The 56,526-nt window shown below is 72.8% G+C and carries 50 protein-coding genes (2 of these 50 cut by a window edge); 24 read left to right on the top strand and 26 right to left on the bottom strand.

Annotated features, from left to right (window positions below; genetic code table 11):
- Nucleotides 1-352 carry the 5' portion of a methionine--tRNA ligase gene (gene metG, locus OF852_RS13895; RefSeq protein WP_271119751.1) on the bottom strand. It extends 1,268 nt beyond the left edge of the window, so the window shows 352 of its 1,620 coding nt (coding positions 1-352); its start codon is at nt 350-352; its stop codon lies beyond the left edge, outside the window.
- Nucleotides 353-676: 324 nt separating this feature from the next.
- Here metG and OF852_RS13890 point away from each other — a divergent pair, with 324 nt between their 5' ends.
- Genes OF852_RS13890 through OF852_RS13855 form a run of 8 tightly spaced genes read left to right on the top strand, consistent with a single transcriptional unit; the run spans nt 677 to nt 9,649 of the window.
- Nucleotides 677-1,690 carry a sugar ABC transporter substrate-binding protein gene (locus OF852_RS13890; RefSeq protein WP_271119750.1) on the top strand — a complete coding sequence of 338 codons (1,014 nt, stop codon included), beginning with the start codon at nt 677-679 and terminating at the stop codon, nt 1,688-1,690.
- 58 nt (nt 1,691-1,748) lie between these two features.
- The gene (locus tag OF852_RS13885) at nt 1,749-3,239 is read left to right on the top strand and encodes a sugar ABC transporter ATP-binding protein (protein WP_271119749.1); all 1,491 of its coding nucleotides are present in this window, start codon (nt 1,749-1,751) and stop codon (nt 3,237-3,239) included.
- Between the two features lie 19 nt (nt 3,240-3,258).
- Nucleotides 3,259-4,272: an ABC transporter permease gene (locus OF852_RS13880; protein ID WP_271119748.1), complete on the top strand. Its 1,014-nt coding sequence runs from the start codon at nt 3,259-3,261 to the stop codon at nt 4,270-4,272.
- The gene (locus OF852_RS13875) at nt 4,269-5,060 is read left to right on the top strand and encodes a DeoR/GlpR family DNA-binding transcription regulator (RefSeq protein ID WP_271119747.1); all 792 of its coding nucleotides are present in this window, start codon (nt 4,269-4,271) and stop codon (nt 5,058-5,060) included. The genes OF852_RS13880 and OF852_RS13875 overlap by 4 nt, the downstream gene beginning before the upstream one ends.
- Nucleotides 5,061-5,068: 8 nt before the next feature.
- Nucleotides 5,069-6,580 carry a xylulokinase gene (locus tag OF852_RS13870; protein ID WP_271119746.1) on the top strand — a complete coding sequence of 504 codons (1,512 nt, stop codon included), beginning with the start codon at nt 5,069-5,071 and terminating at the stop codon, nt 6,578-6,580.
- Complete coding sequence (locus OF852_RS13865; protein ID WP_271119745.1) at nt 6,577-8,076, top strand: M81 family metallopeptidase; 1,500 nt, start codon at nt 6,577-6,579, stop codon at nt 8,074-8,076. Before OF852_RS13870 ends, OF852_RS13865 begins: the two co-directional genes overlap by 4 nt.
- Nucleotides 8,077-8,102: 26 nt before the next feature.
- Complete coding sequence (locus OF852_RS13860) at nt 8,103-9,263, top strand: NAD(P)/FAD-dependent oxidoreductase (RefSeq protein ID WP_271119744.1); 1,161 nt, start codon at nt 8,103-8,105, stop codon at nt 9,261-9,263.
- On the top strand, nt 9,260-9,649 hold the full coding sequence (locus OF852_RS13855; protein ID WP_271119743.1) for a Rid family hydrolase: 390 nt from the start codon (nt 9,260-9,262) through the stop codon (nt 9,647-9,649). Before OF852_RS13860 ends, OF852_RS13855 begins: the two co-directional genes overlap by 4 nt.
- 32 nt (nt 9,650-9,681) lie before the next feature.
- Here the strand turns inward: OF852_RS13855 and rsmI are convergent, their stop codons facing one another.
- Nucleotides 9,682-10,491 (bottom strand): 16S rRNA (cytidine(1402)-2'-O)-methyltransferase, encoded by an 810-nt coding sequence (gene rsmI / locus OF852_RS13850; protein ID WP_271119742.1) that lies wholly within the window; start codon nt 10,489-10,491, stop codon nt 9,682-9,684.
- A 50-nt stretch (nt 10,492-10,541) separates the two neighbouring features.
- Between rsmI and OF852_RS13845 the strand changes: the two genes are divergently transcribed.
- From OF852_RS13845 to OF852_RS13835, 3 genes are all read left to right on the top strand, one after another.
- Nucleotides 10,542-12,185 (top strand): dolichyl-phosphate-mannose--protein mannosyltransferase, encoded by a 1,644-nt coding sequence (locus OF852_RS13845; RefSeq protein WP_271119741.1) that lies wholly within the window; start codon nt 10,542-10,544, stop codon nt 12,183-12,185.
- Nucleotides 12,186-12,257: 72 nt separating this feature from the next.
- On the top strand, nt 12,258-13,547 hold the full coding sequence (locus tag OF852_RS13840) for an O-acetylhomoserine aminocarboxypropyltransferase/cysteine synthase family protein (RefSeq protein WP_271119740.1): 1,290 nt from the start codon (nt 12,258-12,260) through the stop codon (nt 13,545-13,547).
- A 7-nt stretch (nt 13,548-13,554) separates the two neighbouring features.
- Nucleotides 13,555-14,148, top strand: coding sequence for a CoA-binding protein (locus OF852_RS13835; RefSeq protein ID WP_271119739.1), 594 nt, complete (start codon nt 13,555-13,557; stop codon nt 14,146-14,148).
- Between the two features lie 133 nt (nt 14,149-14,281).
- Here the strand turns inward: OF852_RS13835 and OF852_RS13830 are convergent, their stop codons facing one another.
- A complete protein-coding gene (locus tag OF852_RS13830; protein ID WP_271119738.1) occupies nt 14,282-15,442 on the bottom strand; it encodes an MFS transporter in 1,161 nt (386 codons plus the stop codon).
- 80 nt (nt 15,443-15,522) lie between these two features.
- Here OF852_RS13830 and OF852_RS13825 point away from each other — a divergent pair, with 80 nt between their 5' ends.
- Together OF852_RS13825 and OF852_RS13820 are read left to right on the top strand one after the other, a co-directional pair.
- Nucleotides 15,523-16,401 carry a sulfurtransferase gene (locus tag OF852_RS13825; RefSeq protein ID WP_271119737.1) on the top strand — a complete coding sequence of 293 codons (879 nt, stop codon included), beginning with the start codon at nt 15,523-15,525 and terminating at the stop codon, nt 16,399-16,401.
- 62 nt (nt 16,402-16,463) lie between these two features.
- The gene (locus OF852_RS13820) at nt 16,464-17,222 is read left to right on the top strand and encodes an MBL fold metallo-hydrolase (protein WP_271119736.1); all 759 of its coding nucleotides are present in this window, start codon (nt 16,464-16,466) and stop codon (nt 17,220-17,222) included.
- A 42-nt stretch (nt 17,223-17,264) separates the two neighbouring features.
- Here the strand turns inward: OF852_RS13820 and OF852_RS13815 are convergent, their stop codons facing one another.
- The 7 genes from OF852_RS13815 to OF852_RS13785 all read right to left on the bottom strand — a co-directional run bounded on the left by OF852_RS13815 (nt 17,265) and on the right by OF852_RS13785 (nt 22,944).
- Complete coding sequence (locus OF852_RS13815; protein WP_271119735.1) at nt 17,265-18,086, bottom strand: aldo/keto reductase; 822 nt, start codon at nt 18,084-18,086, stop codon at nt 17,265-17,267.
- 38 nt (nt 18,087-18,124) lie between these two features.
- The gene (locus OF852_RS13810; protein WP_271119734.1) at nt 18,125-19,075 is read right to left on the bottom strand and encodes a glycoside hydrolase family 16 protein; all 951 of its coding nucleotides are present in this window, start codon (nt 19,073-19,075) and stop codon (nt 18,125-18,127) included.
- Nucleotides 19,076-19,195: 120 nt separating this feature from the next.
- Nucleotides 19,196-20,176, bottom strand: coding sequence for a LacI family DNA-binding transcriptional regulator (locus tag OF852_RS13805; protein WP_271119733.1), 981 nt, complete (start codon nt 20,174-20,176; stop codon nt 19,196-19,198).
- Between the two features lie 138 nt (nt 20,177-20,314).
- On the bottom strand, nt 20,315-21,067 hold the full coding sequence (locus tag OF852_RS13800) for an ABC transporter permease (protein WP_271119732.1): 753 nt from the start codon (nt 21,065-21,067) through the stop codon (nt 20,315-20,317).
- 1 nt (nt 21,068) lies between these two features.
- Nucleotides 21,069-21,995 carry an ABC transporter ATP-binding protein gene (locus OF852_RS13795; RefSeq protein WP_271119731.1) on the bottom strand — a complete coding sequence of 309 codons (927 nt, stop codon included), beginning with the start codon at nt 21,993-21,995 and terminating at the stop codon, nt 21,069-21,071.
- Complete coding sequence (locus OF852_RS13790) at nt 21,992-22,297, bottom strand: transcriptional regulator (protein WP_271119730.1); 306 nt, start codon at nt 22,295-22,297, stop codon at nt 21,992-21,994. The genes OF852_RS13795 and OF852_RS13790 overlap by 4 nt, the downstream gene beginning before the upstream one ends.
- Entirely contained in the window at nt 22,294-22,944 is a 651-nt protein-coding gene (locus tag OF852_RS13785; protein WP_271119729.1) for a hypothetical protein, read from the bottom strand. The genes OF852_RS13790 and OF852_RS13785 overlap by 4 nt, the downstream gene beginning before the upstream one ends.
- A 95-nt stretch (nt 22,945-23,039) precedes the next feature.
- Here OF852_RS13785 and hrpA point away from each other — a divergent pair, with 95 nt between their 5' ends.
- The 6 genes from hrpA (at nt 23,040) to arfA (ending at nt 32,767) form a co-directional block, all read left to right on the top strand.
- Complete coding sequence (hrpA, locus tag OF852_RS13780) at nt 23,040-26,870, top strand: ATP-dependent RNA helicase HrpA (protein ID WP_271119728.1); 3,831 nt, start codon at nt 23,040-23,042, stop codon at nt 26,868-26,870.
- A gap of 10 nt (nt 26,871-26,880) precedes the next feature.
- Nucleotides 26,881-27,906 (top strand): LacI family DNA-binding transcriptional regulator, encoded by a 1,026-nt coding sequence (locus OF852_RS13775; RefSeq protein WP_333781463.1) that lies wholly within the window; start codon nt 26,881-26,883, stop codon nt 27,904-27,906.
- A 126-nt stretch (nt 27,907-28,032) separates the two neighbouring features.
- Nucleotides 28,033-29,367 carry an extracellular solute-binding protein gene (locus OF852_RS13770; RefSeq protein WP_271119727.1) on the top strand — a complete coding sequence of 445 codons (1,335 nt, stop codon included), beginning with the start codon at nt 28,033-28,035 and terminating at the stop codon, nt 29,365-29,367.
- On the top strand, nt 29,364-30,302 hold the full coding sequence (locus OF852_RS13765; protein ID WP_271119726.1) for a carbohydrate ABC transporter permease: 939 nt from the start codon (nt 29,364-29,366) through the stop codon (nt 30,300-30,302). Before OF852_RS13770 ends, OF852_RS13765 begins: the two co-directional genes overlap by 4 nt.
- Entirely contained in the window at nt 30,299-31,186 is an 888-nt protein-coding gene (locus tag OF852_RS13760) for a carbohydrate ABC transporter permease (RefSeq protein ID WP_271119725.1), read from the top strand. Before OF852_RS13765 ends, OF852_RS13760 begins: the two co-directional genes overlap by 4 nt.
- A 45-nt stretch (nt 31,187-31,231) precedes the next feature.
- Complete coding sequence (gene arfA, locus OF852_RS13755) at nt 31,232-32,767, top strand: arabinosylfuranosidase ArfA (protein WP_271119724.1); 1,536 nt, start codon at nt 31,232-31,234, stop codon at nt 32,765-32,767.
- Nucleotides 32,768-32,854: 87 nt separating this feature from the next.
- On the opposite strand, the gene OF852_RS13750 is transcribed toward arfA, so the two are convergent.
- A complete protein-coding gene (locus OF852_RS13750; RefSeq protein ID WP_271119723.1) occupies nt 32,855-33,853 on the bottom strand; it encodes a ribonucleotide-diphosphate reductase subunit beta in 999 nt (332 codons plus the stop codon).
- A 136-nt stretch (nt 33,854-33,989) separates the two neighbouring features.
- Nucleotides 33,990-36,461, bottom strand: a complete 2,472-nt coding sequence (locus OF852_RS13745; RefSeq protein WP_271119722.1) for a ribonucleoside-diphosphate reductase subunit alpha — start codon at nt 36,459-36,461, stop codon at nt 33,990-33,992.
- A gap of 402 nt (nt 36,462-36,863) precedes the next feature.
- Between OF852_RS13745 and OF852_RS13740 the strand changes: the two genes are divergently transcribed.
- The gene (locus tag OF852_RS13740) at nt 36,864-38,072 is read left to right on the top strand and encodes an MFS transporter (RefSeq protein WP_271119721.1); all 1,209 of its coding nucleotides are present in this window, start codon (nt 36,864-36,866) and stop codon (nt 38,070-38,072) included.
- 6 nt (nt 38,073-38,078) lie between these two features.
- Here the strand turns inward: OF852_RS13740 and OF852_RS13735 are convergent, their stop codons facing one another.
- Together OF852_RS13735 and OF852_RS13730 are read right to left on the bottom strand one after the other, a co-directional pair.
- The gene (locus OF852_RS13735) at nt 38,079-38,438 is read right to left on the bottom strand and encodes a group I truncated hemoglobin (protein WP_271119720.1); all 360 of its coding nucleotides are present in this window, start codon (nt 38,436-38,438) and stop codon (nt 38,079-38,081) included.
- A gap of 67 nt (nt 38,439-38,505) precedes the next feature.
- Entirely contained in the window at nt 38,506-39,063 is a 558-nt protein-coding gene (locus tag OF852_RS13730) for an NADPH-dependent FMN reductase (RefSeq protein ID WP_271119719.1), read from the bottom strand.
- A gap of 44 nt (nt 39,064-39,107) precedes the next feature.
- Between OF852_RS13730 and OF852_RS13725 the strand changes: the two genes are divergently transcribed.
- Nucleotides 39,108-39,929 (top strand): aldo/keto reductase, encoded by an 822-nt coding sequence (locus OF852_RS13725; protein ID WP_271121182.1) that lies wholly within the window; start codon nt 39,108-39,110, stop codon nt 39,927-39,929.
- A 162-nt stretch (nt 39,930-40,091) separates the two neighbouring features.
- Here the strand turns inward: OF852_RS13725 and OF852_RS13720 are convergent, their stop codons facing one another.
- Nucleotides 40,092-40,913 carry an alpha/beta fold hydrolase gene (locus OF852_RS13720; protein WP_271119718.1) on the bottom strand — a complete coding sequence of 274 codons (822 nt, stop codon included), beginning with the start codon at nt 40,911-40,913 and terminating at the stop codon, nt 40,092-40,094.
- 85 nt (nt 40,914-40,998) lie between these two features.
- On the bottom strand, nt 40,999-41,193 hold the full coding sequence (locus OF852_RS13715) for a hypothetical protein (RefSeq protein WP_271119717.1): 195 nt from the start codon (nt 41,191-41,193) through the stop codon (nt 40,999-41,001).
- 216 nt (nt 41,194-41,409) lie between these two features.
- On the opposite strand from OF852_RS13715, the gene OF852_RS13710 reads away from it, so the two are divergent.
- The gene (locus OF852_RS13710; RefSeq protein ID WP_271119716.1) at nt 41,410-42,354 is read left to right on the top strand and encodes a DUF4349 domain-containing protein; all 945 of its coding nucleotides are present in this window, start codon (nt 41,410-41,412) and stop codon (nt 42,352-42,354) included.
- A 42-nt stretch (nt 42,355-42,396) separates the two neighbouring features.
- Here OF852_RS13710 and OF852_RS13705 read toward each other — a convergent pair whose 3' ends face one another.
- The 5 genes from OF852_RS13705 to OF852_RS13685 all read right to left on the bottom strand — a co-directional run bounded on the left by OF852_RS13705 (nt 42,397) and on the right by OF852_RS13685 (nt 48,875).
- Nucleotides 42,397-44,019 carry a dipeptide ABC transporter ATP-binding protein gene (locus OF852_RS13705; RefSeq protein ID WP_271119715.1) on the bottom strand — a complete coding sequence of 541 codons (1,623 nt, stop codon included), beginning with the start codon at nt 44,017-44,019 and terminating at the stop codon, nt 42,397-42,399.
- Nucleotides 44,016-45,050: an ABC transporter permease gene (locus tag OF852_RS13700; protein ID WP_271119714.1), complete on the bottom strand. Its 1,035-nt coding sequence runs from the start codon at nt 45,048-45,050 to the stop codon at nt 44,016-44,018. Before OF852_RS13700 ends, OF852_RS13705 begins: the two co-directional genes overlap by 4 nt.
- Nucleotides 45,047-46,045, bottom strand: a complete 999-nt coding sequence (locus OF852_RS13695) for an ABC transporter permease (RefSeq protein WP_271119713.1) — start codon at nt 46,043-46,045, stop codon at nt 45,047-45,049. The genes OF852_RS13700 and OF852_RS13695 overlap by 4 nt, the downstream gene beginning before the upstream one ends.
- Before the next feature lie 14 nt (nt 46,046-46,059).
- Complete coding sequence (locus tag OF852_RS13690; RefSeq protein WP_271119712.1) at nt 46,060-47,742, bottom strand: ABC transporter substrate-binding protein; 1,683 nt, start codon at nt 47,740-47,742, stop codon at nt 46,060-46,062.
- Between the two features lie 65 nt (nt 47,743-47,807).
- Nucleotides 47,808-48,875 (bottom strand): LacI family DNA-binding transcriptional regulator, encoded by a 1,068-nt coding sequence (locus OF852_RS13685; protein WP_271119711.1) that lies wholly within the window; start codon nt 48,873-48,875, stop codon nt 47,808-47,810.
- Nucleotides 48,876-48,998: 123 nt separating this feature from the next.
- On the opposite strand from OF852_RS13685, the gene OF852_RS13680 reads away from it, so the two are divergent.
- Entirely contained in the window at nt 48,999-51,245 is a 2,247-nt protein-coding gene (locus OF852_RS13680) for a beta-galactosidase (protein WP_271119710.1), read from the top strand.
- A gap of 197 nt (nt 51,246-51,442) precedes the next feature.
- Here the strand turns inward: OF852_RS13680 and OF852_RS13675 are convergent, their stop codons facing one another.
- Nucleotides 51,443-51,859: a pilus assembly protein CpaE gene (locus OF852_RS13675; protein WP_271119709.1), complete on the bottom strand. Its 417-nt coding sequence runs from the start codon at nt 51,857-51,859 to the stop codon at nt 51,443-51,445.
- A 42-nt stretch (nt 51,860-51,901) separates the two neighbouring features.
- Here OF852_RS13675 and OF852_RS13670 point away from each other — a divergent pair, with 42 nt between their 5' ends.
- Complete coding sequence (locus tag OF852_RS13670; RefSeq protein ID WP_271119708.1) at nt 51,902-53,317, top strand: flavin monoamine oxidase family protein; 1,416 nt, start codon at nt 51,902-51,904, stop codon at nt 53,315-53,317.
- Nucleotides 53,318-53,343: 26 nt separating this feature from the next.
- Here the strand turns inward: OF852_RS13670 and OF852_RS13665 are convergent, their stop codons facing one another.
- The 4 genes from OF852_RS13665 to OF852_RS13650 form a co-directional block, all read right to left on the bottom strand.
- The gene (locus tag OF852_RS13665) at nt 53,344-54,030 is read right to left on the bottom strand and encodes a Pr6Pr family membrane protein (RefSeq protein WP_271119707.1); all 687 of its coding nucleotides are present in this window, start codon (nt 54,028-54,030) and stop codon (nt 53,344-53,346) included.
- A 67-nt stretch (nt 54,031-54,097) separates the two neighbouring features.
- A complete protein-coding gene (locus OF852_RS13660) occupies nt 54,098-55,486 on the bottom strand; it encodes a hypothetical protein (protein ID WP_271119706.1) in 1,389 nt (462 codons plus the stop codon).
- Nucleotides 55,476-56,294 (bottom strand): TIGR03943 family putative permease subunit, encoded by an 819-nt coding sequence (locus OF852_RS13655; RefSeq protein WP_271119705.1) that lies wholly within the window; start codon nt 56,292-56,294, stop codon nt 55,476-55,478. The genes OF852_RS13660 and OF852_RS13655 overlap by 11 nt, the downstream gene beginning before the upstream one ends.
- Nucleotides 56,284-56,526: the final stretch of a permease gene (locus OF852_RS13650; RefSeq protein WP_271119704.1), read on the bottom strand. The gene runs 834 nt beyond the window's last position; the window shows 243 of its 1,077 coding nt (coding positions 835-1,077); its start codon lies off the right edge, out of view; it ends in the stop codon at nt 56,284-56,286. The genes OF852_RS13655 and OF852_RS13650 overlap by 11 nt, the downstream gene beginning before the upstream one ends.

Here is a 56,526-nt window from a genome sequence, read left to right as displayed (position 1 = left end):
CGTCGTCGTGCAGCTTCTGCAGGAAGCGGGCGACCGCCGTCTCGTGGCGCTCGTCGGTGGTGCGGATGAAGTCGTCGTTGCGGATGTCGATCGTCTCGAGCAGCGGGATCCACGACTCCTCGACCAGCTTGTCGGCCCACGCCTTCGGGCCGACGCCGTTCGCGACCGCGGTGCGCTGGATCTTCTGCCCGTGCTCGTCGGTGCCGGTGAGCAGCCAGGTGTCGTCGCCGGCCTGGCGGTGCCAGCGGGCGAGGACGTCGGCGGCGACCTCGGTGTAGGCGTGGCCGATGTGGGGGACGTCGTTGACGTAGAAGATGGGGGTCGCGATGTAGAAGCTGTCGCCGGCGGGCATGCGGGAAAGTCTACGGGCGGGGCGGGCTGTGTTTCGGCGCGGATGCGGGGACGCGGTCCGGACGGGATCCGCATCCGGCGCGCGGACCGGCGTGTGGATATTGCCTCCTCACGCCGTAACACGATCGTCATAATGTGGAAATATCCACACAACCGACGGCTCATATTCTCGGTGCATCACCCCTGAAGCCCCGCCCTACTGAGCTCCCATGGGCCGGCTCCTCGCCCGGGTGTGCTGTTGACGGCCACGACGCGAATGTGTGAATATCCACAAGTCACGGAATTCACCCGGCTCGCGACGCGACGCCGCCGGCATCACGCCTCGATGAAGAGAGAGATGTTCATGAAGTACACCCGCACCACGGTCGCCGCGGCATCCGCGGCGATCACGATCCTCGCCCTCACGGGCTGCGACGCCGTCAGCACGGGCAGCCCGAGCGGCGACGCGTCCGGCGACTGCGAGCGCTCGAGCACCAAGGAGATCTACTTCGACTACCCGCTGACGAGCCTGTCGGTGTACGGCGACCTGCAGCGGTTCGCCGAGGCCGCGGCCGACGAGCGCGGCTACGAGGTGAAGTACACGGCCGACGACAACGACCTGCAGAAGCAGAACACGAACGTGCAGGCGCTCGTGACGCAGCAGGTGCCCGCGATCGTGTCCTACCCCCTCGAGCCGACGTCGATGGAGTCGCTCGCCGCCGAGGCGCGCGACAACTGCACGGTCTTCGTCTCCTACGCCGCCCCGATCGAGAACCAGGACGCGTCGATCCTCTTCAGCGGCCTCGAGAGCGGCAAGGCGCTCGGCCAGGCCGCGCTCGACTGGGCGGCCGAGCAGGACGAGCCCGTCAAGGTGCTGATCCTGCAGGACCGCGATCTCGCGGTCGGCGCCGAGCGCGACGACGGCCTCAACGAGGTCTTCCCGGGCGACGCGGCGAACATCGAGATCGTCGCGACCCAGAAGGCCTCCGACCGCGAGGCGGGTGAGCAGGTCACCCGCGAGGTGCTGCAGGCGAACCCCGACCTCAACATGGTGCTGTCCTACAACGACGACTCGGGCCTCGGCGCGCGGCAGGCGTTCATCAACGCCGGCGTCGACCCGAAGGACCCGAGCGTCTTCATCGGCGGCCAGGACGGCTCGAAGGAGGGCCTCGAGGCGGTCGCGGAGGGCGGCATCTACCGCACGTCCGTCGCGGTCCGCATCAAGGACATCGGCGAGGCCGTCGCGAACGTGCCGATCGACATCCTCGAAGGCGTCGAGAACGACGGCGTCGACGTCCCGCCGATCGCGCTGACGATCGACTCGGACGAGCTCGCCGAGTACCTGTCCGACTACTCCTGACCCACGACCGTCCGCCGGGGGCGGGGCGACCCGCCCCCGGCGCGACCGAGGAGCCACGATGACCCTCACGATCGCGTCGGCCGCGAAGAGCTACGGCTCGTTCCGCGTGCTGCACGACATCGACCTCGAGGTCGCGCCCGGCGAGGTCCACGCCCTGCTCGGACCGAACGGCGCCGGCAAGTCGACGCTCATCAAGTGCATCGGCGGGGTGCAGCCCTTCGACGCCGGCGACATCCGCCTCGACGGCGAGCCCCTCGCCCCGGTCTCGCCGAGCGAGGCGTTCGAGCTCGGCATCGCCACGATCCACCAGCACCTCAGCCTCATCGGCTCGCTCTCCGTGAGCGACAACATCTTCCTCGGCAGCGAGCTGCGCCGCGGCGGACTCGTCGCCCGCGGCGAGCAGCGCCGACGCACGCAGGAGCTGCTCGACCGCTTCGGCATCACCACCCGCCCGGACGCCCTCGTCAGCACGCTGCCCGTCGGCGTCAAGCAGCTGATCGAGATCGCGAAGGCGTGGCACCGCACCGACGTGCGCGTGCTCATCCTCGACGAGCCGACCTCGGCCCTCGCCGAGGACGAGACGCTGCGCCTCTTCGTCGAGATCGAGCGGATGCGCGAGGCCGGCGCGCGCATCATCTACACGACGCACCGGCTCGGCGAGATCTACCGGATCGCCGACCGCGTCACGGTCGTCCGCGATGGCGGCATCGCGCTCACCGGCTCGACCGCCGACGTGCGGCCGGAGCAGATCGTCGCGGCGATCTCCGGCCGTGACGACCTGACGGCCGGTCCCCCGTCGCGCGCCGCGTCGGGCCGCGTCGAGCCGCTGCTCGACGTCCGCGGCCTCACCGGCCCGCGCTTCGGGCCCGTCGACCTCGCGGTCGGCGCCGGCGAGATCGTCGGGCTCTACGGCGTGCTCGGCTCCGGCCGCTCGTCGATCCTCGAGACGCTCGCGGGCGAGCACCGCCCCGAGGCCGGGAGCGCCGAGCTCGCCGGGCGCCCGCTGCCGCTGCGCCGCAGCCCCGCCGACGCGATCGCGGCCAAGCTGGCCTTCGTCCCATCCGACCGCGCGAAGCAGGCGCTCTGGGGCAGCCTCGCGGCCGCCGACAACATGCTCATGCCGAGCTACCGCGCGCTCGCGACCGCCGGGCTGCGCTCCGCGGCCGACGAGCGCGCCGCGTTCGACGCGACCGCCGAGCGGCTCGACCTCCAGCCCCCGGACCCGCGCCGCCCCGGCGGCGACTTCTCCGGCGGCAACCAGCAGAAGATCGTGCTGGGCCGCTGGCTGCAGGACGACGAGCTGCGCCTGCTCGTGCTCGACGAGCCCACGCAGGGCGTCGACGTGGGAGCCCGCCAGAAGATCTACGAGACCTGCCGTGAGCTCGCGGCGAGCGGGACGGGCGTGCTCTTCGCCTCCTCCGACGCCGACGAGGTCGTGCGCCTCGCCGACCGCGTGCTCGTCGTCGACCACGGCCGCGTCGTCGCGGAGTACGCCGGCGACGCCATCACCGAGGACGCGCTGCTGCGCTCCGCCCACGAGCTCGCCTGACCCACGAGAGGCCCGCACCATGACCACCGCCCCCGTCGCCGACCGCACCCTCGGCGCCGCCCGGATCTCCTGGATCCAGCCGGCGCTGCGATTCGCCCTCCTGTTCGGGCTCGTCGCGCTCGTCGTGTACTTCGCCGTCGCGTCGCCGCTCTTCCTCACGGCCGGCAACCTGCGCAACATCCTGCTCTCGAGCTCGGTGCTGCTGATTCTCGCCGTGCCGCAGGCCGTGCTCGTGATCATGGGCTACGTCGACCTCTCGGTCGGCTCGATCATCGGCCTCACCGGCGTCGCGATGGGCGTGCAGATCGTCGACGCGGGCTGGCATCCGCTTGCGGCGATGGCGCTCTCGCTCGTGCTCGGCACGCTCGCCGGGCTCGTCAACGGCGTGCTCGTCGCCTACACCCGGCTCAGCCCGATCATCGTGACGCTCGGCACGCTGCAGCTCTACCGCGGCATCACCGAGGGCGTCAGGCAGAACCCGCCGGCCGGGTTCGGGGATCTCGTCGGCACCCTCGGGCGCGGCGCGCTGTTCGGCATCCCGTTCGCCGTGTGGATCTCGCTCCTCGTGTTCGGTCTCGGGGCCCTCTTCCTCTACCGCTCGGCCGCGGGTCGGCACGTCTACGCGATCGGCGTCAACGCCGACGCGGCGTTTCTCTCGGGCGTGCGCGTGCGACGCATCCCCCTCGCGTTCTACGCCCTCATCGGGCTCGCGGCCGGCATCGGCGGCATCCTGCTCGCGTCGCGTCTCGACTCGGCACCGCCGACGACCCTCGGCGACGGCATGGAGCTCAATGTCCTGACGGCCGTGCTGCTCGGCGGCGTCGCGTTCACCGGCGGTCGTGGGACCATGCTCGGAGTCCTGCTCGGCGTGCTGTTCCTCGGCGTGCTGAGCAACGGCATGACCCTGACGAACGTGCCCTACTGGGCGCAGTCGATCACGACCGGCGCCGCGCTCGTGATCGCGGCCGGGCTCGACGAGCTCAGCCAGCGACGCGGAACCGTGCGCCGCCTCGCCGCCAGGAGGGCAGCATGACCGCTCGACGCACCACCACGACCGAGGGGCGGCGACGACGCATCGTCGAGCTGACCGCGGAGGCGGCCTTCCTGCGCCCGACCGACATCGCCGAGCAGCTCGGCGTCTCAGCCGAGACGATCCGTCGCGACCTCGTGGCACTCGAGGAGGGCGGGCAGCTGCGGCGTGTGCACGGCGGCGCGCTCGCCCTCGACGTCGCGGCGAGCGAGCCCAGCCGCACCGACCGGTCGTCGATCAACCAGGATCAGAAGCTGCAGATCGCGGCGATCGTCGCGGGCCTCGTCGCGCCGAGCGACATCGTGTTCATGGACGTGGGCACGACGATCGAGACGGCGGCGCAGCAGCTCGCCGCCGACTTCGTCGGCACGGTCGTGACCAACAGCCTCGCCGTCGGCGCCGCACTGAACGAACGCCGCGAGGTCGAGCTGCACCTGCTCGGCGGGCGCGTGCGCGTCGGCGAGATGACGACCTACGGCTCCGACGCGCTCGCGCAGCTGCGCACGTTCAACGCGTCGGTCGCGTTCATCGGCTCGGGCGGCATCGACCTCGAGGCCGGCATGACCGACTTCTCATCGGAGGACGTCGAGATCAAGCGCACGATGCTCTCGCGCGCGTCGCGCACCTACATCCTGGCGACGAGCGACAAGTTCGGGACACAGGCGATGCGCTCCGTCTGCTCGCTCGACGAGGTGGACGGCATCGTCACCGACGCCGCGCTCGACGCCGCCGTGCTCGCCGAATACGAGGAGGCGGGCGTGACCGTGCTCACCCCGGGACGGCGGCCGTGACGCGCGTCATGGCATTCGACTTCGGCACGACGTCGCTCAAGGCCGCGGTCGTCGAGACGGACGGCGGGATCATCGCCGAGGCGAACGCGCGCTACGCCTTCGCGCAGCCGCACCCGGGCTGGGCGGAACAGGACCCGGACGAGCTCTGGCGCGCCGCGTGTGCCGCCGGTCGCGAGGCCCGATCGCTCGCGGGGGCCGCTCCCCGCTCCATCGACGCCGTCGTGATCGTCGCGCCGTGGAAGAACATCATCCCGGTCGCCGCCGACGGCACGCGCCTGCACGACGCGATCATCTGGATGGACGGCCGCGCGCGCGCCGAGGCCGCCGAGCTCGAGCTGGCGCTGGGCTCGACGGCCGGCGGCACGGGCCAGGAATACTGGCCCCGCCTGATGTGGCTCCGCGAGAGGATGCCGGACGTCTGGGCAGGCGCCCGCTGGCTCATGGGGCTCACGACCTACCTGACGTGGCGCGCGACGGGCGCCGTCGTGACCGACCCGTCGGACGACTTCATCCGCATGCCGCCCGGCCGCGACACGTCGAGCCGCGACCGCATCCTCGCCGCCGCGGGCCTCGAGCCGGACCTCGGCCGCTTCGCCGAGCAGGTGCCGTCGGCGCGCGAGGTCGGGCGCCTGCACCCCGCCGCGGCCGGCGAGCTCGGCCTCGCGCCCGGCACCCGGGTGCTGTCGGCGTTCGGCGACATCCCCGCCGTCACGATCGGCGCGGGACCGCTCGAGCCCGGCGCGGCCCACATCTACTTCGGCACGTCGTCGTGGCTCGCGGTCGTCGCCGACGCGCGCGAGCCGATCGAGGCGCCGCTCGCGGTCGCGGTCGACGCCCAGCACGACGTCGCGGTGTTCCCCCTGCAGACCGGCTGCCTCGCGGTCGACTGGATCGTCGAGCAGCTCTACGGCGCCGAGCAGGCGCACCTCGACGACCGCATCCACGAGCTCGTGAACGCGCAGATCGCCGAGATCCCGCCGGGATCGGGGAACCTGCTCGCGACCCACTGGCTGAACGGCGAGCTGCCACCGCTCTCGAAGAGCGCGAGGGGCGTGTTCCTGGGCCTCACGACCTCGCACGACCGGCGCCACATGGTCCGGGCCGTCATGGAGAGCCTCTGCTACACGCACCGCGCGTCGATCGAGCGGCTCGAGGCGCAGACGGGACGCAGACTCGACGAGGTCCGCGTCGTCGGCGGCGGGGCGGTGAGCGAGGTCTGGATGCAGATGCTCGCCGACGTGCTGAGGCGCCGGGTCGTCGTGCCCGACCGCCCCCGCGCCACGGGCGTGCTCGGCGCCGCGATCTGCGCGCTCGCGGCCGAGGCGCACGCCGGCGACCTCGCCGCCGCCTCCCGCTCGGCCGCCGCCGAAGCGGCGCGCGGCTCGGCTCGGGTCCTCGAGCCCGACCCGGCCGCCGCGGACGCCTATGACCGCATGTTCGCGCTGTCGATGCGCATCCACCCGGCGCTCGCCGAGCTGTTCGTCGAGCTCGACCACGATCCCGCGGAGGCCGGCGCATGAGGGCGCTCGTGACCGAGCTGCGGCAGGAGAGCAACTCGCTGAGCCCCGTCCGCAGCGGGCTCGCGTTCTGGCGCGAGACCGGCTGGGTGCTCGACGCCGACCGGGTGCGCGCCGAGCTCGGCGGCGGCGCGAGCGCGCTCGCGGGCATGCTCGCGGTCCTCGACGAGGCCGGCGCCGAGGTGCTGACCGGCCCGTCGATGTACGCGCAGAGCGGCGGAACGGCCGAGGACGAGGTGCTCGACGCCTACCTCGACGGCCTGCTGCCGGCGCTGCGCGCCGCCGGCCCGCTCGACGTCGTGCTGTGCTCGTTCCACGGCGCACTGCAGACCGTCTCGCACGACGACGCCGAGGCGGAGGTCGTGCGCCGCATCCGCGAGGTCGTCGGCGAGGACTGCATCGTCGCGGCGTCGACCGATCTGCACGGCTACATCTCGCGCCCGCTCGTCGAGCGCCTCGACATCCTCTGCGGCTACCGCACCTACCCGCACACCGACTTCGTCGAGACGGGGCGCCGCGCCGCGACGCTCGCGGTCGATGCGGTGCTGACCGGCCGACGACCCGCGCTCGCGTGGGCGCGTGTGCCGATGATCGTGTCGGCGTCGGCCTACAGCACGCTCGACGGCGGCTTCGCCGAGCTGATCGCCGACGTCGAGCGGCGCTGCGCCTCCGGCGAGGTCCGCGACGCGACCGTGTACCAGATGCAGCCGTGGCTCGACGTCGCCGACCCGCATTCGACCGTCGTGGTGATCGCCGACGACCCCGGTGCCGCGCGCGCGGCAGCGGCCGAGCTCGCCGACGCCCTGTGGGCCGCACGCGACGGCTTCGCGTCGCGGCTCGCGACCATCGACGAGGTCGTCGACCTGGCGCTCGATCCTCGGACCCCGAAGCCCGTCGTGCTCGTCGACTCCGCCGACTCGGGCAACGCGGGCGCGCCGGGCGACAGCATGGCCGTCGCCGAGCGCATCCTCGTCCGCGAGCGCCGCCCGCGGTCGGCGACCGTCGTCGCCGACGCCGCGACCGCGCACCTGGCGCATCGGCTCGGCGTGGGCGCCGAGGCACGATTCGAGATCGGCGGCGCGGTCGATCCGCGCGCCGTGCGGATCGATGCCGTCGGCCGTGTGCGCTCGCTGCACGACGGGGAGTTCCTGCCGGAGGGCGTCGGCTCGGCGGGCTCCGTGATCCGCATCGGCCGCTCCGCGGTCATCCGGTTCGGCGAGCTCGACGTCCTCGTGTGCGAGCACATCGTCGGCAACGGCGACCCGCAGCTCTACCGCGCCTTCGGCATCGAGCCGACCCTCTACGACCTCGTCGTCGTGAAGGCCAACACGTCGTTCCGTGCGCGCTATCGCGCGATCGCGGGCGTCATCTGCGAGACCGACACCCCCGGCGCCGCGGCGCCCGACGTCGCCTCGCTCCCGTTCGCGCGAATGCCGCGCACCATCCACCCGTGGGCGTCGCCCGAGTTCTCGGCGACCGCCGAGGTACCGCGACCATGACGCCGACACCGGCTCCGAGGAGGACCATGACCACCCCGACCAGCTCCGCGCAGATCGTCGTCATCGGCGGCGGCGTCGTGGGCGCGGCCGTGCTGCACGAGCTCGCTCACCGCGGCGTCGACGCCATGCTCATCGAGGCCGAACCCGACGTCGCCTACGCCGCGAGCGGCACGAACTCCGGCATCCTGCACACGGGCTTCGATTCGACGCCCGGGGAGCTCGAGACGGCGATGATCCTGCGCTCGGCCGAGCTGCGTCCCGCCGTCATGCGCGCGCTCGGCGTGCCCGTCATGCACGCGGGCGCACGGCTCGTGCCCAAGCGCGACTCGGATCACGAGACCGTGCGGGCGCTCGCGGACAACGCGACGCGCAACGGCGTCGACGTCGAGATCCGCGCCTCGGACGGCGCGCTGCTCGTGCCGGGCGAGCACGTCACGGACCCCGTCGCGTACACGCGCGCGCTCGTCGCGTCGGCCGAGGCCGCCGGCGCCGTCGTGAGGACCGCCGCGCGCGTCGTCGGGATGGAGGATGCGGGATCGCGCCTGCACGTCAGGCTCGCCGACGGTGCGGTGATCGAGTGCGAGCTCGTCGTCAACGCCGCGGGGCTGCGCGCCGACGACATCGCCCGCATGATCGGGGACGCATCGTTCGAGATCTACGCCCGCAAGGGCGAGTTCTTCGTGTTCGAGCTGCCCGGCGGCACCCTGCTCGACCACATCCTCCTGCCCGTGCCGACACCGCGCACCAAGGGCGTGCTCGTCTTCCCGACGCTCGACGGCCGGGTCGTCGCCGGACCCACGGCGCACGATCAGGACGACAAGGACGACTGGAGCGTCCGGCCGGCCGCCGCCGCCGAGATCCTGCCGAAGGCCTTCGCGCAGCTCCCGGCGCTCGAGGGGCTCACGCCGGTCGCGAGCTACGCGGGCCTGCGCCCCGCCGGCCGCGACGCGAACTACATCATCGAGACCTCGACGGCCGATGCGCGGCTCATCAACGTCGCGGCGATCCGCTCCACCGGCCTGTCGGCCTCGCTCGGGATCGCGGAGCGAGTCGCCGAGCTCGCGGGCGCCCGCGTCGCGGTCGGCGAGCGCCGGGCGGCGACCCCGACCGACCTCGAGCCGGCGCGCAGTCCGTGGTGGCGGCGCACCGCCGAACGTCGTGCCCCCGGGGTCGAGGTCGCGTCGTGAGCGGCGGCGAGCGCATGAACATCTCGTCGGGCTCGCCCCGCGAGCCCGTGCTCGGATACTCGCGCGCCGTGCGCGTCGGCCGGTTCGTCATGGTCGCCGGCACGACCTCCGGCGGCGTCGGCGACACCGCCGAGGAGCAGACTCGCGAGATCATCGCGCGGATCGCGACCGCGCTCGAGCGTGCCGACGCGACGCTCGCCGATGTCGTGCGGACCCGCGTCTACCTGACCGATCTCGAGCGCGACTTCGACGCGGTCGGCGCCGTGCACGGCGAGGTCTTCGGCGGCATCCGGCCGGTCACCGCGACGGTCGGCGTGCAGGCGCTGGCCGGGGCGACGACGCTCGTCGAGATCGAGGTGGACGCCATCCTGGCCGACGGGGCGTGACCGCAGACCGGGCTCGGGCCCGGGACGGCGGGTCAGCGCCGGCGGAGGGCCGACTCGTAGAGGTCGCGCTTCGAGAGGCCGGTGGCGGCGGCGACGCGGGCGGCGGCGTCCTTGAGGCGCTCGCCCGAGGCGGCGAGGGCGAGGACCTCCTCGACGGCCGCACCTTCGTCGGCGGCACGCGCGGGCGCCCCCTCGACGACGAGCGCGATCTCGCCGCGCGCGCCCTCCGCGAATCGCGCCGCGAGCTCGGCGAGCGTGCCGCGGGCCACCTCCTCGTGGAGCTTCGTCAGCTCGCGGCAGACCGCGGCCCGGCGCTCCGGCCCGAAGGCCTCCGCGAGCGCCCGGAGCGAGTCGCCGATCCGGTGCGGCGACTCGAAGAAGACGAGCGTGCGGGTCTCCGCGGCGAGCGCCCCGAGCACCGCGGCGCGACCCCGGCGGGGCAGGAAGCCCTCGAAGCAGAAGCGGTCGGTGGGGAGGCCGCTCAGCGCGAGCGCCGTGACGACCGCGCTCGGGCCGGGCAGCGCGGTCACCGTCACCTCGGCCGCGACGGCCGCGCGCACGAGCTCGTAGCCGGGGTCGCTCACGGCCGGCATCCCCGCGTCCGTGAGCACCAGGAGGTCGGCCTCGCGCGCCAGCTCGACGAGCTCCGCCGAGCGCTCGCGCTCGTTGTGCTCGTGGAGGGCGATCAGCCGCGGCCGGTTCTCGATCCCGAGCCCGCGCATCAGCTTGACCGCGATGCGGGTGTCCTCCGCCGCGACCGCCTCCGCGCCCTCGAGGGCCTCGACGAGCCGGCGGCTCGCGTCGCCGAGGTTGCCGATGGGCGTCGCCGCGAGGATGATCACCCGGCCATCCTGCCAGCGGTCGACGGGGCCGCGGCGGCTAGCATGGCGCCGTGAGCGATCGCCCGGGCTTCGACGAGGTCGTGGGCGCCCCCGAGCGGCCCCGCGCCGGGGCCGAGGCTCCCGACCCGGCCGAACCGGCATCCACCCGGACCGCGCTCGGCTCGCGCCTCGACCGCGCCTGGGCGCGCTGGATGTCGGACCCGCGTCTCGCGCGCGCCTGGCGCTGGGGCGGGCCGGCGCTCGTGCTGCTCGTCGCCGCGCTCACGCGGCTCGTCGGGCTCGCGCACCCGCAGCAGCTCGTCTTCGACGAGACCTACTACGTGAAGGACGCCTGGACCCTCGCGCACCTCGGCTACGAGGCCGCCTGGCCGGACGACGCCGACGCGGGCTTCGCGGCCGGCGACCCGAGCGGCTTCACGACCGAGGGCAGCTTCATCGCCCACCCGCCCCTCGGCAAGTGGATCATCGCGCTCGGGATGCTCGCCACGGGCGGCGGCGACCCCTTCGGGTGGCGGATCGGCGTCGCGATCTGCGGCATCCTCCTCGTCGCGCTCACGATGCTCACGGCGCACCGCGTCTTCCGCTCGACCCTGCTGACGGTCGTCGCGGGCGGGCTCCTCGCGATCGAGGGCAGCGCGATCGTCATGAGCCGGGTCGCGCTGCTCGACACCGTGCTCGCGCTCTTCGCGCTGCTCGGCGCGTACCTCGTGCTCCGCGACCGGGCGTGGGCGCGCGAGCGCCTCGACCGCTGGATGCTCGCGCGCGCGGGGGCCGGACGTCACGTCGACTGGGGTCCCGCGCTCTGGTGGCGGCCCTGGCTCCTCGCCGCGGGCGCGGCCTTCGGCGCCGCGGCCTCCGTGAAGTGGAGCGGTCTCTACTTCCTCGCCGTGTTCGCCGTCGCGACGCTCGTGATGGACGCGGTCGACCGGCGCCGCGCCGGGGTCGCCTTCTGGGCGAGCGGCACGATCTTCAAGCAGGCGCCCGTGAGCTTCCTCCTCAGCGTCCCGATCGCCGCGGCCGTCCACCTCGCGAGCTGGACGGGCTGGTTCGCGACCCGCGGCGGCTACGGCCGCGACGGCGTCGCCGGGGAGGCGGGCCGGCCCTGGGAGGGACTCCTCGCCTGGGTGCCGGGCCCGCTGCAGAGCTGGTGGCGCTACCAGTCGAGCATCTACGGCTACCACATCCGCGAGTCGTCGCCCCACGGCTATGAGAGCCCCGCCATCCTCTGGCCGTTCCAGGCGCGGCCGACGAGCATGTACTACTCGGATCTCGGCGACGGCACGGCGCAGACCATCACGGGCATCGCGAACCCGCTCATCTGGTGGGCGGCGACGGCGGCGATGGTGTTCCTCGTGGTGCGCTTCGCGCTGCGCCGCGAGCTGCCCGTCGGCTTCGCGCTGCTCGGCCTCCTCGCCGGCTGGGCGCCGTGGCTCCTGTACCCGCACCGCACGATGTTCCAGTTCTACTCGATCGCCTACGAGCCCTTCCTGCTGATCGGGCTGACGGCGGCGATCGGGGTCCTCCTGGGCTCGGCGCGCGACCGGAGCGCACGGCGGGTGCCGGCGCTCTGGACGGTCGGCGTCTTCCTCGGCCTGTGCCTGCTCATGACGCTGTACTTCCTGCCGATGTGGACCGGGTGGACGATCCCGCTCGAGCTGCTGCGCAGCCACTACTGGCTCCGCAGCTGGATCTAGCGGCGCCGGCCGCACGTTGCGCCGCGTGACGGCGGGGCGGGAGCCCTGCGCCGCCGCCGATAGCCTGGGCACATGGCTGATCGAGAGTACGGATTCCGCACGCGCGCGATCCACGCCGGCAACATCCCCGACCAGGTGACGGGCGCCCGTGCCCTCCCCATCTACCAGTCGAGCGCCTTCGTCTTCGACGGCACCGAGGATGCGGCGGCCCGCTTCGCCCTCCAGAAGTACGGCAACATCTACAGCCGCGTCTCGAACCCGACCGTCGCGAGCTTCGAGGAGCGCATCGCCTCCCTCGAGGGCGGACTCGGGGCCGTCGCGACCGCCTCCGGCCTCGGCGCCGAGTTCATCACCTTCGCCGCCCTCGCGGGCGCCGGCGACCACATCGTCGCGAGCGCCTCCCTCTACGGCGGCACCGTGACCCAGCTGGATGTGACGCTGCGCCGCTTCGGCGTCGAGACGACCTTCGTCTCCTCCTCCGAGCCCGCCGACTACGCCGCCGCGATCACCGAGAAGACGAAGCTGCTCTTCGTCGAGACGGTCGCGAACCCCTCCGGCGAGGTCGCCGACCTCGAGGGCCTGGCCGATGTCGCGCACGCCGCCGGCATCCCCCTCATCGTCGACTCGACGATCGCGACCCCCTACCTCAACCGCCCCATCGAGTGGGGCGCGGATGTCGTCATCCACTCGGCGACGAAGTTCCTCGGCGGGCACGGCACGACCCTCGGCGGCGTCGTCGTCGAGTCGGGCCGATTCCACTGGGCGAGCGAGCGCTTCCCGCTCTTCGACGAGACGGTCCCCCACTACGGCGGCCTCAACTGGCACGGCAACTTCGGCGAGTACGCCTTCCTCACGCGGCTGCGCGCCGAGCAGCTCCGCGACATCGGGCCGGTGCTCGCGCCGCACTCGGCGTTCCTGCTCGCGCAGGGCGTCGAGACGCTGCCGTTCCGCATGCAGGCGCACGTCGACAACGCGAGGATCGTCGCCGAGTGGCTCGAGCAGGACGACCGGGTCGAGTACGTCAACTGGGCCGGCCTCCCCTCGCACGCGCACCACGACCGCGCCGCGAAGTACCTCCCCAAGGGCCCCGGCTCGGTCTTCTCCTTCGGGGTGAAGGGCGGGCGCGAGGTCGGCCAGCGCTTCATCGAGTCGGTCGACCTCGCCTCACACCTCGCGAACATCGGCGACGCGAAGACCCTCGTCATCCACCCGGGCTCGACGACGCACGCACAGCTCACCGAGCAGCAGCTGCGGGATGCCGGCATCGACCCCGGCCTCGTGCGCCTCTCGGTCGGCATCGAGGACCCGGACGACATCGTGTACGACCTCGACCAGGCGCTCGACGCCGCGCTCAAGGGATGATGGGGGCATGACCGCGACGACCGGCACCGCGCCCGACGGGGCGACGCAGACCACGCAGCTGCAGAACGGGCTCACCTGCGAGCTCCCGGCGAGCTCGCCGCTCGCGAAGCTGCTCCGCTCGCAGCGCACCTGGGTCGGGCCGAGCGCGAAGGAGCGCCTCCAGATCCTCCGGAAGGCGAAGACGGTGGCGATCGTCGGCGCCTCGCCGAATCCGGCGCGCTCCTCCTTCTTCGTGTCCACCTATCTGCAGCAGTCGAGCGACTACGAGCTGTACTTCGTGAACCCGAACGCCGACGAGATCCTGGGCCAGAGGGTGTACCGCTCGCTCGCCGAGCTGCCGGTCGTCCCGGATATCGTCGACGTCTTCCGCCGCGCCTCCGACATCCCCTCGGTCGTCGACGAGGTCGTCGCGATCGGCGCGACGACCATCTGGATCCAGCTCGGCATCTGGAACGAGGAGGCGGCCTACGACGCGGAGGCGAGGGGCCTCACCGTCGTCATGGACCGCTGCATCAAGGTCGAGCACGCGCGCTTCCACGGCGGTCTGCACCTGCTCGGCTTCGACACCGGCCAGATCACGAGCCGCAAGACCCTCCGCTGACCCTGGATGTGAGTTTCTCCGCTTCCGCACCGAGGATCCTCAGTGCGGATGCGGAGAAACCGACGTCTCCCGTGCGAATGCGGAGAAACCGACATCTCCCGAGCGGATGCGGAGAAACCGACGTCTCCCGAGGTCAGTCCTCGACGGGGGCGGCGTCGCGCGGGTAGGCGAGCAGCAGCGCGCCCGAGGCGATCCAGACGACGCCGACGGCGCCGATGAGGAGGCCGGCCGGCAGCCCCGCGCCGACGCCCGCGATCGCGGCGCCCACCGCCGCGGCCGTCGCCCGGAGCCCCGAGCCGACCGTGAACACCTGCGAGCGCAGCGCGAGCGGGCTCTGCTGCTTGCGGAGCCGCAGCATCGCCGCCGTCGACGCCGCCGTGAAGATGCCGGCGGCGCCCGACACGCCGATCGTCCACGGCATCCCGAGATCCCAGGCTGCGAGGGCGAGGAGGGCGCCCGTCGCCGCGAAGCCCGCCCCCATCACCCAGACCGGCGAGCGGCTCGTCCAGCGGCGCACGGCGCTGCCGAGCGCGCCGAGCAGCCCGCCGATCGCGAAGGCGGTCACGATCCAGGCGCCCTGATCCGGCGTCCCGGCGCGCTCGAGGGAGAGCGCGACGGCCGCGATCGGCGCCGCGCCGCCGCCGACCTGGCTGAGCGTGCCGGATGCCGTGACGAGCGCGATGGGACGGTGCGTCGCGAGATACCGCGCCCCCGCCGCGATCGACCGCCCGAGGTGCGGCACCTCCGCCTCGCGGGCGCGCAGCCGCACCCCGAGCAGCCCGAGGGCGCCGAGGGCCGACACCGCCGCCATGAGCAGCAGCGCGGCCCGCGCGGAGCCGAGCGAGATCGCGAGCGACACGATCGCCGGCCCCACGACCGAGGCGATGTTGTACGACAGGGCGTCGTCCGCGTAGGCGCGCCGCTCGTCGGGGATCTCCTCCGTCACGAAGCTCGAGAGCCCGCCCATGACGAAGGGCGCCGAGATGCCCGCGAGCAGGAGCGCGAGGGCGACGAGCGGCACGGGCACGATCCCGAGGAAGGCGCCGACGGCGTAGCCGGCCGCCATCGCGGCGGCGCTCGCGAGCATGATCGTGCGCGGGCTGCGGGCGCGGTCGAGCCACGCCCCCGCGAGCGGCGCGACGAGTACGGCGGGCGCGAGCGACATCCCCGCGAGGAGGCCGCCGAGCGCGACGTCGTCGAGCTGCTGCACCGCCAGGATGGGGATCGCGACGATCGACCCGGCGCTCGCCATCCGGAGCGGGGTCGCGAAGCCGAGGTATCCGATCGCGCTCACCCGTCGAGCCTAGGGCGAGCGGGTGACGCCGTGTGTCGGCGACCGGGCGAGCGTCGACCGAGCGGTCTACCCTGGGGCGCATGAGCGCCGAGATCCTCCTCCCCGCGACCGCGCCCCTCGTCTCGACGCAGTGGCTCGCGGACCACCTCGGGGCCCGAGGACTCCTCGTGCTCGACGCGACCGTGCAGGTCTCCCCCGACGCCGAGGGCCGGCCCTCGCTCGCGAGCGGCGCCGAGGCCCACGTCGTCGACGGCCACCTCCCGGGCGCCGTGTTCGCCGACCTCCTCGGCGGGCTGTCGGATGCCGCATCCCCGCTCCGCTTCACGCGCCCGGCTCCCGAGGCGCTCGCGCTGGCCCTCGGCGCGCTCGGCGTGCACGAGGAATCGGCGGTCGTCGTGTACGACGACGCGCACGGCCAGTGGGCGGCGCGGCTGTGGTGGCTGCTCCGCTCCGCCGGACACGAGCGGGCCGCCGTGCTCGACGGCGGGCTCGAGCGCTGGCGGCGCGAGCAGCGGCCGCTCGAGACCGGGCACGTCGAGCCCTCGCCCGCGGTGCTCGCCACCGCGCCGAGGCCCGAGCTGTGGGCGCGGCGCGAGGAGGTCGAGGCGGTCTCGGCCGGCGACGCGCCCGGCTCGCTCGTGTGCGCGGCGCCCGCCGCCGAATACCGCGGGGAGCGCGCCGCCGCGGCGCGCCCCGGGCACATCCCCGGCAGCGTCTCGATCCCGCTCGCCGCCCTCCGCGACCGCGAGTCCGGGCGCCTGCACGTCGGCGAGGCACGGGATGCCGTGCTCGCCCCCGCCCGCACCGGCGGTCGCATCATCGCGTACTGCACCTCGGGGGTCGCGGCCTGCGCGGCCGCCCTCGCACTGGTCGCCGCGGGCGAGGAGGCGGTCTCGGTCTACGACGGCTCGCTCGAGGAGTGGGCGGCGGTGCCGGGCGCACCCCTCGTCACGGTGTGAGCCGGCCGGGCATCGTGGACGGCGCACAGCGAGCGCCCGATCGCGCCCCCTAGGCTCGGACCATGTCGACGACAGCCGTGACGCTGGTGGGCGGACCGACCGTGCTCCTCGAGTGGGCCGGGCTCCGCATCGTGACCGATCCGACCTTCGATGCGCCGCAGGAGTACGCCGAGTCGGGTTCCACGACGCTCGTCAAGACGGCGGGTCCGGCGATCTCGCGCGGCGAGCTGGGACCGGTGGATCTCGTGCTCCTCTCGCACCACGGGCACAAGGACAACCTCGACTGGGAGGGCCTCGAGCTCCTCGCGACGGGTGTCTCGACGCTCTCGACGCGCGAGGCGGCGAGCGATCTCTGGGGCGGCAGCGTCGTCGGCCTCGACGACTGGGAGTCGCAGGCGCTCGGCTCGATCACGATCACGGTCGTGCCGGCGCTCCACGGCCCGAGCGGCTCGGAGCGCTTCGTCGGGCCGGTCGTCGGCTTCGTGCTCGAGGCGCCCGACGCCCCGACCGTCTACGTCTCGGGCGACAACGCCTCGCTCCCCCTCGTCGGCCAGATCGCGGAGCGCTTCGGCCCGATCGACGTCGCGGTGCTCTTCGGGGGCGGGGCGCGCGTGCCGCGCATCGACGGCACGCTGACGCTGACCGCCGAGGAGGCCGTGCGCGCCGCCGAGGTCCTGCGCGCGAGCCGGGCGGCGGTCGTCCACACGGACGGCTGGGCGCACTTCACGGAGTCGCGCGAGGACGTCGAGCGCGCCTTCGCCGGCAGCGCGGTCTACGTCGCGACACCGCTCGGCGAGCGCGTCGTCCTCGACGAGCGCTAGCCGCCCGCCGAGACCGTGGGCCGGCTGGCAACGGCCTCCGGCTCAGCTCACCTCGTCCGGGTGCGAGCCGACGCGCTTGCCCTGGTCGAGCGCGTCGAGCGCCGCGAGCTGCGCCTCGTCGAGCTCGAAGCCGAAGACGTCGAAGTTCTGGGCCATGCGCTCGCGGGAGTTCGACTTCGGGAACACGATGATGCCGCGCTCGAGGTGCCAGCGGATGACCACCTGGGCCGGCGAGACGCCGAGGGCCGCCGCCGCATCCGCGACCGCCGGCTGCGCGAAGAGCTCGTACTTGCCCTGGCCGAGCGGACCCCAGGCCTCGGTGCGGACGCCGAGCGGCTCCTGGAAGGCGCGGAGCTCGCGCTGCTGGAAGGCGGGATGCAGCTCGACCTGGTTGACGGCGGGCGTCGTCGAGCTCTCCTTCATGATGAGCTCGAGGTGCGGCACCTGGAAGTTCGAGACGCCGATGGATCGCGTGCGGCCGGCGGCCTTGAGCTCCTCCATCGCGAGCCAGGCGCCGAGGTAGGTCTCGCGCTGCGCGACGGGCCAGTGGATGAGGTACAGGTCGACGTGGTCGAGGCCCAGCTTCTCGAGGCTGCGGTCCATGGCCTCCGCGGCGGCGGGCTGGTCGTCGTTCCAGAGCTTCGTCGTGATGAAGAGCTGCTCGCGGGGGATGCCGGAGGCGGCGATCGCGCGGCCGACGCCCTCCTCGTTGCCGTAGATCGCGGCGGTGTCGATGTGCCGGTAGCCGAGCTCGAGCGCGTCGGCGACGATGCGCTCCGTCTCGCCCGGGTCGACCTTGAAGACGCCGACGCCGAGCTGCGGGATCTCGGTGCCGTCGTTGAGCTGGAGTGCGGGGACCGTCATGGCTCCAGCCTACGGTCCCCGCACGCCCGCCGCCGAGCTCAGCCGCGCGTCGACACCTGCACGTAGTCGACGACCATCGGATGACCCGGCTCGGTCTGGTCGTTCGGGAGCGCGCCCCCGAAGGCGCCCGGGAAGCCCCCGCCCATCGCGACGTTGAGGATCACGAAGTAGCCGTGCTTCGTCGCGCTGTCCCACGTCTGCTGATCGACCTGGTCGGCGCGGACGGTGAAGTAGTTGACGCCGTCGCGATACCAGCGGATCTCCTCGACGGCGGTCGAGCGGTCGTACTCGACGGCGTAGCTCGAGAAGCTCTGGCGGCATCCGTCGCAGCTCTGCTCGCCGCTCGTGAGGCCCGTGAACTCGTTGCACGGGCCGCCGGGCGCGACACCGCAGTGCATGGCGCCGAAGTGCGAGGGCCGCCCGTTGACAGACTCGAGGATGTCGATCTCGCCGATGCCGGGCCAGTTGGTGGCGCCGACGGGTCGAGCCGCGTCGCCCAGCATCCAGAAGGCGGGCCAGTAGCCCATGCCGTTCGCGTCGGTCACATCGGGCTGCTTGATGCTCGCCTCGACGCGGAGCACGCCGCCCGCGGGCGCCGCGAAATCGGTGCGCTGCGTCTCGATGCGGCCCGAGGTCCAGCTCCCGTCGGCCTGCTTGCGCGGGGTGATGGTGAGGTTGCCCTGGCCGTCGAGCGCCACGTTCTCGGTCGAGTCGGTATGGGAGGCGATCTCGCCCGTGCCCCAGTTCGGCTCGCCGCCCGGATAGCTGTGGCCGATCTGGTGGATCCAGTTGCCGCGGTCGATGCCGCTGCCGGCGGGGCCGTCGAAGTCGTCGAGGAACACGCGGGTGAAGCCGCCGGGCGGGGCGGGTGCCGAGGCCGGCACGGCCTCCTCGGCGCTCGCGGCGGCGGTGGCGCCGAACGGCACGAGCAGCGCGATGCCGGCGGCCGCGGCGATGGCGGCGGTGCGGCGCAGGGTGCGTCCTTGCATGGGGTGACCTCCTCGTCGTCGCCTCCGGGATGCCGGCGCTCGACCGCCATCCCGGAAACGTTTTCAACGCGAGCGTACAACAGGGCCCCCCGAACGGGGGTCAGGATTCGGAGGCGATGCTCAGGCGGGCGCGGGACCCGTCGACTCGCGGACCACGAGGCTCGTCGGCAGCAGACGCGCCTCGGGCACGCCCTCCTCGCCGTCGCCGCGGTCCATGAGCGCGCGCAGCTCGTCGAGGATCGCCGCGCCGATCGCCACGTCGTCCTGCGCGATGGTCGTGAGGGCGGGTCGGACGAGCGCCGCCGACTCGATGTCGTCGAAGCCGACGATCGAGATGTCCCGCGGCGCCTGGAGCCCCGCGTCCGCGATGGCGTGGAGCGCGCCGATCGCCATCTCGTCGCCCTGGACGACGACGCCCGTCGGGCGCTCCGGCAGCTCGAGCAGCCGGCGCATCGCGTCGTAGCCGCTCTGGAGGAAGAAGTCGCCGTACTGGACCGCGCCCTCGCCGAGCGCGAGGCCCAGGCCGGCCGCGCGATCCGCGAAGCCCTGGAGGCGCTCGTCGCTCGCGTGCATGCCCGCGGGGCCCGCGATCGTCGCGATGCGGCGGTGCCCGAGCTCGTGGAGGTGGTCGACCGCGGCCCCCGCGCCGCCGCGGTTGTCGCTCGTGACGTAGCGGGCGCTCGGGCCGAGCATCGGCACGTCGAAGGCGACGCTCGGAAGGCGCTCCGACAGCAGCGAGGCGACGCCAGGGTGCGCGGAGTCGACGCCCATGACGACGACGCCGCCGATCGTGTGCTCGCGCGCGGCGCGCACGAAGTCCTGCTCGTCGCCGCCCGTCGAGAGGATCGCGAGGTGGGCGCCCGCGGAGTCGAGGGCGACCTTGATGCCGACGAGCACGTCGAGCAGGAAGGGCTGACGGCGGCCGATGTGCACGTAGTCGGTGCCCCAGATGAGGCCGATCGTATCGGAGCGGCGGCGGACGAGGGCGCGGGCGCTGGCGTTGGGCCGGTAGCCGAGCTCGTCGGCGATCCGGACGACCTTCTCGCGGGTCGCGGCGCTGACCTCCGAGCGGTTGTTGAGCGCGCGGGACACGGTCGCCATCGAGACTCCGCTGCGTCGGGCGACCTCGCGGATATCCATGCCCGACATCTTCTCAGAACGGGGCGGGGAGGCCGGATTCTCCACAGGCGCGTCCGGAAGCGTATCCGGGCCGGACACCCGCGTGGCGCGAGACGCGGGCTACCGGAAGCGGCGCCCCTCGTCGCGGCGGAACAGCAGGAGCGACAGGATCCCGAGCCCGAGCGTCCAGGCGAGCGAGCCGAGCAGCGCCCACAGCGGCGCCTCGCCGCCCTGCACGGCCCAGATCACGACCTCCCGCGCGTGCCGCGTCGGCAGCGCGTGCGAGATCGCGTCGAGCCAGGCCGGGAACGCGGCCGGCGGCACGAAGAGCCCGCCGCCGAAGGCGAGCGCGAAGAACAGCACCTGGATGACGGCGATCGCCGCCTTCACGGGCATCGAGAACCCGATCGCCACCCCCATGAGCATGAAGGGCAGGGAGGCGAGCGCGAGCACGCCGAGGCCCAGCGCGATCCGCCAGAGCTCCGCCTCAGCGGGCGTCAGCAGCGCGCCGATCGCGATGAGCGGCACGAGCGACACGAGGCTCAGCCCGCCCGTCGCGACGAGGTGCCCGAGGATGCGAGCCGCCCCCGAGGCGGGGAGCGTGCGCAGGTACGGATCCCACGGCTTCTCCCGGGCCTCCGCGATCGTGAGGCCGAAGTTGAACAGGCTCCCGACGCAGAGCGAGAAGACGGCGAGCGAGATGACGGCCTGCGTCGCCGCGGCGGGCCCCATGCGCTCCGCGTTCGGCACCACGAAGAAGACGAGCGCGAGCGCCGGGAAGACCGCGGTGCCGATGACGGCGATCGGGATGCGGAGCGTCTCGAGCAGGTTCGCGCGGGCGTGGACGCCCGCGAGGGCGAGGGTCGTGGGCATGTCAGGCCGCCTCGTGGTCGGGGCGCGGCGCGGGCCGCGCGTCGGTCAGGTCGAGAAAGGCCTCCTCGAGGCTCGCGCCGCGCACCTCGATCCCGGAGAACGGGATGCCGGAGCGGACGAGGGCGCGCACCGCGGCATCCGCGTCGGGGGCCGTGAGCGACACGCGCCCCTCGCCGTCGGGCTCGACCCGGGCGACGCCCGGCAGCGCGGCGAGCGCCGCGACGGCCTCGGGCCGCTCGATCCGGAGCCGGATGCGGCTCGCGCCGACGCGGGCGAGGACGCCCCCGAGCGCATCGTCCGCGAGCACCCGGCCCTGCCCCGTCACGACGACCCGCTCCGCGAGCGCCTCGATCTCCTCGAGGTAGTGGCTCGTGAGGACGACGGTCGCGCCGGCCTCGTGCTGCCGACGGATCGCCGCCCACAGCGTGCGGCGCGCATCCACGTCGAGGCCCGTCGTCGGCTCGTCGAGGAGCACGAGCCGCGGGCGGCCCGCGAAGGCGAGGGCGACGCTGAGCCGGCGCTGCTGCCCGCCCGAGAGCGAGCCCGTCTGCCGGCGGAGGAGCTCCCGGAGCCCGAACTCCTCGGCGAGCTCGCCCGCCGGGGCGCGGTCCTCGAAATGGGCGGCGACCAGCTCGATGACCTCGCCGACCCGGAGCGTCGGCGGCAGCGCCGTCTCCTGCGGGGTCGAGCCGAGCCGCCGGCGGCTCGCGGCATCCCGGGGGTCGCCCCCGAAGAGCCGGACCTCGCCCGAGCTCGGGCGCCGCAGCCCCTGCACGAGGCCGAGGAGGGTCGACTTCCCGGCGCCGTTCGGGCCGAGGAGCCCGACGATGCGGCCGGGGCCGATCTCGAGGCTGACGTCGTCGACGGCGGTCAGCGCGCCGAAGCGGCGCGAGACCCGGTCGAGGCGGACGAGCGGCTGCTCGGTCATGCGGGGCTCCCCTCTCCGCCGAGCACGGCGCGCAGCTGCTCGGCGTAGGACTCGAAGGCGCGCCGGCCGCGGCGGCTCAGCGCGAGGTAGGTGACGGGGCTGCGGCCCCGGTGGGCCTTCTCGACCTCGACGTAGCCGGCGTCCTCGAGCTTGCGGAGGTGCGTCGAGAGGTTGCCGGCGGTCATGGCGAGCTGCTCCTGCAGCCGCGGGAACGCGATCCGGTCGCCCTCGCCGATCGCCGCGAGCGCCGCCGTGATCCGCAGCCGGGCGGCCGCGTGGATGACCGGATCGAGCTCGCTCACGCCAGCCGCCGCATCCTGATGCTCGCGACGACGCCGCCGGCGAGGAGGGCGCCGCCGGCGATGAGCGCCATCGCGAGGTAGTTGGCGGGGGCGCCGAAGAAGGGGCTCACGGAGCCCGCGATCGCGACGACGACGGCGATCACGAGCTGGTCGATGGAGCCCCAGAGCATGGCGCCGGCGAGATAGAGCGCCGCGAGCACGAGGGCGTAGGCGCTCGGGAAGTAGAGGGCCGCGAGCTCCGGCGGCATGCCGTTCCGGATGAGCGCCATGCCGATCGCGGCGGCGCCGACGCCGAGGATCGTCCAGGACCACCCGTAGACCATGCCGACGAAGCTCGACTGCCCGCGCATCCCCCGGTTCGAGCGGATGCCGACGACCATCGAGACGACGACGCCCGCGATGATGAGCGCGGCGAAGACGGGCACGGCGACGACGCCGGGGATGTGGACGGGCGCGCCCGACTCGCGCCAAGACGCCCAGAGGACGAGGTAGCCGACGAGCCACGCGCCGCCCCACACGTAGTAGTAGACGGGCACCTGCCGGATGGCGCTGCGGGTGGCGCTGCGCCGCTCGCCCTCGATGATGGCGAGCGCGGCGGCGGGGTCGAGGGGCTGCTCGTCGTGCTGCACGTCGCTCGGTCCGGTCATGCACCTACTTTGCAATGCAAAGCACTTTGCGTCAAGCCGCGGATGCGAGGGGCGGGCTCGGCCCGGCCCCCGGCGACGTACGATGGGAGGCTGTCATGAGCCCCGTCGACCTGCCGCCCATCACCTACCCGCCCGAGCTGCCCGTCAGCGCCCGGCGGGAGGACATCGCGCGCGCCATCGAGCGCGCGCAGGTCGTGATCGTCGCGGGCGCGACCGGCTCCGGCAAGACGACGCAGCTGCCGAAGATCCTCCTCGAGCTCGGCCGCGAGCGGATCGGCCACACCCAGCCCCGCCGCATCGCCGCGCGCTCGATCGCCGAGCGCGTCGCCGAGGAGCTCGGCGTCGAGCTCGGCGGCCTCGTCGGCTACCAGGTGCGCTTCACCGACACCTCGAGCGCCGACACACGCGTCAAGCTCATGACCGACGGCATCCTCCTCGCCGAGATCAACCGCGATCGCGAGCTGCGCCGCTACGACACGATCGTCATCGACGAGGCGCACGAGCGCAGCCTCACGATCGACTTCCTCCTCGGCTACCTCAAGCAGCTCCTCCCCCGCCGACCCGACCTCAAGCTCGTCATCACCTCCGCGACGATCGACCCCGAGAGCTTCGCGCGCCACTTCGCCGACGCCGAGGGGAACCCGGCCGAGATCGTCGAGGTCTCCGGGCGCACCTACCCCGTCGAGGTGCGCTACCGGCCGCTCGTCGCGGAGGGCGCCGAGGGGGATGCGGACGAGGACGCCCCCGACGCCGGCGATCGCGATCAGGGCCAGGGCATCGTCGAGGCGCTGCGCGAGCTCGAGCGCGAGGAGGCGGGCGACGTGCTCGTCTTCCTCTCCGGCGAGAACGAGATCCGGGATGCCGAGGACGCGATCCGCGGCTCCCTCGCCGGGCGCGCGGCCGCCGAGACCGAGATCCTGCCCCTCTACGGCCGCCTCAGCGCCGCCGACCAGCACCGCGTCTTCGGGCGCCGCGGGCACGGCATCCGCCGCCGCATCGTCCTCTCGACGAACGTCGCCGAGACGAGCCTCACGGTGCCGGGCATCAAGTACGTGATCGACGCGGGCACGGCGCGCATCAGCCGCTACTCGGCGCGCGCGAAGGTCCAGCGGCTGCCGATCGAGGCGATCAGCCAGGCGAGCGCGAACCAGCGCTCCGGGCGCGCGGGCCGCACGAGCGACGGCATCGCGATCCGCCTCTACTCGGAGGACGACTACGCGCGGCGCCCCGAGTACACCGACCCCGAGATCCTCCGCACCAACCTCGCCGCCGTCATCCTGCAGATGATCTCGCTCGGGCTCGGCGACATCCAGGAGTTCCCCTTCCTCCAGCCGCCCGACTCGCGCGGCGTCGCCGACGGCCTCGACCTCCTGCGCGAGCTCGGGGCCATCGCGCCCGATCGCACGACCGGCACCGACCGGATCACGCGCACGGGCCGCGACCTCGCCCGCCTCCCCGTCGATCCGCGCTTCGGGCGGATGCTCGTCGAGGCCGGCCGGCAGGGGGTCGTGCGCGAGGTCGCCGCGATCGTCGCGGGGCTGAGTCTCCAGGACGTGCGCGAGCGGCCCCTCGAGGAGCGCGCGAAGGCGGACGCGCTGCACGCCCGCTTCGCCGACCCGACGAGCGACTTCCTCGGCCTGCTCAAGCTGTGGCGCCACCTCGAGCGCGAGCGCCGCGAGCGCAGCGGCAGCGCCTTCCGGCGCATGGCGCGCGCCGAGTACCTCAACTACCTCCGCATCCGCGAGTGGCAGGACCTCGAGGCGCAGCTCCGCCGCGCCGCGAAGGACATCCGGCTCGAGGTCGGGCCGATCCGCGACGGGGTGGATGCGGATGCCGTGCACAAGGCGCTGCTCGCGGGGCTCCTCAGCCGGATCGGCCTCCGCGACGACCGCCAGAAGGACCAACGCCAGCGCGGCCGCGAATATCTGGGCTCGCGCGGTCAGCGCTTCATGATCTTCCCCGGCTCCTCGCTCGCGAAGAAGGGGCCGCCGGCCGTCATGGCGGCCGAGCTCGTCGAGACGAGCCGGCTCTTCGCGCGCACGGCGGGCGCGATCGACCCGCTGTGGGCCGAGCAGCTCGCGGGCGACCTCGTGAAGCGCCAGTACTCCGACCCGCACTGGGAGCAGAAGCAGGGGGCGGCGATCGCCCTCGAGCGGGCGACGCTCTACGGGGTGCCGATCGTGCAGCGGCGCAAGGTGCAGCTCGCCCGGGTCGACCGGCCGCAGGCGCGCGAGCTCCTCATCCGCCACGCCCTCGTCGGCGGCGAGTGGCCGGGCGACATCCGCCGCGACCCGCTCTACGACTTCGACCGCGCGAACCGGGCGCTCCGCCGCGAGCTCGGCGAGATGGAGGAGCGCACCCGCCGTCGCGACATCCTCGTCGACGACGAGGCCGTCGTCGACTTCTACGAGGCGCGGATCCCGGAGGAGGTCGCGAGCGTCCGGGAGTTCGAGGGATGGTGGCGCCGTGAGCGCCGGGACCGCCCGCGGCTGCTCGAGATGACCCGCGACGACCTCCTCGGCGGCGAGGGCTCGCTCGACGAGACCGCCTACCCGAGCGAGTGGCGGGATGCGGATCAGCGGCTCGCCCTCCGCTACCGCTTCGAGCCGGGTGCGAGCGACGACGGCGTCACCGTCGACGTGCCGCTCGCGCTCCTCCCCCGCATCGAGAGCGCGGGCTTCGACTGGCTCGTGCCCGGGATGCGTGAGGAGCTCGTGACGGCGCTGCTCAAGACCCTGCCGAAGGCGATCCGGCGCAACGTCGTGCCGGCGGGCGACTGGGCGCGCCGCCTCATCGCGCAGCTCCCCGAGCAGCCGGAGGGCCCGCTCACGACGGCCCTCGCGGGCCTCATCCGCCAGGCCGCGCACGTGCCCGTCGCCCCGGAGGACTTCGACCTCGACCGGCTCCCGCCGCACCTCCGCGTGAGCTACGCGGCGGTCGACGAGCGGGGTCGCCGCGTCGGCCGCTCGAAGGACCTCGAGGAGCTGCGCGGCTCGCTGGGCGAGCGCGCCCGCCAGAGCGTCGCGCGCGCCGCGACGACCCCCCAGAGCGATCTGGAGCGCTCCGGGCTCACCGCCTTCGACCTCGAGGAGCTGCCCGAGCACCTCGACGTCCGCCAGGGCGGCAACACCATCCGCGCCTACCCGGCGCTCGTCGACGAGGGCGCGAGCGTCGCGGTGAGGCTGCTCGGCACGCGCGCCGAGCAGGAGGCGGCACACGGCCGCGGCATCCTCCGCCTGCTCGCCCTCGCCACCCCCAGCCCCGCGCCCCACGTGCAGGAGCACCTGACCCACGCGGAGAAGCTCGCGCTCGCGACGAGCCCGTACCGCTCGACCGCGGCGCTCATGGAGGACGCGCTCCAGGCGGCGATCGGCGAGGTCGTGCGGGGGCGCGCCCCGCGCACGAGCCGGGAGTTCGAGGCGCTCCGGGCGGAGGTCGCCGACGGCCTCCTCGACCGCGTCTTCGCGGTCGTCGCGCAGACGGCCGCCGCGCTCCAGGCGGCGCGCGAGGCGGATCGGGCGATCGCGAAAGCCTCGACCCTCGCGCTCATGTCGCCGCTCGCCGAGGCCAGGGCGCAGCTCGACGCCCTCGTGCACCCCGGCTTCGTGGCCGCGGCCGGCGCCGAGCGCCTGCGCCGCATCCCCGTCTACCTCCGCGGGATCGTGTACCGCGTCGAGCGGATGGCCGAGAACCTGGGGCGCGACCGGCAGTGGATGACGGAGGTCGAGCAGGCCGTCGAGCTCTACCGGAAGGCGGGCGGCACCCTGCCGCTCCCGGCGGATGCGGCGCCGCGGCTGCGCGAGGTGCGCTGGATGCTCGAGGAGCTGCGGCTGAGCCTCTTCGCACAGCCGCTCGGCGCACAGGGCCCCGTCAGCGTCGCCCGGATCCGCAAGGCGCTCGAGGCCCCCGCGGCCCCGCGCGGCTAGGGTTGCCCGCATGGCGATGGGGAGCGGCGTGCCGCGCGCGACCGTGAAGGACGTGGCCGCGCTCGCGGGCGTCTCGCCGAAGACGGTCTCGAACGTCGTGGGCGGCACGGTGTTCGTGAAGCCGGAGACGCGCGAGCGCGTCGAGGCCGCGATGGCCGAGCTCGACTACGTGCCGAACCTCAGCGCACGCGGGCTCCGCAACGGGCGCACGGGCGTCGTCGCGCTCGCCCTCCCGGACCTCGGCACCGCCTACTCGGCCGACCTCACCCGGCACTTCGTGCAGCACGCCCACCGCCGCGGGTACGCGGTCCAGATCGAGGAGACCGGCGGCGAGCCCTCCCGCGAGTACTCGCTCATCTCGAAGGCCCGCTCCCATCTCATCGACGGCGTCGTCCTCAATCCGGTGCGGCTCGAGGACAGCGCCGTCGAGCACGCCGACCGCCTGCCGCCCGCGGTGCTGATCGGCGAGGTCGAGCAGGATCGCGCGGATCAGGTCCGCATCGACAGCACGGCGGCGGCGCGGCAGATGACCGAGCACCTCATCGAGCGCGGTGCCCGCCGGATCGCGGCACTCGGCGCCCCCGGGCCGGGGCTCGACACCTCGACGAGCCGGCAGCGGCTGCAGGGCTACCGCGAGGCGCTCGCGGCGGCGGGCCTGCCGGCCGACCGGGACCTCGAGATGCCCTGCGACGACTGGACGATCTCGGCCGGCGCCGACGGCACGGCGGCGCTGCTCGACGCGGGGACCGCGGTGGATGCAGTGTTCGGCTTCACCGACTCGCTCGCCCTGGGGGCGCTGAGCGCGCTCTCGGCGCGCGGCGTCCGCGTCCCCGCGGACGTGCTCGTCGCGGGCTTCGACGACGTCGAGGCGGCGCGCTTCGCGGTCCCGCCGCTGACGACGATCGGCTTCTCACGGGAGGCCTTCGCGGGCGCGGCTCTCGATCTGCTGCTCGAGCGGATCGAGGACCGCGGCGGCGAGCGCCGGGTCGTCGAGGTGCCGACGGAGCTCATCGCGCGAGCCAGCACCGCCTCCTGATGTGAGTTTCTCCGCGTTCGCCGCGCGGATCCGCGCGGCGAACGCGGAGAAACTCACATCAGGAGGGGTTGACGCTCTGTTACAACGATGTAATGTGGGGGCACCCCCAGTCACGAAGGAGTGACCATGCCCCATCAGCTCTCGAGACGCCAGGTCCTCGCAGGCGGACTCGGCGGACTCGCCGCCCTCGGCGCCGCCACCCTGGCCGGCTGCGCACCCCAGGTCGCGGGCGCGGCCGGCGCCGTGCCGCTCAAGTTCTGGCACCTCCTCTCCGGCGGCGACGGCGTCCGCATGTCCGGCATGCTCGACGAGGTCAACGCGGGCGGCGACGTCGCCGTCCGCCAGACCGTCCTCGCCTGGGGCACGCCGTACTACACGAAGCTCGCCATGGCCTCCGTCGGCGGCCGGGCGCCCGACATCGCGATCATGCACGCGAGCCGCATGCCCGGCTATGCGCCCGGCGGCCTCCTCGACCCCTGGGACCTCGACGAGCTCGCCGAGGCCGGCGTCGACGAGACGACGTTCAGCGCCCCCGTCTGGGAGAAGGGCTTCTCCGGAGACCGGCTGTTCTCGGTCGCGCTCGACGCGCATCCCTTCGTGCTCTTCTTCAACCAGGACATCGCCGATCGGGCGGGCGTGCTCGACTCCGACGGCCATCTGCCCCCCGTCGACAGCCCCGAGGGATTCATCGACCTCGCCCGGGAGGTCGGCGGCGTCAGCGAGGGCCGCCCGCTCTCCTTCGGCTACCTCGGCGACGGCGCCCAGATGTGGCGCCTCTTCTCGACCTTCTACCGCCAGCAGGGCGCCACCATGGAGCTCCCGGAGGGCGGGAGGCTCGAATGGGAGGAGGACGCCGCCGTCACCTCACTCGCCTACATGCAGGAGCTGCTCGACGACGAGATCGCGGCGAACCGGAACGACTACGCGAGCGCCAACGCCGAGTTCCAGACCGGCCAGAGCGGCATGATCTTCTCCGGCGTCTGGGAGCTGCCGGCGATGCTCGACATCGGCCTGCCCGTCGGCGGCAGCCCCATCCCGACGCTCTACGGGACGCCCGCCGCCTACGCCGACTCGCACGCCTTCGTGCTCCCGCACCAGAACTCGCCCGACCCCGAGCGACGCGCGGCGACCTACCGCTTCGTCGCCGAGCTGCTCGGCGCGAGCGGGGCCTGGGCGGAGGCCGGCCACATCCCCGCCTTCCTGCCCGTCACCGAGAGCCCCGGCTATGGGCAGCTGAAGCCCCAGGCCGACTACGCCGCCGCCGCCGACATCGTCCACTACGACCCCACCGCCTGGTTCACGGGTGCCGGGAGCAACTTCCAGGGCGACTTCGGCGAGGCCGTGCAGGGCGCGCTGCTCGGCGGAGGCGACCCGGCCTCGGCGGTCCGCGCCTTCCAGACGCGCGTCGACCAGCTGCTCTCCCGACCGAACCCGGTCGACCCCGAGGGAGGCTCGCGATGACCGCCACCGCCGCACGCCCCGCCACCGCCCGGCCGGAGCAGGTCCGCACCGCGCGCCGCCGCGGCCGCCGCCGCGAGCAGCTCGTCGGCTGGGGCTTCCTCGCCCCCTTCCTCGTCGCCTTCGCGCTCTTCCTCGTGTGGCCGATCCTCAACGGGCTCTACCTGAGCTTCACCGACCTCTCCCTCGCGGGCACGGGCGGCGGCATCATCGGCCTCGAGAACTACGCCGAGGCGCTCGGCGACCCGACCGTCTGGCAGTCCTTCGGCAACACGGTCTGGTTCACGCTGCTCAGCACCGTGCCGCTCGTCCTCGTCGCGCTCGTCATGGCGATCCTCGTCGACCAGGGGCTGCCCGGTCAGTGGCTGTGGCGGCTGTCCTTCTTCATGCCGTTCCTGCTCGCCTCGACCGTCATCTCCCAGATCTGGGTCTGGATCTTCAACCCGCAGTTCGGCGCCGCGAACGGCGTGCTCGCCTGGTTCGGGATGCCGCCCCAGGCGTGGCTGCAGGATGCCGACACGGCGATGGTCTCGGTCGTCATCGCGACCGTCTGGTGGACGGTCGGCTTCAACTTCCTGCTCTACCTCGCGGCGCTGCAGAACATCCCGGCGCAGCAGTACGAGGCGGCCTCGCTCGACGGCGCCGGCACCTGGCGCAAGCTCGTGTCGATCACGCTCCCCCAGCTCGCGCCCACCACCGTGCTGATCCTCATCCTGCAGGTGCTGGCGTCCCTCAAGCTGTTCGACCAGGTGTACCAGATGCTCGGCGGGGCCTCCTCGCCGACGACCCGCTCGATCGTCCAGTACATCTACGAGACCGGCTTCACCGGCTACCGCTTCGGCTACTCGGCGGCGATCAGCTACGTCTTCTTCGCCGTCATCATCATCATCGCGGTCGCGCAGCTCGCGATCACCCGCCGGCGAGGAGGCCGCGCATGACCACCGACGCGCTCCACCCGGAGCTCCGCATCCGCCGCCGCGAGCGCAAGCCCGGCGAGAAGCCCTTCGGCCCCGCGCGGGTCGCCGCCCTCGCGGTGCTCGCGATCCTCGCGGCCGCGTGGCTGCTGCCCTTCCTGTGGGCGGTCGACACCTCGCTCAAGACCGAGGTGGATGCCGCCTCCACCCCGTCGTGGATCCCCGCGAACGGCTTCACCCTCGACGCCTTCACCGCGATCCTCTCGCAGGGCAACGTGCCGGTCTGGGCCTGGAACAGCCTCTGGACCTCGCTCTGGGTGACCGTCATCACGGTCGCGATCTCGGCGCTCGCGGGCTACGCCTTCTCGCGGCTCGAGTTCCGCGGGCGGAAGGTGCTCTACGGCGCCGTCATCGCATCGATCATCGTGCCGCCGCAGGTGCTCATCATCCCGCTGTTCCACGAGATGCTCGCCTTCGACCTCGTCGACACGCATCTCGGACTGATCCTGCCGCAGGTCGTCGCGCCGCCCATGGTCTTCATCCTCAAGAAGTTCTTCGACAACGTGCCCGTCGAGCTCGAGGATGCGGCCCGCGTCGACGGCGCGAGCCGGCTCCGCGTGTTCTGGTCGGTCGCGCTGCCGCTCTCGCGCCCCATCCTCGCGAGCGTCGCGATCTTCGTGTTCATCTCGGCCTGGAACAACTTCCTCTGGCCCTTCCTCGTCATCAACGACACCTCGCTCATGACGCTGCCGGTCGGCCTCCAGACCGTCATCAGCGCCTACGGCGTGCAGTACGCGCAGGTGATGGCGCAGGCCGTGCTCGCCGCGCTGCCGCTCATCGTCGTGTTCCTCGTCTTCCAGCGCCAGATCGTCAAGGGCGTCGCCACGACCGGCTTCGGCGGCCAGTAGCGCGCCGTCGCCTCCGCATCCCGATCCCCGAACCCAAGGAGCCCCATGTCCCGCGCCCGCATCACGATCGACCGCGACTTCACGATCGGGGAGGTGCCCCGCCGCCTCTTCGGCTCCTTCGTCGAGCACATGGGCCGCTGCGTGTACACCGGGATCTTCGAGCCCGGCCACCCGGAGGCCGACGAGCACGGCACCCGCCGCGACGTGCTCGAGCTGGTCCGGGAGCTGGGTCCGACGGTGGTCCGCTACCCGGGCGGCAACTTCGTCTCCGGCTACAACTGGGAGGACGGGGTCGGCCCCGTCGAGGACCGCCCGCGCCGCATCGACGGCGCCTGGCACACGATCGAGACGAACGCCTTCGGCCTCCACGAGTTCGTGCGCTGGGCGCGCGAGGCGGACGTCGAGATCATGGAGGCCGTCAACCTCGGCACCCGCGGCGTGGATGCGGCGCGCGAGCTCGTCGAGTACGCGAACCACCCCGGCGGCACCCGCCTCTCGGATCTGCGGAGGCAGCACGGCTCGGCGGAGCCCTTCGACATCAAGCTGTGGTGCCTCGGCAACGAGCTCGACGGGCCCTGGCAGATCGGCCACAAGACCGCCGCCGAGTACGGCCGCCTCGCGCAGGAGGCGGCGAAGGCGATGCGCTACGTCGACCCCACGATCGAGCTCGTCGCCGTCGGCTCCTCGAACCGCCAGATGCCGACCTTCGGCAGCTGGGAGCACACCGTCCTCACGCACGCCTACGACGAGGTCGACTACATCTCGCTCCACGCGTACTACCAGGAGGATGACGGGGATGCGGCGTCCTTCCTCGCGGAGGCGGTCGACATGGACGCGTTCATCGAGGGCGTCGTCTCGACCGTGGACGCCGTCAAGGCGGCCGGCAAGCACACGAAGGACGTGCAGCTCTCCTTCGACGAGTGGAACGTCTGGTACCAGCGCGGTCTCGACACCGAGGACCAGCCGCACAACGTGCAGAAGACCTGGCGCGAGCACCCGCGCCTCATCGAGGACACCTACAACGTGACCGACGCGGTCGTCGTCGGCACCTTCCTCAACTCGCTGCTGCGCCACGGCGACCGGGTGCGGATCGCGAACCAGGCGCAGCTCGTCAACATCATCGCCCCCATCCGCTCGGAGGAGGGCGGGCCGGCGTGGCGCCAGTCGATCTTCTGGCCCTTCGCCCGGATGTCGGCGCTCGCGAAGGGGCGCATCCTGCGCACCGCGGTCGACTCGGACCGCTACCCGACGAGGAAATTCGGGGATGCCGACCTCGTCGACGTCTCGGCGACCTGGGACGAGGAGTCGGGCCGTGTCGCGCTGTTCCTCGCGAACCGCGGGCTCGAGGAGTCGGCCGAGGTGACGGTCGAGCTGCGCGGCCTCACGGCGGGCCGCGTGACGCGCGCCGAGGTCCTGACGGTGCCGGAGGGCGGCGACCGCCGCACCGCGAACACCGAGCAGGCGCAGGATGCGGTGGGCCTCGCGCCGCTCGAGGGCGTCGGCACGCAGGACGGCGTCCTCCACGCGACGCTGCCCCCGCTCGCCTGGGCGGTCATCGAGCTCGAGGTCTCGCGGGGCTGAGCCGCGCCGGCTCGGCGCCCCGGACACGACTCGGCGCCCCGGATGATTCCGGGGCGCCGAGTCGTCCAGCCGTGCTGCGCTGGGGCGTCAGCTGCCGCGGGTCGCGGACCCGGCCGACGCGTTCGACTCGTAGGAGGTGTTCGTCGACTCGAAGAAGTTGACGAGCTGGAGGGTGTCGTTGGCCGTCGCCATCCACTTCGCCGGGTTCGTGACGTTGTAGTGCGCCTCGAAGCCGAGCTCCTCGAGCCGGCGGTCGGCCAGGTACTTGACGTACTGGTTGATGTAGGAGGCGTTGAGGCCGAGGATGCCGTTCGGCAGCAGGTCCTGGTTGTACTGCTCCTCCATCTCGACCGCGTCGAGGATCATCTGCTTGATCTCGGTCGCGAACTCCTCCGTCTGGAGGTCGGGGTTCTCCTCGAGGACCGTGAGGATTAGGTTGATCCCGAACTTCAGGTGCAGCGACTCGTCGCGCACGATCCAGTCCATGAGCGAGCCGAAGTTGCGCAGCAGGTTCCGCTGGCGGAACGAGAGCGCGACCATGAAGCCCGAGTAGAACCAGATGCCCTCGAGGATGATGTTGTACGCGACGAGGTTGCGGATGAAGTCCTGCTTGCCCTTGGTCGTCGTGATGTCGAGCGTCTCCTCCGTCATGCGGCGGATGAAGTTGACCTCGAACTCCTCCTTGCGCGCCATCGAGGGCACGTCCACGTGGGAGTTGTAGGCCGCATCCCGATCGATGGGGAAGGTCTCGAGCACGTACTCGAAGGACATGCAGTGGTTCGCCTCCTCCCACATCTGCTTCGCGAGGTAGAGGTGCGCCTCGGGAGCGTTGATGTAGGGGTAGACGCCGAAGGCGAGCGCCTTGTTGACGAGCAGCTCGTTCGGGTTGAAGTAGGACATGAGGAACGTGATCGCGTGGCGCTCCTCGTCCGTCATCTTCTTGAAGTCGGCGATGTCCTCGCCGAGCTGGATCTCGTTCGGGAACCAGGTGTTCGCGACCGCCTGGTCGTAGAGGTCCATCGCCCACTTGTAGGTGACGGGCTTGAGGAGGAGTCCCTCCTTGATTCCGGTGCCGAGGATCGGCATGTCAGCTCATCTCGCTTTCGAGGTCGTTCGTGCGTCGGGGTCGGGGCCGGTGCGTGCGCCTACTGGCAGCTCTCGCACTGGAGGAGGTCCATCGGGTCGACCGGGATGTCGTAGCCGTCGATCACGTCGTCCATGACTACTTCCCCAGTCCGCCGAAGCCCTTGCGCGCCGGCGCCGCGGCGGCGGGCGCCGCCGACTCCGCCGCGACGGGCTCCGCCTTGGGGGCGCCGAAGCCGCGCTTCGCGCCCTGGCCGATGTCCTCCGACTTGTTGACCTTGACGGTCGACTGCTCGGCGGTGTGACGCGGCTTCATGTGCAGGTAGTACGTCGTCTTGACACCGCGCTCCCAGGCCCCGTAGTAGATGTCCATCATGTCGCCGAGGTCGCGCGTCTCGAGGTACATGTTGCGGCTGATCGCCTGGTCGATCCACTTCTGCGCGCGCGCCGCGACGTCGAGGAACGAGAAGGGCGAGAGCTGGAAGCTCGTCTTGTAGACGGCCTTGATGTGCTCCGGGATCGCCTCGACGCGCTGGATGTCGCCCTGGCTGCGCAGGACCTGCTCGCGGACCTCGTTCCAGATGCCGAGCTCCTGGAGGTCGCGGACCAGGTTGCGGTTGATCTCGAGGAACTTGCCGTTCGAGGTCGAGCGGCTGAAGATCTGCGAGAACTGCGGGTCGAGCCCGGGCGTGGTGCCGGCGACGAGGCCGATGGAGGCCGTGGGCGCGATGGCCATGAGCGTCGCGTTGCGCATGCCGCTCTTGACCTTCGCGCGGAGCGCGTCCCAGTCGAGGCGGGTGGTGCGCGAGACGTTGATCGGGGTGCCGCGGTCGGCCTCCGTCAGCGCGATCGAGTCGAAGGGCACGAGGCCCTCGGACCAGCGCGAGCCCTGGAAGTTCGTGTACGAGCCGCGCTCCTCGGCGAGCTTCACGCTCTCCTCGATCGCGGCGTACGACACGTGCTCCATGACCTCGTCGATCAGCTCGAGCGCCTCCTCCGACTCGTAGGAGATGCCGAGGCGCTCGGTGACGTCGGTGAAGCCCATGACGCCGAGGCCGATCGCGCGGTTCTGCTGGTTCGAGAAGTCGGCCTCGGCGACGCTCGAGACCGTGATGTCGATGAGGTTGTCGAGCTGGCGGACCGCGAGTCGGGCGCTCTCCTCGATGAGCGTCCAGTCGAAGCCCTTCGTGCCGTCCTCGTGGGTGACGAGGTGCGTCGGCAGGTTGATCGAGGCCAGGTTGCAGACGGAGACGTTGTCCTCGTCCTGCGGGAGGCAGATCTCGGTGCAGAGGTTCGAGAGGTGGATCGTGCCCGTGTTGTTGTTGAGGGCGCGGTTGTTGATCGTGTCCTTCCAGGTGAGCCACGGGTGGCTCGTGGTCTGGAGGGAGATGAGGATCGCCTTGAACTGCTCGCGCGCGCCGATCTTCTTGAACATCCGCAGCTCGCCGCGCTCCGCCATGGCGATGTACTCCGCGTAGCGCTCCGAGAAGGCCTTGCCGTAGAGCTCGCCGAGGTCGGCGACCTCGAGCGGGTCGAAGAGGTACCAGTCCTCGTCGTTCTGGACGCGCTTCATGAACTCGTCGGAGATCCAGACGGCCGTGTTCGCGGTGCGCGTGCGGCGGTAGGGGTCGCCCGAGTTGTTGCGCAGCTCGAGGAACTCGGGGAAGTCGAGGTGCCAGTTCTCCATGTAGAAGCAGAGGGCGCCGAACTTCTTGCCGCCGCGGCTGACCGCGCGCAGCACCGAGTCGATCGTGTGCATGAAGGGGATCGGGCCGGTCGACATGGTGTTGTTCGAGCGGATGGGCGAGCCCTGCGCGCGGAGCTTCGAGACCGAGAGGCCGATGCCGCCCGTGCCCTTCGTGAGCCACATGACGTCGCGGACGCTCTTCGCGATGTGCTCGATGTCGTCCTGCATCTCCATGACGAAGCAGTTCGAGAGCTGCGGGTAGGAGGTGCCGGCGTTGACGAGCGTCGAGCCTGCCGCGAGGTACTCGAGCTTCGACATCTTCTCGTAGAACGCGATCGCGTGGCTCGTGGCGTCGGCCTCGTTGAGCGAGAGGCCCATCGCGATGCGCATCCAGAAGTACTGCGGCACCTCGAGCGGCTCGCCGTTGCGGGCCTTGATGCCGTAGCGGTTGTTGAGCGTGACGGCGCCGATGTACTTGAGGAGGCCGTCGCGCTCGGGCTCGAGGGCCGCGGCGAGGCGCTCCAGGTCGAAGATGCCGGTCGTGAAGCGCGAGTCGAGGAGCGTCTCCTCGACGCCGCGGGCGACGTACGCGGCGAAGTGCTCGCGGTGGAGCGCCGTGAGCTCCTCGGGCGAGGCGTAGTCGCCGAGGACCGCCTTGTAGACGGTCTTGAGGAGGAGGCGCGCGGCGACGGTGTCGAAGGCGGGGTCGTCCTTGACGTTCTGGAGCGCGACCTGGATGACCGCCTCGTCGAGCTGCTGCGTCGTGATCCCGTCGAAGAGGGTGAGCTCGAGCTCGGAGGCGATCTGGGTCACCCACGTGATGCTCTCGTCGAGCCCGCGGCTGGCGTCCTCGATGGCGAGGTTGATCTTGTTCGCGTCGTAGGGCTCGCGCTCTCCGTTGCGCTTGACGACCGTGATGGACACTGTGGATCCGACTCCCTCTTGCGCCGTTCGGCGCATCCCCGGTGTGCTGATGGTGTGCCGCGGGTTGATGGTGCAGACGCGGCCGGCTGCGAAGCGATGTCGATCGTGCGGTGGTGCTGATCCCGGGCTCCGGGCACGCTGAACAGCGGGCGCGGGAACGCGGGGGGAGCTGCGGCTCAGGCCCAGATCCCCGGCCCTCGGCGTCGCAGTTCGACCACTATATATCGGGGGACCGACACTGCAAGCACCCAACATCTAGTGGGCGTGTCATCCACAACTGTGCATAACTACAGCCCTGTTATTCACAGCCTGTGGAGGGATGCCGGACTCCTCGGACCATGCTCGGGGGCGCCGCCGACATCCCGGCTGCCACGGCGCGGCGAGAACTAGGCTGGACGCATCGTGAACGTCTACACCGACCTGCTGCGCACCCCGGGCGTCGCCCGGATCATCGCCGCGCAGCTCACGGCCCGGTTCCCGAGCGGGATGCTCTCGCTCGGCTACCTGCTCCACATGGAGCACCTCTTCCACAGCTACGGCGCGGCCGGCCTCGTCCTCGCCGCCACGAGCGTCGGGCAGGCGGTCGCCGGCCCGCTCACGAGCCGCTGGATGGGCGTCTGGGGCATGCGCCCCGTCATCATCCTCACGACCGCCGTCTGCGCCGCCTCCATGACGGCGATCGCGTTCCTCGAGACCGAGCTCTGGGTCTACATGGTGCTCGGCCTCGTCTGCGGCCTCAGCTACCCGCCCGTGCAGCCGGCCGTGCGCACCATCTACCCGAAGATGGTGAACTCGCGCCAGCTCACCCCGCTCTTCTCGCTCGACGCATCGGCGCAGGAGCTCATCTGGATCGCCGGTCCCGTCGTCGTGACCTTCGTCTCGACGCAGGTCTCGACCGTCGCCGGCATCGGGCTCTCGATCGCGTTCCTCATCGTCGGCGGGCTCTGGTTCCTGACCTCCCCCGAGCTCGGCCGGGTCCGCATCCCCCGCAGCAAGCGGAAGCTCGGCGTCGTGCTCGGCCGGCCGCCCGTGCTCCTCGCGACCGTCGTCGGCTTCCTCGTCGTCGGCTCCTGCGCCGCGATCGAGGCCGGCGTCGTCGCCGAGTTCGGCGAGGGCGGCGCCGAGGCGGGCATCGTCCTCGCGATCTGGGCGGTCGCCTCCCTCCTCGGCGGCCTCGGCTTCGGGCACCTGCCGCTCGGCCCGTGGGCGCTCGCGCGCCGCACCCTCGTCATCTTCCTCGGCACCGCGCTCGCCGCCGTCGCCTGGGACTTCTGGACGGTCGCGATCGCGCTCGTGATCGCCGGGCTGTGCCTCGCACCCGCCCTCGCCGCGATGTTCGCGATGGTCTCGGCGAGCGTCCGCTTCAGCGACACGGCGGAGGCCTACGGCTGGGTCGGCACGGGGCAGCTCATCGGCGCGGCGGCCGGCTCCGCCGTGGCGGGCTTCCTCATCGACGCGCGCGGCCCCGACGGCGCCTTCTGGGCCTCGGCGGCGTTCGCGGCGGCGGCCCTCGCGGTGGCGGCGGCGTTCCATCGCGCCATCCCGGATCTCCGCGGCCGCGACGCGAGCCCCATCCCCGACACGGAGCCGGTGCCCGTCACCCCGAGCTGACGCGGCTCAGCCGGCGGCGCAGCCGTCCACGATCTGGCCGCGCAGACGACCCAGGTCGCGGCATGCGCGGCGGACCGCGTCCTCGCCGACCCCCGCGTCGCGCAGGCTCGCCTCCAGGTGCTCGAGGCAGCGGTCGAAGGCTGGCTCGTCGATCCCGAGCCCCGCGTGCGCCTCGCGCATGCTCCGACCGCGGTACGCGTCCGGCCCGCCGAGGGCCATCGCGACGAAGGCGCGCTGATGCGCGCGGAGCCGATCCATGTCGATCCCCTCGAACCACGGCGCGGTGATCGGATCCTCCGTCAGCCGGCGCGAGAACTGCGCGACGGCATCCCGGATCCCCGTCGCGCCGACGACGCGATGCGTCACGACGTGCTCCCCCCGAGCGGGCCTGATCCCCGCTCGAGCCCGATGATACCTCGCGGATGACCGGGATTCAGCCGCGCACGGCCGTCGGCGCGGCGAGCGCCTCGAGCTCGTCCAGGAGCGCCTCGAGCGCGCTGCGCTCGCCGTCGGCGGGCGAGAAGACGCCGTCCTCGACCCGGGCGCCCACGTTCGCGATCTCGACCGCCGCAAGCGCCCGCGTCATCCCCAGGTAGGAGACGACGGGCTCGAGCGCGGTGACGCCCCGGGTGCCCGCCGAGATGCCGCCGTAGCTGACGAAGCCGAGCGGCTTGCGCTGCCACTCGGCCCAGAGGTAGTCGATCGCGTTCTTGAGCGCCGGCGAGAAGCTGTGGTTGTACTCGGGCGTCACGAGGACGACCGCGTCGGCGCCCTGGACTCGCGCGCTCCACGCGCGGGTGTGCTCGTGCTCGTACCGCTGCTTCGCGGGATGCGCGGGCTCGTCCATGAGCGGCAGCGCGAGCTCCGCGAGATCGACGAGGTCGACCTCCACGCCCTCGCGCTCCTCCGCCCGCTCGGCGACCCACGCGGCGACGCTCGGGCCCACGCGGCCCGGACGCACGCTGCCGATGATGATCATGATCCGCGTCATGCGATCCTGCTCCCCGTCTCTCGACTGCCTATCGTGGAGGGGTGATGCATCAGGCGACCCTCCCCCTCTCCGACGGCCACGCTATCCCGCAGCTCGGACTCGGGGTCTACAAGGTGGCCGACGACCATGCCGCCGAGCTCGTCTCGGGCGCCATCGAGCTCGGCTACCGGCACATCGACACGGCGACGCTGTACCGCAACGAGCGCGGCGTCGGCGAGGGCGTGCGCGCCTCGGGCGTCCCACGCGAGGAGCTCTTCATCACCACGAAGGTCTGGAACGACCAGCAGGGCTACGACGAGACGCTGCGAGCCTTCGACGCGAGCCTCGGCCTCCTCGGCCTCGAGCACGTCGACCTCTACCTGATCCACTGGCCGGCCCCCGCGCAGGACCGCTACGTGGACACGTGGCGCGCCCTCGAGCGGCTCCGCGAGGAGGGCCGCGCCCGCTCGATCGGCGTCAGCAACTTCCACCCGCACCACCTCGAGCGCCTGGCGCGGGAGCGCGACACGACCCCCGTCGTCAACCAGGTCGAGCTGCACCCCTGGCTCCCCCAGCGCGAGACGCGCGCCTACGGCGACGCCCACGGCATCCTCACGGAGTCGTGGTCGCCGCTCGCGCGCGGCCGGGTCCTCGAGGATCCGGTGCTCGCCGGCATCGCCGCGAAGCACGGGCGCACCCCGGCCCAGATCGTCATCCGCTGGCACCTCGAGCAGGGTCTCGTCGTGATCCCGAAGTCGAACAGCCTCGAGCGCGTGCGCGAGAACGGCGAGGTCGGCGGATTCGCGCTCGACGCCGAGGATCACGCCGCGATCGCGGGCCTCGAGTCGGGCGAGCGCACCGGCATGGACCCCGACCACCACGGCTGATCCCGGTCCCGGCGCGAGATCAGGAGAGCGACCGGGGTGACAGCACCGCCGCCGCGGGCATCCGCTGATCTGGTGACTGACGAGCGGTGCGGCTCCTGATCCCGCGCCACGCCGAGCACGCAGGGATGCGGGAGGACGCGGCTCCCGGTGCGGGCTCGCGGCCTAGGCGCGAGCTCGGTCGCCGCCGAGCTCTCGCGACTCGATCGCGGCGCGCACGACGCGCGCGACGCGGCTGCGGACGAGATGATCGTTGCCCTCGACGCGGTGCGAGGTCACGTGGCGCATCTGCTCGACGATCCGCAGGCCCGTCGGCTGGAGGAAGGGGTCGAGGGTGCCCGCGACGAGATCGATGGGCGCTCGCACGGCCGCGATGTCGCTGATCGCCGTCTGCGACTCGATCGAGTTCTCGAGCGAGCGCACGAAGGCGTCCCAGTTGCGCTCGCTGACCTCCAGCACGTGGCGGATCGGCGACATCCGCGCGAGGAGGGCGGCGTTGCGGATGGTGAACGCCTTGTTGCCGCGGAGGTACTCGTAGGCCTTGAGGTAGAGGCCCATCGCAGCGCGCTCGACCGGGTCGCCGACCTCGCTCGGGGCGAGGTAGACGGGCGGCGCGATGAGCACGAGGTGGCGGATGCGGGAGGGTCGGCTCGCGGCGTAGCGCGCCGCGAAGAGGGCGCCCATCGAATGGCCGACGAGCGTGATCGGCCCGCGGATCCGGAGCCCGCGGATCGTGCGCTCGAGCGAGGCGACGTGCTCCTCGATCGTGTACCGGCCGTCGGGCGCGGCCGGGGACTCGCCGAAGCCGAGCAGGTCGATCGCGATGACCCGGTGCCGGCCGACGAGCAGCGGCACCAGCTTCTCGAAGGTCGTCGAGGAGGAGGCGATGCCGTGGACGAGGATCACGACCGGCCCCGAGCCCTCGTCGATCGCGACGTGGAGTCGCGGCGGCCGGCGCCGGAGCCGGAGCCGGTCGAGCCAGGTCATGTCGGCATCCTCCCACGAGCGCCCGGACACGCCGCGAGCCGCCTCCCGCGCGGGAGGCGGCTCGGCCGCCGGACGGGGTCGCGACTCAGTCGCGCAGCCCCTCCTTGTACTCGTTCTTCGCCTTGACGGCGTCGCGGTCGGCCTCGGCCTTCTTCACGTCGGCCTCCGCCTTGCGCTCCTCGGCGCCGTCGGAGATGCGCTCCTTGGTGTCCTCCACCGCGCGGCCGATCTTCTCGCCCGTCGCCTCGGCCGCATCCTTCGCGTTGTCCAGGAAGCCCATGATCGTCTCCGTCTCGCTCGTCTGTGAGGGTGGTCGTCGTCGACGCTACGCCCGCACCCAGCTCGCGCTCCCGACTCGCACCCGCCTCCCAGCGCGCCGTCGGGGAGCATCCAGACCGTTCCGTGATCGCCCGGTGACCGGATCGTGATCGGCGACGTCCGAATCGTGACGGACGTTGGGTACCGATGCCGCGACGCGCTCCCTAGCGTGAGAGCCATGAGGCGCATGAGGACCACCACGGCAGCCGGGGCGATCGCGATCGCGGTCGTCCTCGGGATCACAGGATGCTCGGCGAGCGGCGGGGCGCCCATGGGCGCATCCGGCGAGTCGGCAGGGGAAGCGGGGCGCGGCGGCGGCGCTCTCGTCGAGGAGTCGGCGGCCTCGCCCGGCGAGGACCTCGCCGTCGACCCGGACGCATCCGGACGCGCGGTCGTCACGACCGGCTCCGTCACCGTCTCGGCCGCGCACCCCATCGAGGCGGCGGCGGATGCGGTGCGCATCGTCGAGCGGGCCGGCGGGCGCGTCGACGACCGACGCGAGTACTCGCCCGAGGACGGGGACGGGGACGGCGGCGAGGGCAGCGCCTCGCTGACCCTCCGCATCCCGAGCGCCGAGCTCACGGCGGTGCTCGACGAGCTGCGCGGGCTGGGCACGGCGCAGGAGGTGAGCATCGGATCGGAGGACGTCACGACCGCGAGCGCCGACCTCGACGCCCGGATCTCGGCGCTCTCCGCCTCGATCGACCGGCTCACCTCCATGATCGGGAAGGCGGCGAAGACGAGCGACCTCATCGAGCTCGAGACCGCGATCGGCTCGCGGCAGGCGGAGCTCGAGTCGCTCCAGGCGCAGCGGCGCTCGCTCGACGACCAGGTCGCGATGTCGACGATCCACCTCGAGCTCGTCTCGGTGGCGGTCGCGACGGCGCAGGCTCCGCCCGAGGGGCCGGGCACCTTCGTCGAGGGGCTGCTCGCGAGCCTCGACGGGATGCGCGCGGTCGGGGCGGGCCTGCTCGTCGCGGCGGGCGTGCTGCTGCCGTGGCTCGTGGTGCTCGGCGGGCTCGCGCTCGGGGCGGTCGCGCTCATCCGCCGGATCGCGCGCCGGACGCCCGTCGCGCGGCCCGCGCCGGCGGGTGCCGGCGGCGAGGCGCCGCCCGTCAGCTGACGGCGGCGCGCCCCGCGGAGGCCGGCTCGGGGAGCGGCCGGGCTACGAGGCGCGGCGCCGGTACGGGTCCGGGATCGCGTCGAGGAGCTCGCGCGTGTACTCGTGCGAGGCATGCGAGGTGACCGCCTCCGTGCCGCCCTGCTCGACGATGCGCCCCTGCTCGAGCACGACGACGTCGTGCGCGAGGGCGCGGGCCGAGAGCAGGTCGTGGGTGATGTAGAGCATCGCGAGCCCGCGCTCCTCGACGAGCCGGCGCAGCAGGTCGAGGATCGCCGCGCGGATCGTCACGTCGAGGCTCGAGACCGGCTCGTCGGCGACGAGGATCTCGGGCTCGGGCGCGAGGGCCCGGGCGATCACGACGCGCTGACGCTGCCCGCCCGAGAGCTGGCTCGGGAGCTTGTCGAGGAAGTCCTCGGCGGGGCTGAGGCCCACCTGCTCGAGGAGATCCGCGGCGCGCTGCCGCACATCCCCTTTCGTCGCCCCCGCGTAGTTGCGCAGCGGGCGGCTCAGCGCGTAGAACACGGTGCGCGTCGGGTTGAGCGAGGAGTACGGGTCCTGGAAGACGAGCTGCACGTGCGAGCGCAGCTCGCGCAGCGCCGAGCCTTTGAGCTGGTCGACCCGGCGGGCGCCCGCCTCGCCGGCACCCGTGAAGCGGACCTCCCCGGAGTCGGGCCGCTCGATGCCGAGCAGCATGCGCCCGATCGTCGACTTGCCGGAGCCCGACTGCCCGACGAGCGCCGTCACGCGGCCCTTGCGGAGCGCGAGGCTGACGCCCCGGAGCGCCTCGACCTTGCGCTGCGTGCGACCGCGGCCGATCCGGTAGGTCTTCCGCACGTCGTCGATCTCGAGGACCGCGTCCGCCTCCGGGGCGAGCCGGTTCTCCTCGGGGATGTCGTGCGCGGCCTGGTAGGAGCCGAGCAGCTTCTTCGTGTACTCGTCGTGCGGGTCGTCGAGGATCTCCTCGGCGCCGCGGTCCTCGACGATGTCGCCGTGGTACATGACGAGCACGCGGTCCGCGATCTCGAGGACGGTGCCGATGTCGTGGCTGATGAAGAGCACCGCGAAGCCGAGCTCTGCCTGCAGCTCGCGCAGCCGGTCGAGGATGCGGCGCTGCACGAGCACGTCGAGGCCGGTCGTCGGCTCGTCGAGGAGCACGAAGCGCGGCTTCAGCGCGAGCGAGAGCGCGAGCGCGACGCGCTGCTTCATGCCGCCCGAGAGCTCGTGCGGGTAGCTGTCGAGCACCCGCTCCTCGAGGTCGACCATCTTCAGCAGCTCGGCCGAGCGCGCCCGCGAGGCGTCCTCCCCGTGCGCCTCGAAGGTGTCGGCGAACTGCGCGCCGACCGTGAGGACGGGGTTCAGCGAGTTCATGCTCGACTGGAACACCGTCGAGAGGTCCACCCAGCGCAGCTTCCGCAGCTCGTCGAGCCCGAGGCCGGTGAGATCCCGCCCGTCGAAGACGACCGAGCCGCCCGAGCGGGATGCCGGCACCTGGAGGAGCTGGAGGATCGCGTTGCCGAGGGTCGACTTGCCCGATCCCGACTCCCCCACGAGGCCGACGAACTCGCCGGGCTCGAGGGAGAAGCTGACGCCGCGCACGGCGTCCGTGGGGCGCTGGTCGCGCGGGGTGTACCGCACCGCGAGGTCGCGGATCTCGAGCAGGCTCATGCGGTGGCCTCCTTCGCGGCCTTCCGCCGCGTCGCGGGTCTCGGCGCCTTCTCCCGCAGGTGCGGGTTCGACAGGGCGTCGACGCCGAAGTTGATGAGCGTGAAGCTCGTGATGAGGAGCGCGAGCGCGAGGCCCGGCGCGACCACCCAGCCCCACTGCCCGATGAGGAGCGCGGAGCCCGTGGAGGCCTGGTTGAGCATGGCGCCCCAGCTGACCGTCTGCGGGTCGCCGAGGCCGAGGAAGGAGAGCCCCGCCTCGCCGCCGATCGCGCCGAGGGCCGCCCCCATGAAGCCCACCACGATGAGCGAGGACATGTTCGGCATGATCTCGCGCGTGATGATGCGCCAGGTGCCGTCGCCCGCGAGGCGCGCCGCCTCGACGAAGTCGCGGGTTCGCAGCGTCAGCACCTGCGAGCGCTTGATGCGGGCGCCGTAGGCCCAGCCCGTCACGCTGATGACGAAGATGATGAGCCACACGCCGCGCACCGGCGAGTAGGAGGCGAGCGTCACCATGAGCGGCAGCGTCGGCACGACGAGCCCGAGGTTGATGAGGAAGCTCAGGATGTCGTCCACCCAGCCCTGCCGGTAGCCGGCCACGAGGCCGATGATGAGCCCGATGATCGAGGAGATCACGCCGGCGACGACGCCGACGAGCATCGAGGTCTGCGCGCCGATCAGCAGCTGGCTGAAGACGTCCTCGCCGCGGTCGGTCGTGCCGAGCAGGAATCCGTCCTGTCCGGGCATGAGGTTGCCCGCGCCGACCGACTCCTTCGGGTCGAAGGGCGCGATGACGGGCGCGAGCACGGCGATGAGCGCGAAGGACGCCACCATGATCATGCCGACACGGCACTTCGCGTCGCGCCACAGGATGATGAACCAGGCGGGAAGCCGCCGGCCCCGCGCCCGGGCGATCTGCTCGTCGGCCGAGGTGCCGATCGAGACCGTCTCGGGGCCCTGCTCGGCGGGGCCGCCGCCGCGTCCCTCGCCGAGGTCTCCGCCACCGGAGCCCGAGCCCGTCGTCATGCCGCTCATGCGCTGACCTCCCGTCGGACGCGCGGATCGAGGATCCCGTAGGCCACGTCCGCGAGCAGGTTCGCGAGCAGGATGCCGGTCGTCGTCATGAGGAACAGCGCCTGCAGCAGCGGGTAGTCGCGGTTGCCGACCGCCTCCACGAGGAGGCGGCCGAGGCCCGGGTAGTTGAAGACCTGCTCGACGAGCACCGTGCCGCCGAAGAGGCCGCCGAGCGCGAGGGCGAAGCCCGTCACGCTCGGGAGGATCGCGATGCGGGCGCCGTAGCTGATCGCGATGCGGCGCTCGGAGAGGCCGCGCGCGACCGCCAGGCGGGAGAAGTCCTCGCCGAGCGACTGCACCATGTTGTTGCGCATCGCGAGGATCCAGCCGATCGGGCCCGTGATGAGGAGCGAGACGGCCGGCAGCACCGCGTGCTGGAAGGCGTCGACGAGGAACTCGCCGCCCAGGCCCGGCACGGTCGAGCTGTAGCCGCCGCCCTCCGGGAACCACTGCAGCTGGAACGCGAAGACGTAGATCAGCAGCAGCGCGATCCAGAAGTACGGCAGGGTGCCGAGGAAGGTGGAGCCGAGCGTGAGCACGCCGTCGACGCGGGTGCCGCGGCGGTAGGCCGCCCAGGTCCCGAGCAGCGTGCCGACGATGAAGGAGAAGATCGTCGTCACGCCGACGAGCACGAGCGTCCAGAGCATGGCGTCGCCGATGACATCCGTCACCGAGTACGGGAAGTAGGTGTACGAGACGCCGAACTCGCCGCGGAAGATCGAGGCGATGTACTGCCCGTACTGCACGACGATGTTCTCGCCGGAGATGCCGAGCATCGTGCGGATGGCCTCGAGCTGTGCGGGGTCCACGGTCGAGGGACCCTGGTCCCCGCCGAGGCGACGCAGGATCGCCTCGGCGGGGTCGCCCGGCTGCAGGCGCGGGATGAGGAAGTTGAGCGTCACCGCGGCCCACAGGGTGAGCACGAAGAACGCGAGCTTCCGGAGGAAGTAGGCCATGGTGAACGCCCCCCTCAGCCCTCGGAGCCCGTGGGCTGCAGGTGGGTCAGCACGAGGAGGCTGTCCGCGTACTTCGCGTACGGGTCGTCCTCGTTCGGCCAGCCGGTGGCCTGCTTGGTCGAGTACTGGAACCAGTTGGCGCCGTACCAGATCGGCACGTAGGGCACCTCGTCCATCATGATCTGCGACAGCTCGCCGACCGCGGCGCGCTGGTCCTCCTCGCCGACGGCCACGCGCAGCTCCTCGACGAGCTGGTCGGTGCGGTCGTCGCGCCAGCGGATCTCGTTGGTCGCGGCCTTCTCGCCCGTGGGGGCGGTCTGGTCGCTCGCGAGCGGCTCCTGGAAGTTGCGGAACATGTTGCAGGTCCCGCCGCGGACGCCGAAGGTCATCTCGTACTCGCCGAGGCTCCGGTCGCTCTCCACCGTCTCCGGGGTGGGCGTCTGGAGGTCGATCGTGATGCCGAGCGCCTCGAAGTCGTCCTGCATGACCTGCGCGGCCTGGATCCAGTCGTTGTAGCCGCCCGGCACCTTGAAGCTGAACTCCATGGGCTGCCCCGTCTTGTCGAGGCGCTTGCCGGAGCCGTCCGTCCCGTAGCCGGCGGCGTCGAGCGCCTCGGCCGCCGCATCCGCGTCGTAGGCGATGTAGGAGGCGTCGCCCTCGAGTCCCTCGGGCAGCCACTCCTCCATGCCGGGGAGCACGAGCCCCGTCTGGCTGGCGGGCTCGACGTAGCCGTACTGCGCCTCCTCGACGATGCGCTCGCGGTCGATCCCGAGCGCGATCGCCTTGCGGAATGCGACGTCGTCGAAGGGCGCCTGCTCGAGGTTCATGAAGAGCGAGATCGGCGAGCCGGAGGCGAACCAGTAGTGGTTGTTCTCCGGGTCCTTGTCGACGTAGACCTCCTCGATGTTCGGGACGAACATCGCGTTCGCGTCGTAGTCGCCGCGCGAGAGCTTGAGCTGCTCGACCTGGCCGGCATCCGACTTGTTGAACTGGATCTCCTGGACCTTGACGTCCTCCGCGCCCCAGAAGTCGGGGTTCCGCTCGATGACGAGCGCCTGCGGGGTGAAGGACTTCACCGTCATGGGGCCGGAGGAGACGGGCTCCTCGTTCGTGAAGGTCACGGGGTCCTCGACGTCCTTCCAGATGTGCTCGGGCACGATCCGGACGTTGTTGACGAGGGTGAAGGCGGAGGCGCCGGGACCGGTGAAGGTGAAGACGACGGTGCCGGGGTCCGGCGCCTCGACCGAGTCGAGGTAGCGCCACACGCCGTCGACGTCGAGCGCCTCGTTGTCGCGCAGCAGCTCGAAGGTGAACTTCACGTCCTCGCCGTCGAGCGCCTCCCCGTCGGTCCAGGTCGGGCCCTCGCGCATCTCGTAGGTGAGCTGGGTGCCGTCCTCGTTCCAGGAGAAGTCGGTCGCGAGCCAGGGCGTCGCCTCGCAGGTGTAGTCGTTCGTCTCCATGAGCGGCTCGTAGAGGTACTCCCAGGCCGCGAGCCGCGTGGGCACGAGGAAGGGGTTGTAGTTCACCTGCGGGTTGTCGCCGCCGCCGAAGCCGCCGTACTCGAGCTTCTGGATGAATCCCTCCTCGGTGAGGCCGCCGCCCCGGTCGGCGCCGCCGCCGCATCCGGCGAGGGCGATCGCGGTGGCCGCGGCGAGCGCCACGGCGCCCGCGGCGCGTCTCCTGCTGTTCCTGCTCATGTCGTGTCCTTCCTTCGCTGCAAGGGTCGAGATGTGGGATGGATGCCGGCACGCGGCCGGCGGGATCAGGGGTCGGGGATCGGGGGTGCGGGGCGCGCGTCGCCGGGCCCCGCGGCGGCCGGCTCCGGGCAGCCGCAGCTGCCGCGCCGGACGACCTCGGTCGGCAGCACCGTCTCGACCGGCACCTCGCGCCCCTCGACGATGTCGAGGAGGAGCCGGGCGGCCCGCGCGCCGATCTCGGCGAGCGGACGGCGGAGCGTCGTGAGCGAGGGCGTCACCATGGACGCGAGCTGGACGTCGTCGACGCCCGTGATGGCGAGGTCCTCGGGCACCCGGACGCCGCGACCCAGCACGCCGACGAGGAGACCGAGGGCGGTCTCGTCGTTCGCGCAGACGGCCCCGTCGGCGCGGGATGCGAGCACCTGGTCGGCGGCGAGCACGCCGTCCGACTGCTGGAAGCCGACACGCACGGGCTCCTCGGGCGCGCGCAGCCCGAGCTCCTCGTGGACGGCCCGGAAGGTGGCCCAGCGCTCGGTCATGTCGGGCGAGCCCTCGGGCGTCCCGACGAAGACGAGGCGCGTGCGGCCGTGGTCCTCGATGAGGTGGCGCACGAGCTCGCGGAGGGGGTCGTTGTCGGTGCGGACCGAGACGGGTCCGGTGCCCGGCTCCGCACCGACGACGACGAGGGGGGCCCGGCGGGCGAGCTCCGCGGTGCGCGCCGCGGGGATCGTGCCGCCGTGCACGATGAGGCCGTCCACCCGCCGGGACATCTCGGCGAGCTCGGCCGCCGCGCCGTCCTGGAGGTGGGTGCCGAGGATGTGGACGCTGAGGCGGCGCTCGACGGCGACCTCCTCGAGCCCGCGGATGAGCTCCGCGAAGTAGGGGCCGGAGAGCCCGGGGAACGCGATGCCGATGGCGTTGTGGCGGCCCTTCGCGAGCGCCTGCCCGAAGTGGCTCGGCCGGTAGTCGAACTCCTGGATCGCCTGAAGGACCTTCTCGCGCATCTGGGGCGAGACCGCCCCGACGCCGCGGTACACACGGGAGACGGTCGCGGTGGAGACGCCCGCGAGGGCGGCGATCTCGCGCACGTTGCGGCCGTCGCGCGCCGCGCGATCCCGCATCCCGTCGTCCATGACCGGCCCTTCCCCCGGCGTCGTCGCCGGCTTCGCGTTCCGTCACTGTAACCGGTTACAATCGCAATCGCCACCCTTTCGGGTGACAGCCTTCGAGTTCGACGACGAACGGAGACCAGGCCGATGGCGGATGCGAGAGAGGTCCGGGCACGCGCCGGACGGCTCGAGATCGACGGGGTCCCGCGCCTCGTCATGTCGGGCGAGATCCACTACTTCCGCCTCAATCCGGCGGTGTGGCGCGAGCGCATCCGTCAGGCCCGCGAGACCGGCCTCGACACGGTCGCGACCTACATCCCCTGGATCTGGCACGAGCTGCCCGACGGCCGTGTCGACCTCGACGGACGCACCCACCCGCAGCGCGACCTCCTCGGCTTCCTCGACCTCTGCGCCGAGGAGGGCATGGACGTCATCGCCCGCCCCGGCCCCTTCGTCATGGCCGAGCTCAAGAACGAGGGCATCCCGTACCGCGTGCGCGCCGAGCACCCCGAGACCCACCCGCTCGGCTGGGACGGCCGCCCCACCCCCACCCGGTCCCTCGACTACCTGGCACCCGCCTACCTCGAGGCCGCGAAGGGGTGGATGGATGCCGTCCTGCCCCTGCTCGCCGAGCGCCTCGCGAGCCGCGGCGGCCCCGTCATCGCGGTGCAGCTCGACAACGAGGTCGGCATGCTCGACTGGGTCTCGAACTCCCCCGACCTCAGCGAGCTCGCGCTCGGCGAGCTCGCCGCCCGCGACCCCGAGGCGGCGCGGGTCGCGCGCGGCGGCGGTGCCGGCACGGCGTCCGAGCTCGCCGTGCACCGCGCCATCGGGCTCCACGCCAGGTCGCGCTTCGCCGAGTACCTGCAGCGGCTCGAAGGGTGGGCGCGGGATGCCGGCATCGACGGCCCCCTCCTCGTCAACGTGCACGGCACCGGCGAGCGCCGCGGGCGCACCTTCCCCGTCGGCGTCTCGCAGCTCGCCCCCGCCTACCGGGGCCGCGCGGACGTCGTCGCGGGCAGCGACTTCTACCTCGGCGACCTCACCGTGCAGAACGCGGCGGACCTCTACCTCTCGAACGCGATCCTCGCGAGCGTCAACGGCCCCGAGCAGCCCGCGACCTCCCTCGAGTTCGAGGCCGGCACCGGCGACTACGGCGAGGACCTCGACCACCTCAGCCCGCCGGAGGCCGGGGCCCTCAAGACCCTCCTCACGGTCGCGCAGGGGAACCGGGCCATCAACTACTACCTCTTCGCGGGGGGCCGGAACCCCGAGATCGAGCAGCCCGAGAACGACGGCACGGGTGCGGGGCGCACGGGCCGCATCGCCTTCACGGGCGAGCGCCACGGCTTCGCGGCCCCCATCGACCCCGAGGGCCGCTCGACGCCCGCCCGGGACGCGCTCGAGGCGGTCATCGGCGAGCTGCGCGAGCACGAGGCGGTCCTCGCGGGCGGCGTCGAGGAGCACGACGAGCTCGTCTACGGCTTCGTCGCCGACCACTACCTCACCGAGTACGCGCACCCGGATGCGGCGGCCCGCCGCGAGCAGGTCGCGGACCTCCAGGAGCATCGCTTCGGCGGGGCGCGCGAGGCCCTGCTGCGCGCGCTCGTGCTCGGCGGCTGGCGCTTCGGCGCGGTCGACCTCCAGGCGGCCGCCGTCGACGACGCCGCGGTCGCCTCCGACGAGTGGGCGCGCGGCGTCGAGGTCGACCTCGACCCGAGCGCCGTCGTCGTGCTGCCGACCGGGCGCACCCTCGGCGCCGCCGTGCAGACGCTGCTCGCCGACCACGTGCTCGCGGGCGGGCGCCTCGTGCTCGCCGGCCGCCTCCCCGCGCTCGACGACGACGGGACGCCGTGCACGATCCTCGCGGACGCCCTCGGCCTCGCGAGCGCCGGGATCCGGCGGGACGGGACGACGCCCGAGACCGAGTACTTCCCGCTCGTGCGCTTCGAGGGGCCGCTCGCGGGCCGGGCGGAGGTGCGGGTGAGCTCGGCGCAGCTGCTGCGCGCGGCGGGCGGGTCGGCGGACGGTCCGTCCGGCGGCTCGGCCGATGCGCCGACGGTGCTCGCGCGGGAGCTCGGCTCGGGCGAGGCGGTCGCGGTGCTGACCCGAGCCGGGCTCGGGCGGGCCCTCGTGATCGGCGGCGACCTCCCCGTGCACCTCGGCACCTGGCGGGAGCTCCTCGCGCTGCTCGACGTGCGCCCGGGCCTGCGGATCGAGGCGGAGCGGGCGGGCGTCGTCGCGACGACCGTGCGGGCCCCGGACGGCTCGCGCCTCCTCGTCGCGCTGAACGTCGCGCCGTACCCGCTCGCGCCGCGCCTCGAGCTCGACGGCCGCGACCTCGGCACGGTGACGCTGCCCGCCCGTGGCCACGCCCTCATCCCGATCCCCTGATCGCGGCGCGGCCCCGGGCGTCCGTCCCGCACTCGTGAGGGGTCCCAAATGACCGGTTCCGGCCGCTGGAAGCCGTCATATGGGACCCCTCACGGCGCGCGGCGGACTCGTGCGCGGCGGGTGCGCGGGGCGGACTCGCGCGGCGGCCGCGCGGGTGCGGGCGGGATGCGGGTGCGGGCGGGATGCGGGATGCGGCGTCAGCCCGCGGCGCGGATGAGCGCGAGGAGCGCGAGGCCGTAGGCCTCGGCGGGATCCTCGGCCGAATACGCGCCCGTCGCACCGCCGCGGTGCACCTCGACCGTGTAGCGGGCCCCCGCGCCGAGGGGCTCGCGCCGGAGCGCCGCGAAGGTGCCGCCGAGCGCATCCCGCAGCTGGTCCTCGCGCGGGAGCCAGAGCGCATCCTCGAGCGAGACCGAGTCGAGCGCCCACTCGGTCGTGCCGTTGAATCCGAGGACCGTGCCCGTCGGATGCCGCTGCGGCTCGATCGTCATGTCGCTCACCGTGAACACGTCGCCCTCGAAGTCGGGGCCGGCGATCTGGAAGGCGTCGCCGGAGGCGGGCGTCCACCGCAGGCCGGCCTCCCGCAGCGAGCGGGCGAGGACGGTCGAGATCATCCCCCGAGTATCGCGTGCGCCGCGTCCGAATAGGGTGGGAGGGTGGACCGGCGCACCTTCCTCCTCGGATCCGCGGCCGGGCTGGGCGCGCTGACGCTCGCCGGCTGCACCGAGGACTCGCGGCCGATGCCCACGCCCAGCGCCTCGGCATCCCGTCCCCCGACGCCGGCCGCCGCCATGGTGCGCAGCCGCTGGGGTGCGGACGACTTCGCGCGCGGCGCGACGAGCTTCATCGGCGTCGGCGCCTCCCCGGAGCAGCGCGCGACGCTCGCCGAGCCGGTCGAGGGCCGGGTGTTCTTCGCGGGCGAGGCGGCCAGCGCGATCCGGCCGGGAACGCTCCGCGGGGCGCAGAGCTCGGCCGAGCTCGCCGCCGACCGCGTCGTCGGGGCGGGCGAGCCGGGCGAGCGCGTCATCGTGATCGGCGCGGGGCTCGCGGGCGCGGTCGCCGCGCGCCGCCTCACCCGCGCCGGCTTCGAGGTGCAGGTCGTGGAGGCGCGCGACCGCACGGGAGGCCGCATCCAGACCGTCGAGGACGACACCTGGCCGCTCGCACCCGAGCTCGGCGCGCTGTGGCTGCGCTCGGCCGAGGCGAACCCGATCGCGGACTCGCTCGACGCGCTGGGGGTCGGCACCGCCGCCGTGCCCGGCGTCGAGGCCCCCGGCGCGGCCGACGCGCCGACGCCGAGCCCGGAGGCCGAGGGCGCGGCGACCCCCGCGGTCGTCGCCCCCGACGGCGAGCCGATCGACCCCTCGGGCGCGGCGCGCGCCGTCGAGCGGGCGCTCGCGGCGGCGGCCGAGGGCGTGCGGGACACGAGTCTCGCGGAGGCGCTCGAGGCCGCAGGCGCCGAGCCCGGCGGCGCAGTCGGCGCCTACCTCGTCGACGAGCTGAGCACGGTCGTCGGCGCCGATGCGGCGGAGCTCTCCGCCTGGTACGCCGCCGAGGAGCTGCAGGACGGCCCCGCCGTCCTCGTGACGGGCGGCCTGCACCGCCTCGTCGACGACCTCCTCGACGGCATCGACGTCGCCCTCCGCACGACCGTCACGCGCATCGGCTACGACGACCGCGGGGTCAGCGTGCGCTTCGCGACGGGCGAGTCGCTCGGCGCCGACCGCGTCGTCGTGACGGTGCCGCTCGGGGTGCTCAAGGGCGAGGGGCTCGACTTCGAGCCGGGCCTCCCCTTCGCGACGCGCGCCGCGATCGACGCGCTCGGCGTCGGGCACCTGGAGACCATCTGGCTCCGCTTCGACGAGCCGGTCTGGGATGCCGAGGCGGCGCTCTGGACGGTGGTCGGCGACGACGTCGCGGTCCCGCGCTGGATCAACCTGCTCCCCGTCACGGGCGAGCCGGTGCTCGTCGGCATCACGGGCGGGGCCGCCGCGGCCGCCTTCGCGGAGCTCGACGACACGGCCGCTGAAGCCGCAGCGCTCGCCAGCCTCGCCCCCTTCCTCGCCGTCTGACGCCTCCGCCGGTCCCCGCGCGGTCCTCAGCGCCCGACGCGGAGCACCGGGTCGAGCTCGAGCGGCGCGAGCTCGTCCTCGAGCTCGGCGCGGCGCGCCGGCGACAGCCCGCCGAGCGGACGCACCACCCGCGAGAGCCAGGTGAGGAGGAACCCGACCACGAGGAACACGGAGAGCGCGATACCGGAGAATCCCGCGAACTCGACCGGATCCGACACCTGGTACGGATCGAGGAAGAAGTACGGATACCAGCCGACCACGGCACCCCGCCACAGCGTGATGAGCCCCCACACGACCGGATATCCGAGCAGGCCGATCGCGAGGCGCCACCCCGTGCGGTGCCGGCCGGGCGCGAGCAGCCAGTCGAGGATCGCGTAGGCGGGGATCGCGAAGTGCAGCACGGCGTCCGACCACGGCACCCCGATCGGGTAGCCGAAGTTCGGCGACTGCGCGACGAGCACGATGAAGACGCTCCCGGCGACGACGAGGCAGCTCGTCACGAGCAGCCGCAGCGCGGAGAAGCGCGGCGGCTCGGGGATGCCGCGCCACGCCATCCAGGCGGCCGCGGCCAGCATGAGGAGCGCCGCGATGTTCGACTGGATGGTGAGGTAGGCGAAGTAGTTGCCGGTGTTGAAGGTCACGTTGCCGACGCCGTAGAGGTAGCGGCCGATGAGCGCCGCGATCCCGAGCCCGACGATCAGGACACGGCACACCGCCGTGGCACGTCGAATCGGCCGGGAGCTCCGCATCCGCTCAAGCCTAGGCGGGCGCGCCCCGGCGTCAGCCGCACCAGCTCGGCTCGGCGCCGGCGGTGCTCTCGAGGAGGGCGCCGGATGCGGCGTCGAGGACGATCGTCGTCGTCGCGGTCGAGCCGGGGAGGTTCGGGTAGCCGTCCGGCTGCCCCTCCGCCGAGATGGTCGTGACGGCGAGCAGGTGCCCGCCGGGATCGAGGCAGAGCGCGGCGATCCGGGTGCCCTCGGCGGCCGGCGCGTAGAGCTGCCGGGTGCCGGCGTCGTCCACCCGGATGATCGAGGTGGTCGGGCTGAGGCCGTCGTCGCCGACCTCGGCGACGAGCTCCAGGTAGGAGGTCTCGTCGAGCGCGAGGATCCGGCCGCGCTGCGTGCCGACCGGGAGCTCGGCGTCCGGCAGCTCGAGCGTGCGGGTCTCGCCGCTCGCGAGGTCGACCACCGAGCCGCGATCCGGGTCGGCGACGACGAGCGAGGTCGTCCCCGGCAGGAAGCCGCGGAGCTCGGAGTGCGCCCCGAGCGGGGTGGGGGGCGTCTGGCCGGAGGGGTCGACGAGCAGCATCGACTCGTCGTCGGCCTGCGCGACGATCGAGCTGGTCCCGGGCACGAAGGTCCAGTCGAGGACCGAGAGCGGCTCGCCGCCGAGGCCCTCGACGGGCGTCGCGACGCCCGCCGGGTCGGTCGTGTCGTAGGTGTAGAGGAGCCGGGCGACGATCGGCTCGACGCCGGGCGCGCTCGAGTAGGTCCAGCCGACCATCCCGCTCGACCCGGCCCCGCGGAGCATGGTCGCGCTCCCGGGATCGGGCAGCTCGATCGCGGTCCGGCCCTCGCCGTCGAGCGACTGGATGACGACGCGCCCCTGGTCCTGCGCGTCCAGCTCGACGGCGGCGACATCCCGGCCCGAGACGGCCGCCTCCTGCAGCCGCGGCGCCTCGAGCAGGGTCGTCGTCTCGCCGCCGACCTCCTGGCGCACGACCCGGTCGCCGTCGGGCCCGCGCTGGAGGAGCACGAGGGAGGCCGCAGGAGTCCGGATGCCGGCGTCGGCATCACCGCGCGCGCCGGTCGCGGTGCCGTGGAGTCCCCGCAGCTCGACCCGGTACTCGGTCGCGGGGGCGAGCGGGGCGCCGAGGCGGAGCGTGAGGAGCGCGCCCTCCTGCGAGAGCTCGAAGGGCGCCGCGGGGACCAGCTCGACCTGCGAGGCCTCGAGCGCCGTCACCGGCTGGTCGAGGCGGAGCTGGAGGCGCTGCCCGGTGCGCTCGATCGCCGCCTGCCCGTTGAGCTCGACGCCGGTGACGCGCGGCGGCCGCACCGAGTTCGCGGCCGAGAGCCCGAGCACGGCGACGAGGAGCGCACCGAGCGCGATCGCGACGGTGCGCCCGAAGCGGCCGCGGCGCGGCACCGGCGCCGGGGACTCAGAAGACATACGGCTGCTCGGGCTCCTCGATCGCCGCGAGCTCCTGCGGCTCGAGGACGACGGCGGTGTCGGAGTCGATGTCGGGGTTCTCGACGAAGACGCCCGAGACCTCGACCCAGTCGCCGGCCGCGTGATCCGACTGCCAGTCCTCGAGCTGGATCGCGAATCCCAGCGGCTGGGCGTCGACGGCGCAGCAGGTGACGAGCATGCGCACCACATACACGACGTCCTCCTCGCCGCGGTCGAGCAGGTAGCCGGAGACCGCCGCGCGCTGCCCGAGCACCGACTCGGCGCCGCCCTGGCGGATGAGCGCGGCCCAGTCCTTGACGCTGAAGCTCGTCGTGTCGCCGCCGGCGAGCTCGGGGGCGTCGGCCGCGTCGAGCACCTGGCCGGAGGTCGCGAGCTCGCGGTCGGTGCGCGCGGTCGCGCTGAGGGTCGCGGGCGGGATGACGAGCAGGGCGATGAGGGCGAGGACGAGGATGCCGAGACGCCCCGCGGTCGTGAGCCGGGTGCGAACGGGGCGCTCGGCATCCACGCCCTGGTCCTCGTGGTCGTGGTCGTGCTCGTGCTCGTGGACATCGCCGTGCTCCGCGTGCGCGGCATGGGCACCGGAGCCGCCGGCGCCTTCCCGGGGCACGAGGATCGCCGCGATCGCGAGCAGTCCGCCGAGCACCGCCATGACGACCGTGAAGACCGTGTAGCGCGGGTGGATGTAGAGCTCGAGCCGCCCCGTCGCCGCGAGGTGCACGATCGCCGCGACGCCGATGAGCGTCAGCGCGATCCCGATCCAGCGCCCGACGGCGCGATCAGCCCGCAAGGTTCACCCCGAGGCCGATGACGGCGGTCGCGAGCGCCGCGGCGGAGGCGACGACCGCGAGGGTCCGCGCCGTGAAGGTCGTGCGCATGAGCGCGAGCATCTTGATGTCGATCATGGGTCCGAACACGAGGAAGGCGATGATCGCCCCGGGCGAGAAGGCCGAGCCGAGCGAGAGGACGAAGAAGGCGTCCACGTTCGAGCAGATGGAGATGACGAAGGCGAGCGCCATGAG

This window comes from Homoserinibacter sp. YIM 151385 (assembly GCF_027912415.1).
Taxonomy (GTDB): domain Bacteria; phylum Actinomycetota; class Actinomycetes; order Actinomycetales; family Microbacteriaceae; genus Schumannella.
Note: the sequence above shows the minus strand (reverse complement) of the source record. Positions and strands in the feature narration are given on the sequence as shown.

Excerpts from the sequence above, each read along its gene's own strand:
- OF852_RS13890 (WP_271119750.1), top strand. The coding sequence starts at position 677 with ATGAAGAGAGAGATGTTCATGAAGTACACCCGCACCACGGTCGCCGCG.
- OF852_RS13885 (WP_271119749.1), top strand. The coding sequence starts at position 1,749 with ATGACCCTCACGATCGCGTCGGCCGCGAAGAGCTACGGCTCGTTCCGC.
- OF852_RS13880 (WP_271119748.1), top strand. The coding sequence starts at position 3,259 with ATGACCACCGCCCCCGTCGCCGACCGCACCCTCGGCGCCGCCCGGATC.
- OF852_RS13875 (WP_271119747.1), top strand. The coding sequence starts at position 4,269 with ATGACCGCTCGACGCACCACCACGACCGAGGGGCGGCGACGACGCATC.
- OF852_RS13870 (WP_271119746.1), top strand. The coding sequence starts at position 5,069 with ATGGCATTCGACTTCGGCACGACGTCGCTCAAGGCCGCGGTCGTCGAG.
- OF852_RS13865 (WP_271119745.1), top strand. The coding sequence starts at position 6,577 with ATGAGGGCGCTCGTGACCGAGCTGCGGCAGGAGAGCAACTCGCTGAGC.
- OF852_RS13860 (WP_271119744.1), top strand. The coding sequence starts at position 8,103 with ATGACCACCCCGACCAGCTCCGCGCAGATCGTCGTCATCGGCGGCGGC.
- OF852_RS13840 (WP_271119740.1), top strand. The coding sequence starts at position 12,258 with ATGGCTGATCGAGAGTACGGATTCCGCACGCGCGCGATCCACGCCGGC.
- OF852_RS13835 (WP_271119739.1), top strand. The coding sequence starts at position 13,555 with ATGACCGCGACGACCGGCACCGCGCCCGACGGGGCGACGCAGACCACG.
- OF852_RS13825 (WP_271119737.1), top strand. The coding sequence starts at position 15,523 with ATGAGCGCCGAGATCCTCCTCCCCGCGACCGCGCCCCTCGTCTCGACG.
- OF852_RS13820 (WP_271119736.1), top strand. The coding sequence starts at position 16,464 with ATGTCGACGACAGCCGTGACGCTGGTGGGCGGACCGACCGTGCTCCTC.
- OF852_RS13815 (WP_271119735.1), bottom strand. The coding sequence starts at position 18,086 with ATGACGGTCCCCGCACTCCAGCTCAACGACGGCACCGAGATCCCGCAG.
- OF852_RS13810 (WP_271119734.1), bottom strand. The coding sequence starts at position 19,075 with ATGCAAGGACGCACCCTGCGCCGCACCGCCGCCATCGCCGCGGCCGCC.
- OF852_RS13805 (WP_271119733.1), bottom strand. The coding sequence starts at position 20,176 with ATGGCGACCGTGTCCCGCGCGCTCAACAACCGCTCGGAGGTCAGCGCC.
- OF852_RS13800 (WP_271119732.1), bottom strand. The coding sequence starts at position 21,067 with ATGCCCACGACCCTCGCCCTCGCGGGCGTCCACGCCCGCGCGAACCTG.
- OF852_RS13795 (WP_271119731.1), bottom strand. The coding sequence starts at position 21,995 with ATGACCGAGCAGCCGCTCGTCCGCCTCGACCGGGTCTCGCGCCGCTTC.
- OF852_RS13785 (WP_271119729.1), bottom strand. The coding sequence starts at position 22,944 with ATGACCGGACCGAGCGACGTGCAGCACGACGAGCAGCCCCTCGACCCC.
- hrpA (WP_271119728.1), top strand. The coding sequence starts at position 23,040 with ATGAGCCCCGTCGACCTGCCGCCCATCACCTACCCGCCCGAGCTGCCC.
- OF852_RS13775 (WP_333781463.1), top strand. The coding sequence starts at position 26,881 with ATGGCGATGGGGAGCGGCGTGCCGCGCGCGACCGTGAAGGACGTGGCC.
- OF852_RS13770 (WP_271119727.1), top strand. The coding sequence starts at position 28,033 with ATGCCCCATCAGCTCTCGAGACGCCAGGTCCTCGCAGGCGGACTCGGC.
- OF852_RS13765 (WP_271119726.1), top strand. The coding sequence starts at position 29,364 with ATGACCGCCACCGCCGCACGCCCCGCCACCGCCCGGCCGGAGCAGGTC.
- OF852_RS13760 (WP_271119725.1), top strand. The coding sequence starts at position 30,299 with ATGACCACCGACGCGCTCCACCCGGAGCTCCGCATCCGCCGCCGCGAG.
- arfA (WP_271119724.1), top strand. The coding sequence starts at position 31,232 with ATGTCCCGCGCCCGCATCACGATCGACCGCGACTTCACGATCGGGGAG.
- OF852_RS13750 (WP_271119723.1), bottom strand. The coding sequence starts at position 33,853 with ATGCCGATCCTCGGCACCGGAATCAAGGAGGGACTCCTCCTCAAGCCC.
- OF852_RS13730 (WP_271119719.1), bottom strand. The coding sequence starts at position 39,063 with ATGACGCGGATCATGATCATCATCGGCAGCGTGCGTCCGGGCCGCGTG.
- OF852_RS13725 (WP_271121182.1), top strand. The coding sequence starts at position 39,108 with ATGCATCAGGCGACCCTCCCCCTCTCCGACGGCCACGCTATCCCGCAG.
- OF852_RS13720 (WP_271119718.1), bottom strand. The coding sequence starts at position 40,913 with ATGACCTGGCTCGACCGGCTCCGGCTCCGGCGCCGGCCGCCGCGACTC.
- OF852_RS13715 (WP_271119717.1), bottom strand. The coding sequence starts at position 41,193 with ATGGGCTTCCTGGACAACGCGAAGGATGCGGCCGAGGCGACGGGCGAG.
- OF852_RS13710 (WP_271119716.1), top strand. The coding sequence starts at position 41,410 with ATGAGGCGCATGAGGACCACCACGGCAGCCGGGGCGATCGCGATCGCG.
- OF852_RS13705 (WP_271119715.1), bottom strand. The coding sequence starts at position 44,019 with ATGAGCCTGCTCGAGATCCGCGACCTCGCGGTGCGGTACACCCCGCGC.
- OF852_RS13700 (WP_271119714.1), bottom strand. The coding sequence starts at position 45,050 with ATGAGCGGCATGACGACGGGCTCGGGCTCCGGTGGCGGAGACCTCGGC.
- OF852_RS13695 (WP_271119713.1), bottom strand. The coding sequence starts at position 46,045 with ATGGCCTACTTCCTCCGGAAGCTCGCGTTCTTCGTGCTCACCCTGTGG.
- OF852_RS13690 (WP_271119712.1), bottom strand. The coding sequence starts at position 47,742 with ATGAGCAGGAACAGCAGGAGACGCGCCGCGGGCGCCGTGGCGCTCGCC.
- OF852_RS13685 (WP_271119711.1), bottom strand. The coding sequence starts at position 48,875 with ATGGACGACGGGATGCGGGATCGCGCGGCGCGCGACGGCCGCAACGTG.
- OF852_RS13680 (WP_271119710.1), top strand. The coding sequence starts at position 48,999 with ATGGCGGATGCGAGAGAGGTCCGGGCACGCGCCGGACGGCTCGAGATC.
- OF852_RS13675 (WP_271119709.1), bottom strand. The coding sequence starts at position 51,859 with ATGATCTCGACCGTCCTCGCCCGCTCGCTGCGGGAGGCCGGCCTGCGG.
- OF852_RS13660 (WP_271119706.1), bottom strand. The coding sequence starts at position 55,486 with ATGTCTTCTGAGTCCCCGGCGCCGGTGCCGCGCCGCGGCCGCTTCGGG.